48 protein-coding genes and 1 pseudogene (1 of these 49 only partly in view) are annotated in these 57059 nt (G+C 72.3%); 21 read left to right on the forward strand and 28 right to left on the reverse strand.

Going from position 1 to position 57059, the window contains the following annotated elements; translation table 11 throughout:
* Positions 1 to 245: 245 nt before the first annotated feature.
* Positions 246 to 1127 (reverse strand): formyltetrahydrofolate deformylase, encoded by an 882-nt coding sequence (purU, locus tag ACWCRJ_RS10960; protein ID WP_450938982.1) that lies wholly within the window; start codon positions 1125 to 1127, stop codon positions 246 to 248.
* Between the two features lie 104 nt (positions 1128 to 1231).
* Entirely contained in the window at positions 1232 to 1732 is a 501-nt protein-coding gene (locus tag ACWCRJ_RS10965; protein WP_028797063.1) for an SCO4402 family protein, read from the reverse strand.
* Positions 1733 to 1860: 128 nt separating this feature from the next.
* On the opposite strand from ACWCRJ_RS10965, the gene ACWCRJ_RS10970 reads away from it, so the two are divergent.
* Positions 1861 to 3165, forward strand: coding sequence for an ABC transporter substrate-binding protein (locus ACWCRJ_RS10970; RefSeq protein WP_450938983.1), 1305 nt, complete (start codon positions 1861 to 1863; stop codon positions 3163 to 3165).
* Between the two features lie 135 nt (positions 3166 to 3300).
* Here ACWCRJ_RS10970 and ACWCRJ_RS10975 read toward each other — a convergent pair whose 3' ends face one another.
* Complete coding sequence (locus ACWCRJ_RS10975; protein ID WP_450938984.1) at positions 3301 to 4944, reverse strand: hypothetical protein; 1644 nt, start codon at positions 4942 to 4944, stop codon at positions 3301 to 3303.
* Between the two features lie 157 nt (positions 4945 to 5101).
* A complete protein-coding gene (locus ACWCRJ_RS10980) occupies positions 5102 to 6484 on the reverse strand; it encodes a transcriptional regulator (RefSeq protein ID WP_450938985.1) in 1383 nt (460 codons plus the stop codon).
* A gap of 304 nt (positions 6485 to 6788) precedes the next feature.
* Between ACWCRJ_RS10980 and ACWCRJ_RS10985 the strand changes: the two genes are divergently transcribed.
* Together ACWCRJ_RS10985 and ACWCRJ_RS10990 are read left to right on the forward strand one after the other, a co-directional pair.
* Positions 6789 to 7472 carry a bifunctional DNA primase/polymerase gene (locus ACWCRJ_RS10985; RefSeq protein WP_046914950.1) on the forward strand — a complete coding sequence of 228 codons (684 nt, stop codon included), beginning with the start codon at positions 6789 to 6791 and terminating at the stop codon, positions 7470 to 7472.
* A gap of 164 nt (positions 7473 to 7636) precedes the next feature.
* Positions 7637 to 7924 (forward strand): hypothetical protein, encoded by a 288-nt coding sequence (locus ACWCRJ_RS10990; protein ID WP_450939186.1) that lies wholly within the window; start codon positions 7637 to 7639, stop codon positions 7922 to 7924.
* A gap of 103 nt (positions 7925 to 8027) precedes the next feature.
* Here ACWCRJ_RS10990 and ACWCRJ_RS10995 read toward each other — a convergent pair whose 3' ends face one another.
* The gene (locus ACWCRJ_RS10995; protein WP_450939180.1) at positions 8028 to 8885 is read right to left on the reverse strand and encodes an alpha/beta fold hydrolase; all 858 of its coding nucleotides are present in this window, start codon (positions 8883 to 8885) and stop codon (positions 8028 to 8030) included.
* 1333 nt (positions 8886 to 10218) lie between these two features.
* Positions 10219 to 10911, reverse strand: coding sequence for a metal-dependent transcriptional regulator (locus ACWCRJ_RS11000; RefSeq protein WP_005486189.1), 693 nt, complete (start codon positions 10909 to 10911; stop codon positions 10219 to 10221).
* 292 nt (positions 10912 to 11203) lie between these two features.
* Between ACWCRJ_RS11000 and ACWCRJ_RS11005 the strand changes: the two genes are divergently transcribed.
* From ACWCRJ_RS11005 to ACWCRJ_RS11020, 4 genes are all read left to right on the forward strand, one after another.
* Entirely contained in the window at positions 11204 to 11965 is a 762-nt protein-coding gene (locus ACWCRJ_RS11005) for an SIS domain-containing protein (RefSeq protein WP_450938986.1), read from the forward strand.
* A 189-nt stretch (positions 11966 to 12154) separates the two neighbouring features.
* The gene (locus tag ACWCRJ_RS11010) at positions 12155 to 13654 is read left to right on the forward strand and encodes a PAS domain-containing protein (RefSeq protein WP_450938987.1); all 1500 of its coding nucleotides are present in this window, start codon (positions 12155 to 12157) and stop codon (positions 13652 to 13654) included.
* Positions 13655 to 13722: 68 nt separating this feature from the next.
* Entirely contained in the window at positions 13723 to 14364 is a 642-nt protein-coding gene (locus tag ACWCRJ_RS11015) for a maltokinase N-terminal cap-like domain-containing protein (RefSeq protein ID WP_450938988.1), read from the forward strand.
* A gap of 439 nt (positions 14365 to 14803) precedes the next feature.
* Positions 14804 to 15832, forward strand: a complete 1029-nt coding sequence (locus tag ACWCRJ_RS11020; protein WP_450938989.1) for an isopenicillin N synthase family dioxygenase — start codon at positions 14804 to 14806, stop codon at positions 15830 to 15832.
* Between the two features lie 15 nt (positions 15833 to 15847).
* On the opposite strand, the gene ACWCRJ_RS11025 is transcribed toward ACWCRJ_RS11020, so the two are convergent.
* On the reverse strand, positions 15848 to 16948 hold the full coding sequence (locus tag ACWCRJ_RS11025; RefSeq protein ID WP_450938990.1) for a citrate synthase 2: 1101 nt from the start codon (positions 16946 to 16948) through the stop codon (positions 15848 to 15850).
* A 154-nt stretch (positions 16949 to 17102) separates the two neighbouring features.
* Between ACWCRJ_RS11025 and pdxH the strand changes: the two genes are divergently transcribed.
* Positions 17103 to 17732 (forward strand): pyridoxamine 5'-phosphate oxidase, encoded by a 630-nt coding sequence (gene pdxH, locus ACWCRJ_RS11030; RefSeq protein ID WP_450939181.1) that lies wholly within the window; start codon positions 17103 to 17105, stop codon positions 17730 to 17732.
* Between the two features lie 66 nt (positions 17733 to 17798).
* On the opposite strand, the gene ACWCRJ_RS11035 is transcribed toward pdxH, so the two are convergent.
* From ACWCRJ_RS11035 to ACWCRJ_RS11070, 8 genes are all read right to left on the reverse strand, one after another.
* Positions 17799 to 18464: a TetR/AcrR family transcriptional regulator gene (locus ACWCRJ_RS11035; protein ID WP_450938991.1), complete on the reverse strand. Its 666-nt coding sequence runs from the start codon at positions 18462 to 18464 to the stop codon at positions 17799 to 17801.
* On the reverse strand, positions 18452 to 19198 hold the full coding sequence (locus ACWCRJ_RS11040) for an enoyl-CoA hydratase family protein (RefSeq protein ID WP_450938992.1): 747 nt from the start codon (positions 19196 to 19198) through the stop codon (positions 18452 to 18454). The genes ACWCRJ_RS11035 and ACWCRJ_RS11040 overlap by 13 nt, the downstream gene beginning before the upstream one ends.
* Positions 19195 to 20763 (reverse strand): 4-coumarate--CoA ligase family protein, encoded by a 1569-nt coding sequence (locus ACWCRJ_RS11045; RefSeq protein ID WP_450938993.1) that lies wholly within the window; start codon positions 20761 to 20763, stop codon positions 19195 to 19197. Before ACWCRJ_RS11045 ends, ACWCRJ_RS11040 begins: the two co-directional genes overlap by 4 nt.
* A gap of 28 nt (positions 20764 to 20791) precedes the next feature.
* Entirely contained in the window at positions 20792 to 21970 is a 1179-nt protein-coding gene (locus ACWCRJ_RS11050) for an acyl-CoA dehydrogenase family protein (RefSeq protein ID WP_450938994.1), read from the reverse strand.
* 84 nt (positions 21971 to 22054) lie between these two features.
* Positions 22055 to 23905, reverse strand: a complete 1851-nt coding sequence (locus ACWCRJ_RS11055) for an ATP-binding protein (RefSeq protein WP_450939182.1) — start codon at positions 23903 to 23905, stop codon at positions 22055 to 22057.
* A gap of 17 nt (positions 23906 to 23922) precedes the next feature.
* Entirely contained in the window at positions 23923 to 25521 is a 1599-nt protein-coding gene (locus ACWCRJ_RS11060; protein WP_450938995.1) for an acyl-CoA carboxylase subunit beta, read from the reverse strand.
* Positions 25518 to 27293 (reverse strand): acyclic terpene utilization AtuA family protein, encoded by a 1776-nt coding sequence (locus ACWCRJ_RS11065; protein WP_450938996.1) that lies wholly within the window; start codon positions 27291 to 27293, stop codon positions 25518 to 25520. Before ACWCRJ_RS11065 ends, ACWCRJ_RS11060 begins: the two co-directional genes overlap by 4 nt.
* Positions 27290 to 28087 carry a TIGR03084 family metal-binding protein gene (locus ACWCRJ_RS11070; protein ID WP_450938997.1) on the reverse strand — a complete coding sequence of 266 codons (798 nt, stop codon included), beginning with the start codon at positions 28085 to 28087 and terminating at the stop codon, positions 27290 to 27292. Before ACWCRJ_RS11070 ends, ACWCRJ_RS11065 begins: the two co-directional genes overlap by 4 nt.
* 246 nt (positions 28088 to 28333) lie before the next feature.
* Between ACWCRJ_RS11070 and ACWCRJ_RS11075 the strand changes: the two genes are divergently transcribed.
* Entirely contained in the window at positions 28334 to 29305 is a 972-nt protein-coding gene (locus ACWCRJ_RS11075) for an EamA family transporter (RefSeq protein ID WP_450938998.1), read from the forward strand.
* 30 nt (positions 29306 to 29335) lie between these two features.
* Here ACWCRJ_RS11075 and ACWCRJ_RS11080 read toward each other — a convergent pair whose 3' ends face one another.
* Positions 29336 to 29887, reverse strand: a complete 552-nt coding sequence (locus ACWCRJ_RS11080; RefSeq protein ID WP_450938999.1) for a GntR family transcriptional regulator — start codon at positions 29885 to 29887, stop codon at positions 29336 to 29338.
* 47 nt (positions 29888 to 29934) lie between these two features.
* Here ACWCRJ_RS11080 and ACWCRJ_RS11085 point away from each other — a divergent pair, with 47 nt between their 5' ends.
* Entirely contained in the window at positions 29935 to 30294 is a 360-nt protein-coding gene (locus tag ACWCRJ_RS11085; protein ID WP_450939000.1) for a DUF952 domain-containing protein, read from the forward strand.
* A gap of 71 nt (positions 30295 to 30365) precedes the next feature.
* Here the strand turns inward: ACWCRJ_RS11085 and ACWCRJ_RS11090 are convergent, their stop codons facing one another.
* Positions 30366 to 33398 (reverse strand): FAD-binding and (Fe-S)-binding domain-containing protein, encoded by a 3033-nt coding sequence (locus tag ACWCRJ_RS11090; protein WP_450939001.1) that lies wholly within the window; start codon positions 33396 to 33398, stop codon positions 30366 to 30368.
* A 281-nt stretch (positions 33399 to 33679) separates the two neighbouring features.
* Here ACWCRJ_RS11090 and ACWCRJ_RS11095 point away from each other — a divergent pair, with 281 nt between their 5' ends.
* The 5 genes and pseudogenes from ACWCRJ_RS11095 (at position 33680) to serC (ending at position 39773) form a co-directional block, all read left to right on the forward strand.
* Complete coding sequence (locus ACWCRJ_RS11095) at positions 33680 to 36091, forward strand: ATP-binding protein (protein WP_450939002.1); 2412 nt, start codon at positions 33680 to 33682, stop codon at positions 36089 to 36091.
* A pseudogene (locus ACWCRJ_RS11100) lies at positions 36088 to 36495 on the forward strand (roadblock/LC7 domain-containing protein); the annotation flags it as partial. The gene ACWCRJ_RS11095 and the pseudogene ACWCRJ_RS11100, both read left to right, overlap by 4 nt.
* Positions 36496 to 36659: 164 nt before the next feature.
* Positions 36660 to 37007, forward strand: coding sequence for a DUF742 domain-containing protein (locus ACWCRJ_RS11105; protein ID WP_450939003.1), 348 nt, complete (start codon positions 36660 to 36662; stop codon positions 37005 to 37007).
* Positions 37008 to 37032: 25 nt separating this feature from the next.
* Positions 37033 to 38268, forward strand: a complete 1236-nt coding sequence (locus ACWCRJ_RS11110) for a cytochrome P450 (RefSeq protein ID WP_450939004.1) — start codon at positions 37033 to 37035, stop codon at positions 38266 to 38268.
* Between the two features lie 386 nt (positions 38269 to 38654).
* A complete protein-coding gene (gene serC, locus ACWCRJ_RS11115; protein ID WP_046917225.1) occupies positions 38655 to 39773 on the forward strand; it encodes a phosphoserine transaminase in 1119 nt (372 codons plus the stop codon).
* An 80-nt stretch (positions 39774 to 39853) separates the two neighbouring features.
* On the opposite strand, the gene ACWCRJ_RS11120 is transcribed toward serC, so the two are convergent.
* The 4 genes from ACWCRJ_RS11120 to ACWCRJ_RS11135 form a co-directional block, all read right to left on the reverse strand.
* On the reverse strand, positions 39854 to 41461 hold the full coding sequence (locus ACWCRJ_RS11120; RefSeq protein WP_450939005.1) for an alpha/beta hydrolase: 1608 nt from the start codon (positions 41459 to 41461) through the stop codon (positions 39854 to 39856).
* 248 nt (positions 41462 to 41709) lie between these two features.
* On the reverse strand, positions 41710 to 43281 hold the full coding sequence (locus tag ACWCRJ_RS11125; RefSeq protein WP_450939006.1) for a cellulase family glycosylhydrolase: 1572 nt from the start codon (positions 43279 to 43281) through the stop codon (positions 41710 to 41712).
* A 158-nt stretch (positions 43282 to 43439) separates the two neighbouring features.
* The gene (locus ACWCRJ_RS11130) at positions 43440 to 44261 is read right to left on the reverse strand and encodes an ABC transporter permease (protein WP_450939007.1); all 822 of its coding nucleotides are present in this window, start codon (positions 44259 to 44261) and stop codon (positions 43440 to 43442) included.
* Complete coding sequence (locus tag ACWCRJ_RS11135) at positions 44258 to 45304, reverse strand: ATP-binding cassette domain-containing protein (RefSeq protein WP_450939008.1); 1047 nt, start codon at positions 45302 to 45304, stop codon at positions 44258 to 44260. The genes ACWCRJ_RS11130 and ACWCRJ_RS11135 overlap by 4 nt, the downstream gene beginning before the upstream one ends.
* An 89-nt stretch (positions 45305 to 45393) precedes the next feature.
* Between ACWCRJ_RS11135 and ACWCRJ_RS11140 the strand changes: the two genes are divergently transcribed.
* Positions 45394 to 46254, forward strand: a complete 861-nt coding sequence (locus ACWCRJ_RS11140) for a TetR/AcrR family transcriptional regulator (protein WP_450939009.1) — start codon at positions 45394 to 45396, stop codon at positions 46252 to 46254.
* A gap of 24 nt (positions 46255 to 46278) precedes the next feature.
* Here the strand turns inward: ACWCRJ_RS11140 and ACWCRJ_RS11145 are convergent, their stop codons facing one another.
* Positions 46279 to 47298: a WD40 repeat domain-containing protein gene (locus tag ACWCRJ_RS11145; protein WP_450939010.1), complete on the reverse strand. Its 1020-nt coding sequence runs from the start codon at positions 47296 to 47298 to the stop codon at positions 46279 to 46281.
* 222 nt (positions 47299 to 47520) lie between these two features.
* Between ACWCRJ_RS11145 and ACWCRJ_RS11150 the strand changes: the two genes are divergently transcribed.
* The gene (locus ACWCRJ_RS11150) at positions 47521 to 48204 is read left to right on the forward strand and encodes an SGNH/GDSL hydrolase family protein (protein ID WP_450939011.1); all 684 of its coding nucleotides are present in this window, start codon (positions 47521 to 47523) and stop codon (positions 48202 to 48204) included.
* A 2-nt stretch (positions 48205 to 48206) separates the two neighbouring features.
* Here ACWCRJ_RS11150 and ACWCRJ_RS11155 read toward each other — a convergent pair whose 3' ends face one another.
* Positions 48207 to 48995: an SAM-dependent methyltransferase gene (locus ACWCRJ_RS11155; RefSeq protein WP_450939012.1), complete on the reverse strand. Its 789-nt coding sequence runs from the start codon at positions 48993 to 48995 to the stop codon at positions 48207 to 48209.
* A gap of 134 nt (positions 48996 to 49129) precedes the next feature.
* Between ACWCRJ_RS11155 and ACWCRJ_RS11160 the strand changes: the two genes are divergently transcribed.
* The gene (locus ACWCRJ_RS11160) at positions 49130 to 49720 is read left to right on the forward strand and encodes a Uma2 family endonuclease (protein WP_450939013.1); all 591 of its coding nucleotides are present in this window, start codon (positions 49130 to 49132) and stop codon (positions 49718 to 49720) included.
* A 110-nt stretch (positions 49721 to 49830) separates the two neighbouring features.
* Positions 49831 to 51219: an MFS transporter gene (locus ACWCRJ_RS11165; protein WP_450939014.1), complete on the forward strand. Its 1389-nt coding sequence runs from the start codon at positions 49831 to 49833 to the stop codon at positions 51217 to 51219.
* Between the two features lie 43 nt (positions 51220 to 51262).
* On the opposite strand, the gene ACWCRJ_RS11170 is transcribed toward ACWCRJ_RS11165, so the two are convergent.
* On the reverse strand, positions 51263 to 52195 hold the full coding sequence (locus ACWCRJ_RS11170; protein WP_450939015.1) for a nuclear transport factor 2 family protein: 933 nt from the start codon (positions 52193 to 52195) through the stop codon (positions 51263 to 51265).
* A 147-nt stretch (positions 52196 to 52342) separates the two neighbouring features.
* Between ACWCRJ_RS11170 and ACWCRJ_RS11175 the strand changes: the two genes are divergently transcribed.
* A complete protein-coding gene (locus ACWCRJ_RS11175) occupies positions 52343 to 53335 on the forward strand; it encodes an aldo/keto reductase (protein ID WP_450939016.1) in 993 nt (330 codons plus the stop codon).
* A gap of 250 nt (positions 53336 to 53585) precedes the next feature.
* On the opposite strand, the gene thpR is transcribed toward ACWCRJ_RS11175, so the two are convergent.
* The 3 genes from thpR to ACWCRJ_RS11190 all read right to left on the reverse strand — a co-directional run bounded on the left by thpR (position 53586) and on the right by ACWCRJ_RS11190 (position 56385).
* Positions 53586 to 54158 carry an RNA 2',3'-cyclic phosphodiesterase gene (thpR, locus tag ACWCRJ_RS11180; RefSeq protein ID WP_450939183.1) on the reverse strand — a complete coding sequence of 191 codons (573 nt, stop codon included), beginning with the start codon at positions 54156 to 54158 and terminating at the stop codon, positions 53586 to 53588.
* 37 nt (positions 54159 to 54195) lie between these two features.
* Positions 54196 to 55731 (reverse strand): MFS transporter, encoded by a 1536-nt coding sequence (locus ACWCRJ_RS11185; RefSeq protein WP_450939017.1) that lies wholly within the window; start codon positions 55729 to 55731, stop codon positions 54196 to 54198.
* A 216-nt stretch (positions 55732 to 55947) separates the two neighbouring features.
* Positions 55948 to 56385 (reverse strand): MarR family winged helix-turn-helix transcriptional regulator, encoded by a 438-nt coding sequence (locus ACWCRJ_RS11190; protein ID WP_257565303.1) that lies wholly within the window; start codon positions 56383 to 56385, stop codon positions 55948 to 55950.
* 164 nt (positions 56386 to 56549) lie between these two features.
* Here ACWCRJ_RS11190 and ACWCRJ_RS11195 point away from each other — a divergent pair, with 164 nt between their 5' ends.
* Positions 56550 to 56732: a hypothetical protein gene (locus tag ACWCRJ_RS11195; protein WP_020115690.1), complete on the forward strand. Its 183-nt coding sequence runs from the start codon at positions 56550 to 56552 to the stop codon at positions 56730 to 56732.
* A gap of 16 nt (positions 56733 to 56748) precedes the next feature.
* Here the strand turns inward: ACWCRJ_RS11195 and ACWCRJ_RS11200 are convergent, their stop codons facing one another.
* Positions 56749 to 57059, reverse strand: the final stretch of a protein-coding gene (locus tag ACWCRJ_RS11200) for an NCS2 family permease (protein WP_450939018.1). Its footprint extends 1108 nt past the window's final position; 311 of the gene's 1419 nt are visible here — the last part of the coding sequence; the start codon falls outside the window, past its right edge — the gene reads right to left on this strand; it ends in the stop codon at positions 56749 to 56751.

A 57059-nucleotide genomic window follows, 5' to 3' on the forward strand; every position in this document is an offset into this window, starting at 1 on the left:
CGAGCCGAGACGACGGACTGGAACGGGCGCAGCCCATCCAGGGGCGCGGGGAACTGCGCGAGCAACCACCCACAACCCGCACCCGACGCGAGGCGAGGCGAGGCGAGGCGAGGCGAGGCGACGGACTGGAACGGGCGCAGCCCATCCAGGGGCGCGGGGAGCTGCGCGATCAGCCACGCACGACCCGCACCCGCCGGACCAACAGTCGCCCCCGACACCTGAGGCGCCCCCGTCCGGCGGAGCCCCTACGCGAAGACGACCGTCCGCCGCCCGTTCATCAGAATCCGCCGCTCCGCATGCCACTTGACCGCCCGCGCCAACGCCTGGCACTCCACGTCCCGCCCGACCGCGACCAGCCCCTCGGGCGTCACCCCGTGCCCCACCCGCTCGACCTCCTGCTCGATGATCGGCCCCTCGTCGAGGTCGGCGGTGACATAGTGCGCCGTCGCCCCGATCAGCTTCACACCCCGCGCGTGCGCCTGGTGGTACGGCTTCGCACCCTTGAAGCTCGGCAGGAAGGAGTGGTGGATGTTGATGATGCGACCGCTCAGCTGCTTGCAGAGGTCGTCGGAGAGGACCTGCATGTAGCGGGCCAGGACGACCAGCTCGACCTTCTCCTCGCGCACGATCTCCAGCACCCGCGCCTCGGCCTGCGCCTTGGTGTCCTTGGTCACCGGAATGTGGTGGAAGGGGATGTCGTACGACCCCACCAGCTCCGCGAAGTCGGTGTGGTTGGAGACGACGGCCGCGATCTCCACCGGCAGCGCCCCGATGCTGGCCCGGAAGAGCAGGTCGTTCAGGCAGTGGCCGAACTTGCTGACCATCAGGACGATGCGCATCTTCTCGTCGGCCCGGTTGATCTGCCAGTCCATCTGGAAGGAGTCACCGATCGCCGCGAAGCTGGCCCGCAGCTTCTCCACGTTCACCGGCGCCTCCGCCGAGAAGTGGACGCGCATGAAGAACAGTCCCGTGTCGTGGTCGCCGAACTGCTGGCTGTCCTCGATGTTGCCGCCGGTCATGAAGAGGTAGCTCGACACGGCGTGCACGATGCCCGGCTTGTCCGGGCAGGCGAGGGTGAGGACGTACTGGTCGGCGGGCGCCGCGGCTCGGGTGGACTGCGCGTTCATGCCCGACAGGGTCCCATATGGCGTACCCGGGTCGGCAACCGTCCCGAGGACCGGACCACCCGCCCGCCCCTCACCCGTCCCCCGCCCGCCCGCCCTTCCGGCCCCTACGCCGCCCGCGTCATGATCCGCAGCACCTCAAGGGTGCGCGGCGGCGTGTCCGGGTCCTCCCCGTCGCTCGCCGAGAGGCGTACGTGGGCCTCGCGGGCGGCGCGGACCGCCTCGGGCCAGGCCTCGTGGTCGACGTAGGCGGAGACGGGCGCGTCCGGGCCGACCTGGTGCATGATCCGCAGCACGCGCAGCACGGCGGTGTCGACGAGGGCGGCCTCCTGGGCGTCACGGAAGATCGTGCCCACGTACTTCTCGGCGGACCAGTTGTCCAGCCAGGTGTCCTCGACCAGTCGGTACACGGCGTCGGTGACGTCCCCGTACCCGTCGACACCGGCCAGCCAGACATTCTGCTGGAACGCGGGGTCGGAGAGCATGTGCAGCGCGGAGCGCACATTGCTGCGCCAGCGCCACCACGGCATGTCGTTCAGTGGCATGTCGCCCATGGTGGATGAGCGACGCCCGCGACGGGAAGGGGTCTCCGGACCTTGGACGGTCATCGATCGTGCGTTCCTCTCTGCAACCACGCGAAAATACGATCGTAGCTCTTCGTAATTCACCTCCCGGTCACCTCACGTCGACCATCCGTCACACCCGGGTTGGCGATGTGACGGAATCGTGCGGAGCCATGACTGGTTCCCGGGCACGACGGACCCCTCTGTTCACAGACCTCCCCCTAGGGCTCGCCAAACGCCTGGTCAGGGCCACCACACTGGCGGCGTGTGCGTCACTCGTCGCCGGGTGCGGGGTCGTCCCCGGTACCACGGGGGGTACCGGGGACGACCCCGTCATCGTCATGACCTGGGCCCCGGAGAAGACGTCCGCCACCAACAAGCCCGGTATGCCCGCCATGGCGAAGGCGTACGCCCGCTGGGTCAACGCCACCGGCGGCATCAACGGCCGCGAACTGAAGATCCTGACCTGCAACGACCACAACGAGACCGTGACCGCCGCGAAGTGCGCCCGCCGCGCCGCCGACGAGAACGTTGTCGCGGTCGTCGGGTCCTACAGCCAGCACGGCCGTTCCTACCTCGCCCCGCTGGAGTCCGCGGGCATTCCGTACATCGGCGGCTACGGCGTCACCGACGACGAGTTCGCCAGCGCGCTGTCCTACCCGGTCAACGGCGGCCAGGCCTCCCTCATGGCGGGCCTCGGCGAGCAGCTGGCCAAGGCGTGCGGCCCGGTCGCCCTCGTACGCCCCGACTCGATCGCCGGCGACCAGCTGCCGCTGCTGCTGGACTCGGGGCTGCGTTCCGGGGGCCATCAGGGATCCGAGGACCAGCTGGCGGCCGAGGACGCGACCGAGTACGGCGGGCACGCCCGGGAGGCCCTGCGGCGGGCCGCCGCCGATCCGGCCGCGGAGGGCTGTGTGGTCCCGGCGCTCGGCGACCGCACCTTCACCTTCATGGACTCCTTCCGCCGGGACCGCGGGGACTACCCGTCCGTCCGCACCGGGACCGTCCTCGGCAGCGTCGACCAGACGGTGATCGACGCGACCGGTGGCAGGTCGGGGCCGTACGAGGGGGCGTACGTCACCGGCTGGTACCCGGTGGAGACCGACAAGCGGTGGGACCGGATGAAGCAGGTGATCCGGGAGCACGCGTTCGACGACAACCGGATCGACCCGGCGGACCCGGGTGTGCAGACCACGTGGATCGCGTACAGCGTCCTGCGGGCCGCCCTGCGGAAGATCGGTGACAGCGAGGTGACCGCCCAGGCGGTCCGCCGCGTCCTCGACGACGGCCTGACCGTCACCACGGGCGGCCTCACCCCACCTCTGAGCTGGCGCTTCGAAGACCTCATCGCCTCCGCGGGCTTCCCCCGCCTCATCAACCCGGAAGTCACCTTCCAGGTGGTCCGCAAGGGCCAACTGGTCGCCGCCCGCCGGGACTTCGTGAACGTGGAGAAGACACTGGTGGAGGCGGACAGCTGAGCGAACCGGGCGGCGCCGGGACGGGGCGCCGGCCGACGGGGGCTCCGGCCGGCACGCTGCGGCTCCGACTCCGGCTCCAGCTGCGACTGCGTCCGGCTCCGACTGCGGCCGCAGAGCCGCAGCCGCGCCGCTTCGCTAGAGCTGGACCGCCTGGCGCGTGGTCAGGCCGTACGTCGTGGCGATGGTGTTCCAGAGTTTGGCGGCCTTGGCCTTCTCCGCGCTGGCGGTGCCGCTGGCCGCGTTACCGGCCTGGGTCTGGCCGGTGGAGCGCGCCTGGCCCTTCTTGCAGCCCTTCCTGCCGGCGCTCTGGTCGGCCCACGCGGCGTAGTGGTTGTCGGCGGAGGCGGAGGCCTGCCAGGCCTTGGTGAGCGAGGCGGTCAGGGCCTCGTGGTCGGGCAGCTTGTCGACGGACAGTCCACCGAGCCGGGTCACCAGCTCGTTGCGCTGCTTCGCCGCGTCCCGCAGATCGGTGGCGGCCTGCCCCAGGTTCGTGCAGGTCTTGATGTTCGCGACCGCCTTGATCACGCTGTTCCGGCTGTTGCCGCTGTCCGCCAGCAGCTTGTCCAGCGCGACCGCCTGCTCCTTCGCCGGATCGGCCGCCGCGGACTCCGACTCCTCGGGCGCCCCGGTCGCCGCCACGGGCTTGTTGTCGCTCGGCGAGTCCTTGTCCCCCGATCCGGCCATCAGCGCACCCGCACCGATGCCGAGCACGGCGATCCCCACCCCGACGAGCGCGATGAGCGGCACCCGGGACTTCGTACGGCCGCCCCCGCCGCCCCCGCTGTCCCGTCTCGCGCCGGCCCGCCCGGCGTGACCGTGACCGCCATGACCGCCATGACCAGGGGCCCCTCCCGGGCCCTGCGGCGGCTGCGGGGCGGCCGTGTGGTCGATCTTCGGCATCTGCTGCGTGGCCCCGGCGGCACCCTCCGCCGCCGCGTCGCTGCGGAAGAGGCTGTCGAACACGTCCGGCTGCTGCTGGGGCGGGCGCGGCCGCCGCTGCCCCGGCGCACCGTACGGCTGCGGCTGGGCCGGCGCCTGCGCGGCCACCGGCGGTATGAACTGCGTCGGCTGGGCGTCCGGGTTCCCGGCGGGCGCCGTGTGCGGGGGCTGCCCGGCGTGGCCGACGGGCGGCAGCGGCCCGGCACCCTGGTCCGGCACCCGCCCGAGGTACGCCGTCGCGTCGGCCGACGCCTCCGGCGGCAGCGCGCCCGGCCCGACCGGCGGCAGGAACTGCGTGGCCGCCTCCGCGGCGGGCGGCTGCGCGGCCACCGGTGGTATGTACTGCGTCGCCCCCTCGTCCATGGGCATGGCCCCGGTCGCCGGCACGTAGGGGATGTACTGGGTGGCCCCCTCGTCCACGGGTGCCTGCGGCGGGGCCGACTCACCCGCGACCGGCGGCAGCGGCGTACCCGAGCCCGTCCCGCCGTATCCCCCGAGGCCGTACTCCGGCCCCGGGGAGCCCTCGGGCGGCAGCGGCGTCCCGCCCTGGGTGCCGTACGCGGCCTGGGCCCCGTACGGGTCGTAGGGGTCGTGCGCGCCCTGGCCGCCCCACTCCGGAGCGGGCGGCGCGGACGGCGCGCTGTTCCAGTGGCCGGCGGGGGCCGCGGCCTCCTCGGAGCCCCACTGCCGCTGCTGGTCCCACGGCTGGGCCGGGGCAGGCGGCAGCGGCGCCGGCGGCAGATCGCCCGGATGGAGCGGCGCCCCACCGTCCGAGGGCAGCACGATGCCTTCGCGCGCGGTCCGCGCCGAGGGCTCCTCGCCCTGTCCACTCTGCGTCACCGAGACTCCTACGAATGGGGGACTTGCGGAATCGTCGACTCACGCTACCGGTTCCGGATGACGGCCCACGCACCACCCGCGCCCCGACGAGGGGGCGAAGCCACCCTCAGGGGCGCGGGAACCGCGTGAGCAACCCCAGTACCCCACCCGGGACGCTCTACGCCGCCTGCAAGTCCATCCGCGCCCCGAACTCCCTGACCACCGCCTCCTCCCGGAACGGCTCCAGCCGCTGCTGGAAGTCGTCCAGATACTCGGCCCCGCGGTTCGACCGCAGCGATCCCAGCAGCTCCACGGCCTTCATGCCCGTGTGACAGGCCTGCTCGACCTCGCGCTGCTGCACCTGCGCCGTGGCGAGCAGGACGTATCCGATGGCCCGCCGGCGGGCCCGTGACTCCGGATGCCGGGCCAGGGACTCCTCGGCCCGCCGGGCCGCCGCCTCCGCCTGCCCCAGATCCCGGTGGCAGTGCGCCAACTCGTCGGCGAGATAGGCCTCGTCGAAGTGCCTGATCCACACCGGGTCGTCCCCGGCCGAGGGATCCGCGCCCTCCAACGCCTCCACCGCACGCCCCGCCGCGGCCTGCGCGGCGCGCGCGTCGCCCATCAGCGCGTGCCCGCGCGCCTCCGCCGCGTGGAACATCGACTCCGCGCGCGGCGTGACCCGCCCGCGCGCCCCCTCCTGCGCCGCGCGCGCCAACTGCGCGATCTCCCGCGGGTTCCCGAGCTGCGCGGCGAGGTGGCTCATGGACGCGGCGAGGACGTAACCGCCGTACGCGCGGTCGCCCGCGGCCTGGGCGAGGCGGAGCGCCTGGATGTAGTACCGCTGGGCGAGGCCCGGCTGCCCGGTGTCGACGGCCATGTACCCGGCGAGTTCGGTCAGTCGGGCGACCGAGGCGAACAACTCCCGTCCCACCGCCTCCCGGTAGGAGCCGGCCAGCAGCCCCGAGACGACGCTGTTCAGGTAGTGCACGACGACCGGCCGCACATGACCGCTGCCGTACTGGTGGTCGAGGTCGACGAGCGCCTGGGTCATCGCGCGCACGGCGTCCACGTCGGCCGACCCCACGCGGGGTCCCGCCGTGCGGGCGACCTGGGAGTCCGGCGACGAGATCAGCCAGTCCCTGCTGGGCTCGACGAGGGCGGAGGCGGCGACGGACGAGCCGGAGAGGAAGTCCCGCCGCCCCACGTCGCTGCGCCACAGCTCGCAGACCTGCTCGATCGCCCCCAGCACCGTCGGCGAGAACTGCAGGCCGACGCCGGACGCGAGGTTCTTGCCGTTGGCCATGCCGATCTCGTCGATCGTGACCGTGCGGCCCAGTTTGCGGCCGAGGGCCTCGGCGATGATCGCGGGCGCCCGGCCCCTCGGCTGCTGTCCCCGCAACCAGCGGGCCACGGACGTCTTGTCGTAGCGGAGATCTAGGCCGTGCTCCGCGCCGCACATGTTGACCCGCCGGGCCAGCCCGGCGTTGGAACAGCCCGCTTCCTGGATGAGCGCCTGCAGTCGTTCGTTCGGCTGCCTGGCGACGAGCGGCCTTGCGGCCATGGCGTACCCCCTGTGGCTGTGGTGCCCTGCCCACGCACCGAGTTGACGTGTCCTCAGCGGCCGACTCCTCTCGCATACGTGTACCCACATATCGAAAGGTTCCGGCCTCGAAGATCAATGCCCCGCCGACATACCGAAGATGCGAGACATACCAGGATTGCCGGGGTAAACACGGATGCTGTACCCCACACGTGGCTACCCGGCTCACTCCGTGATCCCGCCCGCGCGCCCCCGGCCGTGCGCCCATGCGCCCCGGCCCGATCGGCGATGCTCTCCCCCGCGCATGTGACTTCCGTAACCCCTGATGACCGCTAGAGTTGTGTTCATCGTGGAAGAGACCATCGCGGGCCCTGAAGCTGCCCACATCCCGAAGCAGCGTGGCGAATCGCTGCTGGACACCGCCGTTCGCTACACCGAAGATCGCCACTGGGACGTGTTCCCCGGTACATGGCTGGAAGCCGTCGACGGGGTGCAGCAGTGCTCCTGCGGCAGCGCGGTGTGCGCCGCCCCCGGCGCGCACCCGGCGCGCGAGGACTGGGCGACCCAGGCGACAGGCAGTGCGACCGCCGCACGCCGTCTGTGGTCGGAGCAGCCCACCGCGTCGATCCTTCTGCCGACCGGCCACACGTTCGACACGATCGACGTTCCCGAGACCGCCGGCCTGCTGGCGCTGGCCCGCATGGAACGCATGGAGCTGACCCTCGGCCCGGTGACCTGGACGCCGGACCGCCGGATGCACTTCTTCGTGCTGCCGGGCGCCTCCGTCAAGGTCCCCGATCTCGTACGGAAGTTGGGCTGGTCGCCGCTGGCGCTCGACCTCAGGGCCCTGGGCGAGGGCGAGTACGTGGCGGCTCCGCCGACGCGGTACGGGTCGCGGGGGGCCGTGCAGTGGGCCCGGCGCCCCACGCCGGCCAACCGCTGGCTGCCGGACGCCGAGGAACTGATCTCACCGCTCGCCTACGCGTGCGGGCGGGACGGGCGTCGCTGACCCCCTCCGCTCTCGCGGGACCGTTTCCCTAGGGTTCGTCACTACAGGTGTACGGCCCGGGACTTGGCGACGCATTCGTTCCACACCCACCTGCACCGGTCCCACTCCGCCACCAGCGCGGCACGAGCAGCGGACGACACGCGCAGCCGGTACGCGTAACGGGCTTGCCCGGCCTCCCCGGCCGGGACACCGTGCCGTCCCGAACCCCGCGAAGGACCATACGTACGACAGCCGCACAAACGCCCCCCGATCCCGCAGCCACCACCCCCGGCAGCGGTGACCCGCCGTCCCCGCCGGCCAACCGGCCCGACCCGGACGGCGGCCTCGCCGACACCGGCGCCGGCCTGCCGGTGGGCCTGCTCTCGGGCCTCGCGGCGGCGGTCGTCGCGGCGGGCGGGGCGCTGGTGTGGTGGATGCGCCGACGGAGGACGGCGCCGGGTGCGCGGCCGTAGGGCATGAGCAAGGCCGTTCGGCATGAGGCATGACGGACGAGGGAGGGCCCCGCAGCGATGCGGGGCCCTCCCTCCGTGTCGGGAATCAGTCCGAGGTCGGGAATCAGTCCGAGAAGGTGTCCAGGAACGGCTCTATCGCCGCGCGCCACGCGTCCGGCTGGTCGTAGTGGACGAGGTGGCCTGCGTCGGCGACCTCGGCGTACTGGCCGTGGGGCAGCACGCGGACCATCTCCTGGGACTCGGCGCGGCCCAGTTCGCCGTCGAGGCCGCGGACGACGAGGGCGGGGCAGCGGACCTGGGTCAGCTCCTCCCAGTGCGCGTCGTACACCCACGTCTCGCGGGTCTTCAGCATCTGCTCGGGGTCGAAGACGGGCCGCCAGCCGTCCGGACCCTCGTGCATGACCTCGGCGTAGAACTCGCCGCGGGACGGGCTGGGGCGCTCCACCCAGGGATCGTCCTCGCCGAACCACTTGCGGACGTCGGCGAGGGTGGCGAAGGGCAGCGGCCAGGCCTTGAACCAGTTCTCCCACTCGCGCTGCGAGGCGGCGCCCAGCGCCGAGGCCCGCATGTCGCAGATGATCAGGCCGCGCACCAGGTCCGGGCGGCGGGCGGCCAGCTGCCAGGCGGTCAGGGCGCCCATGGCGTGGCCGATGAGGACGACCGGGCCGAGGCCCAGCTGTTCGACGGCTGCCTCGGCGTCCTCGACGTAGGCCTCCCGGGTGTACGCGGCCTGCTCGGACTTCGCGCTCTGGCCGTGACCGCGCTGGTCGAGTGCGACGGCGCGGTGCCGTTCGGAGAGCCAGCGGGCGGTGGGGGCCCAGTGGGAGGCGCGGCCCATGAGGCCGTGCAGTAACAGCACCCCTGGCCGGGGCTCGTGTTCACCGGACTTGGGCGGTTCGTCGAACTCCCAGGCGGCGAGACTCACGCCGTCCGCTCCCGTCACGTCGATGCGCCGCACCATTGGCACCCCCCAGACTCCCGCCCGGACCACTCGCTCCCGCCTCGTGTACCCACTTCGAGCCGGTTGGTCCACTCGTCCCAACTGCTGTCGTACCGCTGTTCCGCTGCTGCTCCTACTGCTTCCCCGTCGCATCCGCCGTCGCTCCAGCCGCCGTCACCCCGTGCGTGCCGCTCGGACGACCCGCCCGTGTGTTACAGCGTGCATACCGGCTGACACGTTACGTGTGGGGTGCGCGCGGCGGTCAGGGCGCGTGTCGCGCATCGCCACACCATCTACGCTATCGAATGAACATTCGAAGATGCCGCCCCTGGCGACAACACCCCTCGTTCGAGTGACCTCCCTCGGGGATTGCCCGGCGCCGCCGAGGGGAGATCTTCAACGGGAGGCGGACCGCTCGGGGAAAACGGTCCGAGGGGACTGACCCTGGGAGCTCGGGGCTCCGGGTCAGCACAGGGGAGGACAGGCCCCGGCGCCACACGGCGCCGGGGCCCTCCTCACGTCCACGGCACATCACGCCCCGCCCCCTCCCCTACCACCGGAGATCCGCCGTCTCGGGCGGCCAAGAGCCCCTCAGGTCATATGCCTCACGCGCAAGCCTCGCATGCGAACGGTTCGCGCGCTGCGATTCGGCGCACTGAATCTTCGACGGGGCAAGATCCCGGACACGAACCTCGGCCTCCCACAACTTCCCCTTCCGCACCGGGAGTTGGTGGCCGATACGGACATCCGCCGACACGCACGGAACAACGGCCGACACGAGCCGACAGGTACCGCCATCGACGGCCGGAATCGGCCAGTACCGACACCCGCGGTGGCCGACGGCGCGGTGTGCGGCGCTCGCCGACGGGGTGCGGGTGGGTGCCATCCGTCGGGGAGCGAGGCGGGCGGCGCGACATGGCTCGCGGGCGCGGCAGGGCGGGTGGCGCCACCAGAACGACGGCCGGAACCGGCCGATGGCGTCGTCGGCCCATGCGGAGCGCGGCACGGCCGGTGGCGGGCAGGCGCCCTGCGCTGCTCGCGGGCGCGGCAGGGCTCGCGGTGTCACCGACGCGGACCCGCCGACGGCCGGACCGGGCGGCGGAGCGGTGTCGGCCGGTGCGGTGCTCGGCGGCATCGGTGCCGCCGATGCCGGCGGCGGGGTGGGCGGACCGGTGCGGCTCACAGGAGGGCGAGCGGGGTTCCCCGGCGCCCGAGTCCGTCGGCGGCGGCGCGGTAGGCGGGTGGTGGCGCCGACGCCGGTACTGCGGCCGGGGCCGGGCCGGTACCGGCCGCAGTACCGGCGTCGGGGTCGGGGTGGTGCGGGGGTCGGGGTCGGGGGTGTCGGGTGGGACGTTCAGCGTTTGGCGACGAACACGTGGGAGGCGACGTCCGCCTCCAGCTCCGCCGCCTCGCCGCCGCTGCCCACGAGGACACCGCCGGCCGCCTCCGTCACGCTCACCACGGAACCGGGCTGCACGCCCGCGCGGCGCAGCGTGTACATCAGCTGGGCGTCCGTCTGGATGGGCTCGCCGATCCGGCGTACGACCACGGTCTTGCCCTCCGTGCCCGGGTCGAGGTCGGCGAGCGACACCATGCCCTCGTCCAGGAAGGGGTCCGCGCCGTCCTTCTCGCCCAGCTCCTCCAGGCCCGGAATCGGGTTGCCGTACGGCGACTCGGTGGGGTGGCGCAGCAGTTCCAGGACGCGGCGCTCGACCGCCTCGCTCATCACGTGCTCCCAGCGACACGCCTCCGCGTGCACCTGCTCCCACTCCAGGCCGATCACGTCGACGAGCAGACACTCCGCGAGGCGGTGCTTGCGCATCACGCGCGTGGCCAGCCGGCGACCCTCCTCGGTCAGCTCCAGGTGGCGGTCCGCGGCGACGGCCACCAGGCCGTCGCGCTCCATGCGCGCGACCGTCTGGCTCACCGTCGGGCCGCTCTGGTCGAGCCGCTCGGCGATCCGGGCGCGCATGGGGACCACACCTTCCTCCTCCAGCTCGAGGATGGTGCGGAGATACATCTCCGTCGTATCGATCAGTCCGGACATACGTGCCCCTCGATGAGATCCAGCCGGAGGCTTCGACGGCCGTACCGGCGTGCTGCGGCTTGCTGCGCTGGCCCTGGACCCAATTCTTACGCATCCGACCGACAACCGGGTGGTGCCGGGGGAACGACGGCGGTATGACTCGCGCCGGGTGGCCGATTTGTGACCTTGCGCCCCTTTCCCGGTGGGCGGCGGGGGCCACCGCCCACCCGCGGCCGTATTGACACCCCACTGGTCCAGACCTTTAACGTGATCCGCGACACTCGGGACTCGCAGAAGGTGAAGGGGTCGGCGCATGGGACTGGACGGCGGCACGGCGGGTGGGCGGTTCCTCGACGCGGCGATCGGGCTGCTGGAGCGGGTTCGGGACGAGGAGGGGGAGCAGGTCGTCGCGGCCGGCGAGATGATCGCGGACACCGTGGTCGAGGGCGGCCGCCTCTTCGCGTTCGGGGCCGGGCACTCCTCCCTCGCCGCCCAGGACCTCGTCTACCGGGCCGGCGGCCTCGCCCTGATGAACCTGCTGGCCGTCCCCGGCACGCTCGGCGTCGACGTACTGCCCGCCACGCTCGGGTCGGCGCTGGAACGGGTCGACGGACTGGCCACCGCCGTCCTCGACCACAGCCCGCTGCGCGCCGGTGACCTGCTCGTCGTCATCTCGCTCTCCGGCCGCAACGCCCTGCCCGTGGAGATGGCCGCACATGCCAGGGACCGCGGGGTGAAGGTCATCGGCCTCACCTCCGTCGCCTACGCCACGGCGACGACTTCACGCCACTCCTCCGGCACCTTCCTCAAGGACCACTGCGACCTCGTCCTCGACTCGAAGATCGCGGTCGGCGACGCCGAACTCACCCTCGACACCATCCCCGCCCCCTTCGCCCCGGCCTCCACCGTCGTCACCTCCGCAATCCTCCAGTCGGTCATGGCCACCGCCGCCGCCTCCCTCGCGGACCGGGGCGTCGAACCGCCCCTGCTCCGCTCCGGGAACGTCGACGGCGGCCTCGACTGGAACGACCGCATCATGCGGGAGTACGGCGATCGCATCTTCTACCTGCGCTGACTGAGCACCCGGGTTCGTGGGAACGTTGAGAAGGGTGAGGAGGAAATCCGGCGTACAACGATTTCGTCCACATCTTGCGTGAAGCAGATGTGGGCTGGGTCACGTTCGAGTTGAATGATGGCCAGTGAGCGAACCGACGCGCCGTACATGCCGTACACGCGGACGCAACGCAGCCTGCAGGGGGTTCAGGTGAGTGCTTCCCGGCGTCGTGGGACCACCGACGCGCTCGGACCCGACGAGCCCGAGCGGACCGGTCCGACGGACGAGAACACGAAGGACGCCAACGACACCAAGGACACCGACGACATCGAGGGCACGGTGAACACCGAGGACACCGAAGACACCGGGGGATTCACGGACTCCGGTGGCTCGGATCTCCTCGCCGCCCTGCTGGACGGCATGGACGCCGCCCTCTGCGCCTTCGACGCCGACGGCGTCGTCACCCACTGGAACCGCGAGGCCGAACGCATCCTCGGCTGGAGCGCTCAGGAGGCGGTGGGCCGCCGCGGGTTCGCCGGATGGGCCGTACGGACCGCCGACGCCGAGGAGGTCGAGGGGCGGCTGATGGCCGCCATGCACGCCTCCGGCCGGCAGGTCCACGAGTTCGCCCTGGTCACCAAGGACGGCGGACGCGTCCTCGTACGCACCCAGTCCGCCGCCGTACGCGGCCCCGACGGCAAGCCCGCCGGGCTGTACTGCGCCTTCAGCGAGGTCCACGCCCAGATCGACCTGGAGCGGTCCATCGCCCTCAGCGAGGCCCTCTTCGAGGACGCCTCCTGGGGCGTCGTCCTCGTCGACGCCGACCTGCGCCCGGCCGTCGTCAACGCCCACGCGGCCCGCTCCCTCGGCATCGGCCGCACGGCCGTCCTCGGGCGCCCCCTCGGCGAACTGCTCGCCCAGGGCGTCGAGGAACTGGAGAGCGCCCTCACCCACGTCCTCGCCGAGGGCGCCCCGCCCGCGCCCGCCGAGATCTGGGTGGGCGTGCGCACCCCCGACGGCGAGAAGCGCAGGTGCTGGCGCAGCGGCTTCCTGCGTCTCGCCTCGCCGCTGGCCGAGGAACCCGTTCCGCTGGGCGTCGGCTGGCTCTTCCAGGACATCACCGAGTCCAAGCAGACCGAGCAGGAGGCCGGGCAGCTCCGCTTCCGCGTCAACCAGCTCCACCGGGCCGCCCGCGCCGCCGCCGAGTGCGAGGACCCCGGCGAGGCCGCCACCGTCCACCTCGACTTCGCCCTCGCCGGCTTCGCCGACCACGCCCTCATCGACCGCGTCTCCGGCGGCTCCCTCACCGACGGCGAAGGCCCCGCCCGCCTCGTCCGCGCCGCCGCCACGCCCACCGGCCGGCCGGGCCCCAGCCACCTCGCGGGCCACGCCGGCATCCCGGTCCGCTACGGCCCGGGCCACCCCGCCCTCCAGTGCGTCGACCGGGCCGGTTCGGTCCGCGCCAGCGCCGGTACGGCCGGCCCGGAAGCGGCCCGCGAGTGGGCCACCGGGCGCCAGTGGCCCCCGGAGACCGTGCACGCCCTCTGCGCCGTCCTGCGCAGCCGCGGCCGCACCCTCGGCGTGGTCACCTTCCTGCGCACCGCCGGCCGCACCCCCTTCGAACGCGGCGACGCGGTCTACGCCGAGGACGTCGCCGTCCACATCGCCGCGGCCCTGGACCTGGAGGCCCTGGAGCGGTCCTCGGAGTAGCGCGGTGGCGGCGCGGCAGGGCGGGAAAGGGCTCGCGTCCGCTCGGCGGACCGGCGGAGAATCACGCCATGTCTGTCATCCACCGCACCTGGCTCAAGCCCACCAAACTCGAACTCCTGGCCTCCTGGCTGCCCACCCGCCCCTGGTACGCAGGCAGCCCGGACGCCCCGGTGCTCGCCAAGGCGGGCGGCTTCCGTCTCGACGACCCGGAGGGCGAGGTCGGCATCGAGTTCATGGTCGCCACCGACACCTCCGGCCCCGCCCCGGTGCACTACCTGGTCCCCCTCACCTACCGGAGCGCCCCGCTCCAGGGCGCCGACCACGCCCTCGTCGGCACCCTGGAACACGGCGTCCTCGGCAAGCGCTGGGCCTACGACGGCTGCCACGACCCGGTGCTGCTCACCCAGCTCCTGGCCCTGTTCGAGGGCCGCGCCGAACCCCAGGCCCAGAGCGTCTCGGACACCCCGGACCACGAGATCACCCACTCCTACGAGGGTGACGCCCCCCTCTCCACGACCGACGCGACCCCCACGGACACCCCCGAGGCCACCGAACTGCCCCTCGCCCCCGCCCCCACCCGCCTCCATCTGAACCGCGTCCTGCAGCCCGGCTCCCTCGACCTGCCGGCCGCCGCGAAGGGCCAGGTCACCGGCCACTGGACCCTGCCGGACGAGACCCGGGTGCGCGGGGTCTTCGCCGTGCTGCGGTGATCGCTCGGCAATCCACCCGGAAAATCACTTGAGCGCCGTCGCCACGGTTCCTAATGTGGTGCGCACGCCGAAAGGAGGTGATCGGGTACATGTATGAAACCCGGACGCGCGAGGTGGCTGCGGGCTAGCGCCCGTCACCATTCTCAGTGCGGTGTCGGACCCGCGTGTGCTCTGTACACGCAGCCGGCCCAATCTCAAGCAGTCACCCGACCCGCAGACTCGCCGGTACGTCCGGCCGGCTTCTCCGCCCTTGGGCGAAGGGACCCAGAGTCTGCGGGTCGTCTGCGTTTCGTAGGGCGCAGTATGCTTTCACCATGCTTCCGATACTCGTTCGACGCCGGCACGTGGACTACGTGCGCGTCACGAGCATGGGCTGTCGGCCTTCCGTCTGACCACGCAGCCGCCCGCCCCAGCCCTTCCTCCTCCTCGGACGCATCCCATGACGAACACAGCGACGGCCTCGTCGTACCCCCAGTTGCCCATCATCGATCTCTCCGCCGCCGATCGTGGACCCGAGGCGCGGGCGCTGTTGCACGCGCAGTTGCACAGTGCCGCGCACGACGTGGGGTTCTTCCAGCTCGTCGGGCACGGGGTGGGTGAGGACGAGATCGCGCGGCTCACCGGCGCCATGCGGGAGTTCTTTGCCCTGCCCGAGGCCGAGCGGCTCGCCCTCGACAACGTCAACTCGCCGCACTTCCGGGGGTACACGCGGACCGGGGACGAGCGGACGGGCGGGAGCCGGGACTGGCGCGACCAGCTGGACATCGGGGCCGAGCGGGCCGCGCGCGTACCGGGGGACGGTGAGCCCGCCTACTGGTGGCTGCAGGGGCCCAACCAGTGGCCCGGTTCCCTGCCGGGGCTGCGGGACGCCGCCCTCGCGTGGATCGACCGGCTCAGCGCCGTGGCGCAGCGGCTGCTGCGTGAGCTGCTGGTCTCCATCGGGGCTCCCGCCGATTTCTACGACCCGGTCTTCGGGGAGCGGGCGCATCCGCATCTGAAGCTCGTGCGCTACCCCGGCAGCGCGGGGGACGGCGCCGATCAGGGGGTGGGGGCCCACAAGGACTACGGGTTCCTGACGCTGCTGCTGCAGGACCAGGTCGGCGGGCTGCAGGTGGAGCGCGCGGACGGGCTGTTCCATGACGTGCCGCCGATTCCGGGGGCGTTCGTCGTGAATCTCGGGGAGCTGCTGGAGGTGGCGACCAACGGGTATCTGCTCGCCACCCGCCACCGGGTCGTCAGTCCGGCGGGGGCGACCGAGCGGTTCTCGGTGCCGTTCTTCTTCAACCCCCGGCTCGACGCGCGGGTCGAGCCGCTCGTCTTCCCGTACGCGTCCGTCGCGCCCGGGGTGACCGACGACCCGGGGAACCCGCTGTTCGCCGAGTACGGGTTCAACGAGCTGAAGGGGAAGCTGCGGGCGCATCCGCTGGTCGCGGAGCGGCATCACGCGGGGCTGCTCAGCCCCGCGTGACCTGAGCCGGATCCGCTAGCCGGCGATGTCCTCGTACCCGGCGATCTCCTGCGGGCCGCGGGCGGGCGGGCCCACGTAGCGGGCGGAGGGGCGGACGAGGCGGCCGGTGCGCTTCTGTTCGAGGATGTGGGCGGACCAGCCCGCCGTGCGGGCGCAGGTGAACATCGACGTGAACATATGGGCCGGGACCTCGGCGAAGTCGAGGACGATCGCGGCCCAGAACTCGACGTTCGTGGCGAGGACACGGTCGGGGCGGCGGGCGTGGAGTTCGGCCAGGGCCGCCTTCTCCAGGGCCTCGGCGACCTCGAAGCGGGGGGCGCCGAGGTCGCGGGCGGTGCGGCGCAGGACGCGGGCGCGGGGGTCCTCGGCGCGGTAGACGCGGTGGCCGAAGCCCATGAGGCGTTCGCCCTTGTCGAGGGCCTGTTTGACGTAGGCGTCGGCGTCGCCCGTGCGTTCGATCTCCTCGATCATGCCGAGGACGCGGGAGGGGGCGCCGCCGTGGAGGGGGCCGGACATGGCGCCCACGGCACCGGAGAGGGCCGCCGCCACGTCCGCGCCGGTCGAGGCGATGACGCGCGCGGTGAAGGTGGAGGCGTTCATGCCGTGCTCGGCCGCCGAGGTCCAGTAGGCGTCGACCGCCGCGACGTGCTTGGGGTCGGGTTCGCCGCGCCAGCGGATCATGAAGCGCTCGACGACGGACTGGGCCTTGTCGATCTCGCGCTGCGGGACCATGGGGTGACCCTGGCCGCGGGCGGACTGGGCGACGTAGGACAGGGCCATGACGGCGGCGCGGGCGAGGTCGGCGCGGGCCTGCTGCTCGTCGATGTCCAGGAGGGGCTTGAGGCCCCAGACCGGGGCGAGCATGGCCAGCGCGGACTGGACGTCGACGCGGATGTCGCCCGAGTGGACGGGGATGGGGAACGGCTCGGCGGGCGGCAGGCCGGGGCGGAAGGCGCCGTCGACGAGCAGGCCCCAGACGTTGCCGAAGGAGACGTGGCCGACCAGGTCCTCGATGTCGACGCCGCGGTATCGGAGCGCGCCGCCCTCCTTGTCCGGTTCGGCGATCTCCGTCTCGAACGCGACGACTCCTTCGAGCCCGGGTACGAAGTCGGACATCAGGCGGCTCCTCTTGATGCGGGCGACAGGGGGTTCCAAAACCATACGCCTGAGTGCCAGGTTTGGGGAGAGTCTGCGGCACTCAGTGCCACTTCTCCACCGGCGGCCGTTGATACGGCAGGATGACCATGTGAACGATCACGACCCCGCCGTCATGCGCAAGCAGTACCGCGCCGACGGCCTCGACGAGAGCGAGCTGGCCGGCGACCCGATGGAGCAGTTCGCGCGGTGGTTCGGGCAGGCCGCGCGGGAGGGCGCGGTGTTCGAGCCGAACGCCATGGTCGTGTCGACGGCGGACGCCGAGGGGCGGCCGAGTTCCCGTACGGTGCTGATGAAGGCGTACGACGCGCGGGGCTTCGTCTTCTACACGAACTACGGCTCCCGCAAGGCCCGTGACCTGGCCCAGAACCCTCATGTCTCGCTGCTGTTCCCCTGGCACGGGATCGCCCGGCAGGTGATCGTGACGGGTACGGCGCGGCGGACCGGGCGGGACGAGACGGCGGCGTACTTCCGGACGCGTCCGCATGGTTCGCAGCTGGGGGCGTGGGCCAGCGCGCAGTCCTCGGTGATCTCCTCACGGGTCGAACTGGACGCCGCGTACGAGGAGTTGCACGCCCGCTATCCGGAGGGTGAGCAGGTGCCGGTGCCGCCGGACTGGGGCGGTTTCCGGGTGACGCCGCTGGCGGTGGAGTTCTGGCAGGGGCGGGGGAACCGGCTGCACGACCGGCTGCGGTACGCGGCGGAGCCGGACGGGTCGTGGCGGGTGGAGCGGCTCAGCCCGTAAGGGGTTTCGGTCCCGTGATGGTCGGTCCGGTACGTCGTCGTGTCCGGTACGTCTCGGGTCCGTACGTCAGCCCAGGGCCTCGTCCAGCAGGGCCGCCCACTGGTTCACGACCCTGTCGCGGCGGCCGGTGTCGTCGGTGAGGAGGTTGGCGAGGCCGAGGCCCCGGGCCATGTCGAGGAGGCCCTGGACGGTTTCGCGGACACCGGGGACGGTCTCGTCGGCGCGCAGGAGGTCGACGGCGATGCGGTGGGTCTCGCGGCCGACGCGGGCTTCGAGTTCGGTGACGCGCGTGCGGAGCTGTTCCTCGTTGGAGGCGGCGACCCAGAGGTGGAGGGCGGCGCGGAAGAGGGGTCCGGTGAAGAGGTCGACGACGGCGGCGACGACGGCGCGGCGGTCGGTGGGGCCCTCGGGGAAGAGGGCGCGCAGGGCGAGGGAGCGTTCCTCGGCGACGTACTCGACGGCGGCGGTGAAGAGGTCCTCGCGGGTGCGGAAGTGGTGCTGGGCGGCGCCTCGGGAGACGCCGGCGCGCTCGGCGACGACGGAGACGGTGGAGCCGGCCCAGCCGTGTTCGGCGAGGCAGGACACGGCGGCTTCCAGGAGCCGCTTGCGGGTGACCCGGCTGCGGTCCTGCTTGGGTCCGCGGTCCGCCACCGTGCCGGGTTCGGCGTCGGTCCCGGTGTCGGTCCCGGTCCCGGTCTCGTCGGATGTGCCCACCGCGCTCACAGCACCCATCCCGGTTCCCTTCTTTCGAGGAAGGCCGTCATGCCCTCGCGGGCGTCGGCGGAGGCGAACAGCCGGGACGAGAGCCGGGTCAGTTCGCCCGCGTCCCGGTCGAAGTTCTCCAGCACCTTAGCCGTGAGCAGCTGTTTCGCCTCCGCCAGGGCCCTCGGTGAGGCCCGGCGCAGTCCGTCGAGGACGGGTTCGAGTACGGCGTCGACCTCGGCGCCGGCATCGGTGATCAGCCCGATACGGGCGGCTTCGGCGGGGCCGAACCGCTCGCCGGTGAGGTAGTAGCGGGCGAGGGCGCGCGGGTCGGTGCGGGGGCGCAGGGTGAGGGAGATGACGGCGGGCGCGACACCGATGCGGACCTCGGTGAGGGCGAAGGTGGCCTCGGGTCCGGCGGCGGCGATGTCGCAGGCCGCGAGCAGGCCGAGGCCGCCCGCCCGGACGTGCCCGGTGACACGGGCGACGACGGGCTTCGGCAGCTCCAGGAGCTGCCGGAAGAGGTCGACCAGGGCCTGCGGGTCGGGCGGGTCGCGCAGGTCGGCGCCGGCGCAGAAGGTGTTGCCGGTGTGGGTGAGGACGACGGCCCGTACGGTGTCGTCCTTGCCGCACCGGTCGAGGGCGTCGCGGAGTGCGGCGACGAGGGCGGCCGAGAGGGCGTTGCGGTTGGCCGGGGAGTCGAGGGTGAGGGTGGTGACGCCCCGGTGGTGTGCGGTGCGTACGAGGGGTTCGGTGTCCGTCACAGGCGCTCCCTGAGTTCGCGGCGGAGGATCTTGCCGGAGGCCGCGCGGGGCACGGCGTCGATGAAGGTGACGTGGCGGACGCGTTTGTAGGGCGCGACGCGTTCGGCGACGTACATCATGATCTCGCCCTCGGAGAGTTCGCGGTTCGTGGGGCGGCGGACGACGAAGGCGTGCGGGACCTCGTTGCCGTCGTCGTTGTACTGGCCGATGACGGCGGCGTCGGCGATGCCGGGGTGGGTGACGAGGAGGGCTTCGAGTTCGGCGGGGGCGACCTGGAACCCCTTGTACTTGATCAGCTCCTTGACGCGGTCGACGACGTACAGCCAGCCGTCGGCGTCGGTGTGGCCGATGTCGCCGGTGGAGAGCCAGCCGTCGGCGTCGATCATGTCGGCGGTGGCCTGGGGGCGGCCCAGGTAGCCCTTCATGACCTGGGGGCCCCGGATGACGATCTCGCCCGGTTCGCCGGGGCCGAGGTCCTTGCCGGGGTCGTCGAGGGAGACGATCCGCATCTCGGTGCCGGCGATGAGCCTGCCGACGGTGCCGGGGGGCGCGGAGGCGGCCCGGTCGAGGGGCACGATGTGGGAGCAGGGGGAGAGTTCGGTCATGCCGTAGCCCTGGACGACGGGCGGCAGGCCGAGGCGGGCTGAGCAGGCGGCGGCGAGCTTCGCGTCGAGGGGTGCGGCGGCGGAGAGGATGTGCCGGACCGAGGAGAGGTCGTGGCGCTCGGCGGCCGGGTGCTTGACGAGGGCGAGGACGATCGGCGGGGCCACGTAGAGGTGGGTGATGCGGTGCCGGACGATCGCCGCGAGGTAGGTCTCCAGGTCGAAGCGGGGCAGGACGACGACCGTGGCGCCGAGCCGCAGTGGGGCGTTCATCAGGGCGGTGAGGCCGTAGATGTGGAAGAACGGGAGCACGGCCAGGATGCGGTCGCCGGGGCCCGCCGGCATGACCGGTTCGAGCTGGGCGAGGTTGGTGGCGATGGACCGGTGGGTGAGCATGACGCCCTTGGGGACGCCGGTCGTGCCGGAGGAGTACGGCAGGGCCGCCACGTCCGTGACCGGGTCGATGTCGACGGCCGGCTCGGGTGCGGCACCGGCGAGCATGTCGATCAGTGAGCGGTGGCCGGGGGCGCTGTCGCAGACGAAGATCTCCCGTATGCCTCCGACGCGTTCGGCGGCGGCGCGGGCGGTCTCCAGCAGCGGGGAGACGGTGACGATCCAGCTCGCCCCCGAGTCCCGCAGCTGGGTGGCCAGCTCACCGGGGGTGGCCAGCGGGTGCGCGGTGGTGACCGTGGCGCCCGCGCGGGTGGCCGCGTAGAACGCCGTCGGGTAGGCGATCGTGTTGGGGCTGTGCAGGGCGAGGACGTCGCCCTTGCGTACGCCCGCCTCGGCGAAGGAGGCGGCCAGCCGGCGGTGGAAGCGGTCCACCTGTTCGTAGGTGAGGGTCGTGCCGTCGACGCCGTCGATCAGCGCGGGCAGGTCGCCGAACTCGGCGGCACGGGCCAGTACGGCGTCGTGGATGGGGAGTTCGACGGGTGGGACGTCTGCGTACTCGCTGCGGAACATGGTTCCTCCAGGGCGACCGGATACGGGCCTAGTACGACTTGGGCAGGCCCAGGGTCTGGTGGGAGACGTAGTTGAGAATCATCTCCCGGCTCACCGGCGCGATACGAGACACGCGCGCGGCCGTTATCAGCGAGGCGAGGCCGAACTCTGCCGTCAGGCCGTTGCCGCCGAGGGTGTGCACGGCCTGGTCGACGGCCTTCACACAGGCCTCCCCCGCCGCGTACTTGGCCATGTTGGCGGCCTCGCCGGCCGCCGCGTCGTCGCCGGCGTCGTAGAGGTGGGCGGCCTTCTGCATCATCAGGCGGGCCAGTTCCAGTTCGATGTGGGACTGGGCCAGGGGGTGGGCGATGGCCTGGTGGGCGCCGATGGGCTGCCCCCACACGGTGCGTGTCCGGGCGTAGTCGACGGCCTGCGCGAGGGCGTACCTGGCCATGCCGATCGCGAAGGCGGCCGTCATGATCCGCTCCGGGTTGAGGCCGGCGAACAGCTGGAGGAGACCGGCGTTCTCGTCGCCGACCAGGGCGTCGGCGGGGAGCCGGATGTCGTCGAAGGTCAACTCGAACTGCTTCTCGGCGGCCCGGAGTTCCATGTCGATCGGGCGGTACGCGAAGCCGGGGGTGTCGGTGGGGACGATGAAGAGGCAGGGCTTGAGGGTGCCGGGGCGGCCCTCCTTGGTGGACACGGTCTCGGTGCGGCCCACGATGAGGACGGCGTCGGCCCTGTCGACGCCGGAGATGAAGACCTTGCGGCCGGTGAGCAGCCAGTCCCCGGTCTCGTCCCGGCGGGCCGTGGTGGTGATGCTGTGACTGTTGGAACCGGCGTCGGGTTCGGTGATGCCGAAGGCCATGAGGCGGGTGCCGTTCGCCAGCGCGGGCAGCCAGGCCTGTCGCTGCGCCTCGGTGCCGAAGCGGGCGATCACCGTGCCGCAGATGGCCGGCGACACGATCATCATCAGCAGGGGGCAGCCCGCGGCGCCGAGTTCCTCCAGGACGATGGAGAGTTCGGCTATGCCGCCGCCTCCGCCGTCGTACTCCTCGGGGAGGTTGACGCCCAGGTATCCGAGTTCGGCGGCCTCGGACCAGAGTTCGTCGGGGTGGCGGCCCTCTTTGTTGATCGTGGTGATGTAGTCGCGGCCGTAGCGTTTTCCGAGGGCGGAGACGGCGGCTCGTAGGGCTTTGTGTTCTTCGGATTCGAGGACCGGGGACATGTGAGGGCTCCTAAGGGGGAGGGTCCATTCGTCGGGAGGAGGGTGCGGGTTCGTGGGGGCTTGTCGCGCAGTTCCCCGCGCCCCTTAGCGGGGGTGCTCCTCGACCATGGCCAGGAGGGCGCCCATCTCAACCTGTTGGCCTGGCGTCGCGTGCAGGGCCGTCAGCGTTCCCGTCGCCGGGGCCGTGATCCGGTGTTCCATCTTCATCGCCTCCAGCCAGAGGAGGGGCTGGCCCGCCTGTACGGCCGACCCGGGTTCCAGGTCCCGCGCCAGGCGGACGACCGTGCCCGGCATGGGGGCCAGGAGGGAGCCGGGGGCGTGCTCGGTGGTGGGGTCGGGGAAGCGGGGCAGGGCGGTGAGGGTCGTGGTGTCGACGTGGATCCGGTCGCCGTACCGCGCGACCTCGAACGTCCGCCGTACACCGGCCACTTCGAGGACGACGAGGCGGGCGTCCGCGTGGACGACCCGGACGCCGTCCGCCTCCGGGCCGGTCCTGGTGTGCCGGTAGCGGACCTCGTGCTCCTCCCCCGCCATCGCGTACCGCTTGACCTGGGGCTGGGACGGCAGATTGCGCCAGCCTCCGAAGCGGGGGTCGCCCCCGGAGGCGGCGTCGGCCAGGGCGGCGGCCAGCGGGGCGTACGGGTCGGGGGCGGGGTCCGTGAGGCCGGCGAGGTGGCGGTCGTAGAAGCCGGTGTCCATACGGGCCGACGTGAACTCCGTGTGGCGCAGGGAATTCACCAGCAGGTCCCTGTTCGTGGCCGGGCCGTGGATCGTGGCCCGCTCCAGGGCGCCCGCCAGCCTGCGGAGCGCCTCCGTACGGGTGGGGGCGTGGACGACGGCCTTGGCGAGCATGGGGTCGTAGTGGACGCCGATGGTGTCGCCGTCCTCGTAGCCGGTGTCCAGGCGGACCCCGGGCACGGACAGGCGGTGCAGGGTGCCCGTCTGCGGGGCCCAGTCGTGGGCCGGGTCCTCGGCGTACAGGCGGGCCTCGATCGCGTGGCCGCGTGCGGGCGGGGGGTCGGCCGGGAGGGCGTGGCCCTCGGCGACGCGGAGCTGTTCGGCGACCAGGTCGAGGCCGAAGACGGCCTCCGTGACCGGGTGTTCGACCTGGAGGCGGGTGTTCATCTCCAGGAAGTGGGCGTGGCCGTCGGCGACGAGGAACTCGACCGTGCCCGCGCCGACGTAGGAGACGGCTCGGGCGGCGCGTACGGCCAGGGTGTGGAGTTCCTCGGTGAGTTCGCCGGGCAGGGCGGGGGCCGGGGCCTCCTCGACGACCTTCTGGTGGCGGCGCTGGAGGGAGCAGTCGCGGGTGCCCAGGGGCCAGACCGTGCCGTGGGTGTCGGCGAGGATCTGGACCTCGACGTGGCGGCCGTTCTCGACGTAGGGCTCGACGAAGACCTCGCCGTCGCCGAAGGCGCTCGCGGCCTCGGCGCGGGCGCTCTCCAGGGCCGCGTCCAGGTCGTCGAGGTGACGGACCACGCGCATGCCTCGTCCGCCGCCGCCCGCCGCGGCCTTCACCAGGACCGGCAGGTCGTCCTCGGTGACCTTGTGGAGAGGGGCCAGACCCATGAGTTCCTTGGCGCGGGTCTTGGACGCCATGGCTTCGATCGCCTCGGGGGCCGGACCGATCCAGGTGAGGCCCGCGTCGAGGACCTGGCGGGCGAAGCCGGGGTTCTCGGAGAGGAAGCCGTAGCCGGGGTGGACGGCGTCGGCGCCGGCCGCGAGGGCGGCCTTCACGATGAGGTCGCCCCGCAGGTAGGTGTCGGCGGGGGCCGCGCCCGGCAGTCGTACGGCCGCGTCGGCCGTACGGGTGTGCAGGGCGCTCTCGTCGGCGTCGGAGTGCACGGCGACCGTCCGGATGCCCAGCTCACGGCAGGTGCGGAAGATCCGGCAGGCGATCTCGCCCCGGTTGGCCACCAGGAGGGAAGTGATCAGGGAAGTATGCACGAGCCTCACATCCGGAAGACGCCGAAGCCACCGCGTGCGCCCTCGTAGGGCGCCGTGTGGATCGCGGACAGGCACAGGCCGAGGACGGTACGGGTGTCACGGGGGTCGATGACCCCGTCGTCGTACAGCCGCCCGGACAGGAACATCGGCAGGGACTCGGACTCGATCTGCCGCTCCACCATCGCGCGCAGCGCGGCGTCGGCGTCCTCGTCGTACGGCTGTCCCTTCGCCGCGGCCGACTGGCGGGCCACGATCGACAGGACGCCGGCGAGCTGCTGCGGGCCCATCACCGCCGACTTGGCGCCGGGCCAGGCGAAGAGGAAGCGGGGGTCGAAGGCGCGCCCGCACATGCCGTAGTGGCCGGCGCCGTACGAGGCGCCCGTCAGGACGGACAGGTGGGGCACCCGGCTGTTGCCGACCGCGTTGATCATCATCGCGCCGTGCTTGATGATGCCGCCCTGCTCGTACTCCCTGCCGACCATGTAGCCGGTGGTGTTGTGGAGGAAGAGGAGCGGGATGTCGCGCTGGTTGGCGAGCTGGATGAACTGGGCCGCCTTCTGGGACTCCTCGCTGAAGAGGACCCCGCGGGCGTTGGCGAGGATGCCGACCGGGTAGCCGTGGAGGGTGGCCCAGCCGGTGCTGAGGCTGGTGCCGTAGAGGGGCTTGAACTCGTCGAAGTCGGAGGCGTCGACGATCCGGGCGATCACCTCGCGAGGGTCGAACGGTGTGCGGAGGTCGCCTGGGACGAGGCCGAGCAGCTCCTCCGGGTCGTACTTCGGGGGCGCGGCCGGGGCCGGGTCGGCGTAGGCATTGCGGTGGTTGAGGCGGGCGACGACCCGGCGGGCCTGACGGAGGGCGTCGGGCTCGTCGACGGCGAAGTGGTCGGCGAGGCCCGACACGCGCGCGTGCATCTCGGCGCCGCCCAGCGACTCGTCGTCGCTCTCCTCGCCGGTGGCCATCTTCACCAGCGGCGGCCCGCCGAGGAACACCTTCGCCCGTTCCTTGACCATGATCACGTGGTCGGACATCCCGGGGACGTAGGCCCCGCCGGCGGTGGAGTTGCCGAAGACGACGGCGATGGTGGGGATGCCGGCGGCGGACAGGCGGGTGAGGTCGCGGAAGATCGCGCCCCCGGGGATGAAGATCTCCTTCTGGGAGGGGAGGTCGGCCCCGCCGGACTCCACCAGGCTGATGCAGGGCAGGCGGTTGGCGAGCGCGATGTCGTTGGCCCGCAGCGCCTTCTTCAGGCTCCACGGGTTGCTCGCGCCGCCGCGCACGGTCGGGTCGTTGGCGGTGATCAGGCACTCGACGCCCTCGACGGTCCCGATGCCGGTGACGAGGGAGGCGCCGACTGCGTACTCACTGCCCCAGGCGGCGAGCGGGGACAGCTCCAGGAAGGGCGTGTCCGGGTCGAGGAGCAGTTCGATGCGCTCGCGGGCGAGCAGCTTGCCGCGCCCCCGGTGCCTGGCGACGTACTTCTCGCCGCCGCCCGCGAGGGCCTTGGCGTGCTCGGCGTCGAGTTCGGCGAGCCTCGCGAGCATGGCCTCGCGGTTCGCGGTGTGGTCGGGGGCGCCCGGGTCGAGGGCGGAGCTGAGGACGGTCACGGGTGTACCTCCGCGGGGTCCGGGCGGTCGGCGGCGGGCGCCGGCAGGAGCGTCTGCGGTATGTCCAGGTGGCGGGAGCGCAGCCATTCGCCGAGGGCCTTGGCCTGCGGGTCGAAACGGGCCTGCGAGGCGACGCCCTCGCCGAGGATGCCGACGATCTCGAAGTTGAGTGCGCGCAGGTGGGGGAGCGTGTGCCGGGTGACGGGCAGACCGGCCGTCTCCGGGAGGAGTGCGCGCAGGAGGTCGGTGGTGAGGGTGTGGGCCAGCCACCGCCAGGCGTCGTCCGTACGGGCCCAGACGCCGATGTTGGCGTTGCCGCCCTTGTCGCCGCTGCGGGCGCCGGCGACGAGGCCGAGGGGCGCGCGGCGCACCGGGCCCGGGGGCAGGGGCTCCGGGAGGGCCGGCTCGTCGACCGGCCGCAGGACGAGACTGTCGGGGGCGGGGGCCACGGGGACCCGGCGGCCGTCGTGCAGGATCGCCGTGTGGGCGACGGCGCCCTGGTCGACGTGGGCCGCCTCGAAGACCCCGTAGGGCGCGCCCCTTCCGGGTGGGGCCAGGACGTGGAAGCCGGGGTAGCTGGCGAGGGCCAGCTCCACGGCGGCGCCGCTGAGGGCGCGGCCGACGGTGGTCTCGTCGGTGTCGCGGACGACGAGGTGGAGGAGGGCGCTGGCGGTCTCCTCGGTACGGGCGTCCGCGTGGTCGGTGCGGGCCAGCTCCCAGCCGACGTGCGCGGGGCGGGACTTGGCGGCGGCGAGCGCGGTCTCCAGCTGGTCGCGGACGAGGGCGGCCTTGCGCTCGATGTCCAGGCCGGTCAGCACGAAGGTGACCTCGTTGCGGAAGCCGCCGAGCCGGTTGAGGCCGACCTTGAAGGTCGGCGGCGGTGCCTCACCGCGTACGCCCTCGACGCGGACGCGGTCGGGGCCGTCCTGGCTGAGCATGATCGTGTCGAGGCGGGCGGTGACGTCCGGGCCCGCGTACCGGGCGCCGCCGGTCTCGTAGAGCAGCTGGGCGGTGACCGTGCCGATGTCGACGAGGCCGCCGGTGCCGGGGTGTTTGGTGATGACGGCCGTGCCGTCGGCGTGGAGTTCGGCGAGGGGGAAGCCGGGGCGGGTGGTGCCGACCTCGCCGAAGAAGGCGTAGTTGCCGCCGGTGGCCTGGGTGCCGCACTCCAGAACGTGCCCGGCGACGACCGCGCCCGCGAGCCGGTCGTACTCCCCCGGGCCCCAGCCGAAGTGGGCGGCGGCGGGCCCGGTGACCAGGGCCGCGTCCGTCACCCGGCCGGTGACCACGATGTCGGCGCCCTCGCGCAGACAGGCCGCGATACCGAAGCCGCCGAGGTAGGCGTGGGCGGCGAGGCTGCCGGGGTGCAGGGCGGTGAGGTCGTCGCCCTCGACGTGCGCGACGCGGACGGGGACGCCGAGCCGGCCGGCCAGCTTTCGTACGGCGTCGGCGAGCCCGGCGGGGTTGAGCCCGCCGGCGTTGGCGACGATCCGTACGCCCCGCTCCCGCGCCAGCCCCAGGCACTCCTCCAGCTGGCGCAGGAAGGTGCGGGCGTACCCGGCGGCGGGGTCCTTCAGGCGGTCGCGGCCGAGGATGAGCATGGTCAGTTCGGCGAGGTAGTCGCCGGTGAGGACGTCGAGTTCGCCGCCGGTGAGCATCTCGCGCATCGCGTCGAAGCGGTCGCCGTAGAAGCCGGAGGCGTTGCCGATGCGGAGGGGGGTGGTCGGTGCCGGCGTCGGCGCCGCTGCCGCCGCTGGAGTCACCTGCGTCACCGGGTGGTCTTCTTCGGCTCGCGTCCCGTTCCCGGGGGGCCGGCGAACGCCTGGGCGATGTCCAGCCAGCGGTCGGCGGCGGCGCCCTCGGTGTGGAGGGCGAGGTCGGCGCGGTGGGCGCGCTGGGTGACCAGGAGGCAGAAGTCGAGGGCGGGGCCGCCGACGCGGTCGGTCGCGTCCTCGGGGCCGTACGTCCACAGCTCTCCGGCGGGGCTGGTGAGTTCCACGCGGAACTCCTCGAACAGCGGGGTGAGCCCGTGCACGCCGAACGCGAAGTCGCGGGTGCGGATGCCGAGCCGGACGATGTGGCGGAGCCGGTCGCCTGGGGCGATCCGGGGGACTCCGAGGGCGTCGGCGATGTCCAGGCCGTGGGCCCAGGTCTCCATCAGGCGGGCGGTCGCCATGGAGGCGGTGGACATGGGCGGGCCGTACCAGGGGAACCGCGCGCCCTCGGGCGCCGCGCGCAGGGCCTCCTCCAGGGCCGCGCGCCCGGCCCGCCAGTCCGCGACCAGTCGCTCGGGCGGCTTGGCGGCCCCTTCCTCCGCGCCGATGTCCACGAAGTCGCCGGGCGCGGTCAGCGCGCTCTCGACCTCGCGGGCGAAGGCGGCCCGGTCGGTCACGGCCAGCACGGAGGAGTGGTCCGTCCAGGCGAGGTGGGCGATCTGGTGGGCGACGGTCCAGCCGGGGGCGGGCGTATCGAGCGCCCACTGCTCCGGGCTCAACTCGGCCACGAGCAAGTCGAGTTGCTCGCTCTCGGCATGGAGGTCGTCGATCACGGGCGTGGGGTCGGCCATGGGGGGAGCATGGCAGCGGGGGAAGAAACAAGCAAGCGTGCTTGGATTTCCGGTCGCCGATTCACCCGGCCGGCCCGCCGCGCTTACGGGGAGGAGGGCGCGAGGAGGCCGGAGAACGCGTAAGTTGCAAAACTGATTACAGCCATGACTTAGTCCATTGCCTTGCACTACCGAGTCCCCCATACTGAACGAAACGCCCTCTCCGCCCCTCCGAACCCCGCACTCCGCTCTCCTTGGACGGCCCCCGTGACACTCCCCAGCGCTGACCAGTCCGCGCCCGCCGCAGCCGCACCCGCGTCGTCGGCCGGAACCGGGCTCGCCTCCGGCGACACCCGCGCCTCGCGCGCTCCACGTGGCCTCGGGTCTCTCGGGCCCGTGGGGCTGGTGCTGGCCGGCGGGATCTCGGTGCAGTTCGGCGGGGCACTGGCGGTGACGCTGATGCCGCGCGCCGGGGCGCTCGGGGTGGTGACCCTGCGGCTCGCGGTGGCCGCGCTGGTGATGCTCGTGGTCTGCCGCCCCCGGCTGCGCGGGCACTCGCGCACCGACTGGAGCACGGTGGTCGTCTTCGGCGCCACCATGGCCGCGATGAACGGCCTCTTCTACCAGTCCATCGCCCGCATCCCGCTCGGCCCCGCCGTCACCCTGGAGGTGCTCGGCCCGCTGGTGCTCTCCGTCCTCGCGTCCCGTCGCGCCGTGAACATGGTGTGGGCCGGGCTCGCCCTCTGCGGTGTCTTCCTGCTCGGCGGCGGCGGGGACTTCGGCGCCCTCGACCCGCTCGGCGTGGCCTTCGCCCTGGCCGCCGGGCTGATGTGGGCCCTGTACATCGTCTTCAGCGCGCGTACGGGGAGGCGGTTCCCGCAGGCCGACGGGCTGGCGCTGGCCATGGTCGTCGCGGCGGTGCTGTTCCTGCCGCTCGGGATCGTCGAGTCGGGGACGCGGCTTCTCGACCCGACGACGCTCGCCCTGGGCGCCGCCGTCGCCGTCCTGTCCTCCGTCCTCCCCTACACCCTGGAACTCCTCGCCCTGCGCCGCATGCCCGCGTCCACCTTCGCGGTCCTGATGAGCCTGGAGCCCGCGATCGCCGCGACCGCCGGCTTCCTGATCCTCGACCAGGCCCTCGCCGCCACCGAGGCCCTCGCCATCGCCCTGGTCATCGGGGCGAGCATGGGGGCGGTGCGGACGCAGGTGGGGCGGGGGAAGGCGGGGGTTCCGGGGTGAGCGAACGGGCGGGAAAGGCCCTCTCCGGTGCTACGGCCCCGCCTCGATCGCGATCTCGTAGCGCAGTCGCTGGCTCCTGGCCGGCATCACCATGCGGTCGACCTGGATGGGGCGGTTGTCGCGGTCGAGGGTGACCCTCGTCAGCCGGAGCACCGGTTCGTCCGGCGCGGTACGGAGCGTCGCCCGCTCCTCGTCGTCCGGGTTGTCGGCCGTCACGTCCTCGCGGACGAGGGCGCCGACGTGGCCGAGTCGGGCGAGCAGGGTCACCGCTCCGCCGGGGATCCTGGCGGTTCCGGCGAGACCGGTGCCGCGCGCGATGCCGGCCGGGTAGTACGTGTCGGTGAGTTCGTTCGGCCGGTCGTCGAGGAGGATCAGGCGGCGGCGTACGACAACCGGCTCCCCCTCCCCCAGCCCGAGCAACCGCGCCACCTCGGCGGGGGCCACCACCTCACCGGCGTAGAGAATCCGCTGGGTGCCCCGCCGTCCCCGGGCCGCCGCGTCCGCGCCCCAGGCATCGCCCTGCCCTTTCTCCCTCGGGGTCAGATACGGCATCGACGTACTGACCCACCTGTTCTCGTGCACCGAGCCTCCCGCCCGCCGGACCTGTCTCCCTGTTGTATAACCGGCCTGTGATATACCACGTCGTCTCCCTCGATGCCTGGAACGCCCGCCCCGACCAGCCGTACGCGCCCGCGTCGCTTCCGGAGGACGGGTTCGTGCACTGTTCTCCCGATGAGGCGACGACGCTGGCCGTCGTCGACGCCTTCTACCGGGACGCACCCAAGCCGCTGCACGTGCTCGTCCTCGACGAGGAACGGCTGGACGCCAGGGTGGAGTTCGAGGCGGCCGCGCCCGCACCGCCGCCGGGGGTCGGGGCGGACGTTCTGTTCCCCCATGTCTTCGGGCCCCTGAACCGCGAGGCCGTGGTGCGGGTCCTGGAGATCCGATGGGACGCGGAGGGGCGCGCGGTGGGGCTAGGGCCCGAGTAGCGGGCGGGCGTCGCTCATCACCGGGTGGCCGACCAGTGGTGCGGGTCGGCTCGGAGGGCGTCGGCGCCGTTTCACCCGCGCGGCTCGTCCAGCCCCTCCGCCAGCACCTCCGCCAGATGCAGCCCCCGTCTCCCCGCCAGCTGCTCCAGCTGGGTCCGGCAGGAGTAGCCGTCCGCCAGGATCAGCGTGTCGGGGGTCGCGTCCCGTACCGCCGGGAGGAGCTGGTCCTCCGCGCAGGCGACGGAGACGTCGTAGTGGCCCTTCTCGAAGCCGAAGTTGCCGGCGAGGCCGCAGCAGCCTCCGCTGAGGTCGCCGGTGAGGCCGGCGGCGGCGCGGAGGCGGCGGTCGGGTGCGTCGCCCAGTACCGCGTGCTGGTGGCAGTGCGTCTGGCCGACGACCGGGCGGCCGATGGCGGGCGGGGTCCAGTGCGGAGCGTGGCGTTCGAGCGCCTCCGCGAAGGTGAGGACCGAGGCGGCGAGCCGGTGGGCCCGGGGGTCGTCGGGGAGCAGTTCGGGCAGGTCGGTGCGGAGCGTCGCCGCGCAGCTCGGTTCGAGGACGACGACGGGGGGCGAACCGGGGCCCATGAGCACGTCGAGCATGTCGAGCGTGCGGCGCAGCACCGCGCGGGCCCGGTCGAGCTGGCCCGTCGAGACGTACGTCAGACCACAGCAGACCCGGCCCTCACGCATCGCGAACAGGGCCTGGCTGAGCCTCGGCTGGGTGAGAGCGACCTCCTCGCCCGCCTCCGCCCTCCTCGCCCAGGCCGGTTTCCGCTTCATCCACAGCGTCGGCGGCATGATCACCCGCAGACCGGCCGCCTCCAGCACCTTGAGCGCCGCCTGCCCCACGGACGGCGAGAGGTACTCCGTGAAGGTGTCGGTCCACAGCAGGACGGCCGTGGCTCGGGCCGATGCCGCGCGCTCCTCGTCCGTCTCCTCCGGCCACCCCCGCTCCCCGCACTCCTTCTCGTACCACCGCGTGAACGGCACCCGCGCGAGCCGGGGCAGCTCCCGCTCCCCCGCGATGCCGCCCAGCCGTTTCGCGAGCGCGGCCAAGGGGCGTGCGGCGGCGAGGGTGTTGACCAGGGCGGCCGTACGCGTGCGGGCGATCAGACGGAGCCAGAGCGGCAGCCGGCCCATCGTGTGGTGGGCGGCCGGGCGGCGGCGGCCGGCGTAGTGGTGGTGGAGGAACTCGGCCTTGTACGTGGCCATGTCGACGCCGACCGGGCAGTCGGAGCGGCAGCCCTTGCAGGACAGGCAGAGGTCGAGGGCGTCCCGTACCTCGGGCGAGCGCCAGCCGTCGGTGACCACCTCGCCGGCCAGCATCTCGTGCAGGAGGCGGGCCCGGCCCCGGGTGGAGTGCTCCTCCTCCCCCGTCGCGCGGAAGGAGGGGCACATGACGGCTCCGGACGCCGGACTCACCTCGGTCGTCCGGCACTTGGCCACACCCACGCAGCGCCGGACCGCCGCCGAGAAGTCGCCGCCGTCGTCCGGGTAGGCGAACTCCACCGGCACGGGGGTGCGCGGCAGCACCGCGAAGCGCAGGTTCGCGTCGAGGGGAGCGGGGCGGACGAGCATGCCGGGGTTCAGGAGGTCGTCGGGGTCCCAGACGCCCTTCACCTGCTCGAACAGCCGGACCATCTCGGTGCCGTACATCGTCGGCAGGAGTTCGGCGCGGGCCTGGCCGTCCCCGTGTTCGCCGGAGAGGGAGCCGCCGTGGGAGGTGACCAGTTCGGCCAATTCCTCGGAGAAGCGGCGGAAGCGGGCGATGCCCGCCGGGGTCAGCAGATCGAAGTCGATACGGACGTGGATGCAGCCGTCGCCGAAGTGGCCGTAGGGCGTGCCCCGCAGGTCGTGGGCGCGCAGCAGGCCGCGGAAGTCCCGCAGGTACGCGCCGAGCCGGGCCGGCGGCACCGCGCAGTCCTCCCAGCCGGGCCAGGCCTCCGTGCCGTCGGGCATACGGGTCGCCGTACCGCTCGCGTCCTCGCGGATGCGCCACAGCGCGCGCTGGGCGGCAAAGTCCGTCACCACGAGCGCGTCGACGGCCCCGGCCGCGCGGACGATTCCGTCGGCGCACGCCCGCGCCTCGGCGGGCGTGGCACCGCCCGTCTCCACGAACAGCCAGGCCCCGCCCGGCGGAAGGCCGGTCGCCCCCGGCGGGACGAGGTCCGCGGCCATGCCCTCCACCGTGAGCGGGCGGTGCGGCAGCAGGCCGGGGGCCGCCTCCGCCGCCGCGCTCTCGTCGGCGTACGCCAGCACGGCGAGGGCACGCGCGCGGGGGGCCTCGACGAGGCGTACGACCGCTTCCGTGAGCACCCCGAGCGTGCCCTCGGAGCCGCAGAACGAGCGGGCCACATCCGTGCCGTTCTCCGGGAGGAGGGCGTCGAGGGCGTAGCCGGAGATACGGCGGGGGAGGTCGGGGAAGCCGGTGCGCAGGCGGGCCAGCTCGCGTTCCACCAGCGGGCGGAGACCGTCCGGCGCACCCGACCAGCCCTGCCCGAGCCGCAGCGCTTCGCCTCTGGCGCCGGTCACCGCCAGTGCGCGCACGTTGTCGGCCGTCGTGCCCCAGGCGACCGAGTGGGAGCCGCAGGAGTTGTTGCCGATCATGCCGCCGAGGGTGCAGCGGCTGTGGGTGGAGGGGTCGGGGCCGAAGCGCAGGCCGTGCGGGGCGGCGGCCTCCTGGAGCCGGTCCAGGACCAGGCCGGGCTGGACGACCGCCGTGCGTGCCTCGGGGTCGAGGGAGACCAGCCGGTTCATGTGGCGGGTGAGGTCCAGCACCACGCCCGTGCCCGTGGCCTGCCCGGCGATCGACGTGCCGCCGCCGCGCGCGACGACCGGGACGCCGTGCTCGCGGCACACGGACAGGACGGCCGCCACGTCGTCCGCGTCCCGGGGGGCGACCACGCCGAGCGGAACCCGCCGGTAGTTGGAGGCGTCCATCGTCACCAGGGCGCGTGCCGTCACGTCGAAGGCGGCCTCGCCGCGCACGCCGGCCGCCCGCAGCGCGGCAGGCAGCGCGGCCCGCAGCGCCGCCGCGTCCGCGTCACCTGCGGCGTGCCGCGCGCTCGCGCCACCACCGCCCGTCCTGCCCCCGAGTTCCGTCATGCGTCCCAGGATGCACCCGACCACTGACAGTGACCGTGGAGCGACGGCGCGGCGACGGGGCGCCGAGGGGAGACCGGGTGGAAAGGCGGCGCGCCGCTCACCGGGGACGTTGGCTTGATTCCGGAGAGCTAACCGGAAACCGGCCAACCCCCGTCACGAACTCCCATATAGTGACGCCCAATTGAGCACCAGACGTCGCTTCTCGTTCAGGGACCGACCGAGTTACCCATCCAGGAACCGACTGAGTTACCGAGTTCAGAACCGACCGAGGACACCAGCCGATGACCGCGCCCAGCTCACCTCGCTCACCAGGCGAACGCCCCGCCCTGCGCTCAGTCCTTCCCCTGCCCCTGGTGACCGCCCTGCTCACCGCGACCGCCACCGGAGCCGCGGTCGCGGTGGCGCCGCAGTCCGTGCGCACGCCCCTCGCCGCCGGCGCGGGGGCGGCCGCGCTGCTGCTCACGGCCGTCGTCGCGGTCGCCGTGCACGCACGCGTGTCGGTGCGACTGCTGCGCCTGCGGCTCGACGCCGTCTCCCAGGAGACCGGTCTGCTGCTGCGGGAGCGGGCCCGGACGGCCGAGGAGTTCGCGCAGGAGCGGGGGCGGCTGACGGAGGAGTTCGTCCGGGAGCGGGCGCGGATCGCGGGCGAGTTCGCCCGGGAACGGGTGCGGCTGACGACGGAGTCCGAGCGCGAACGCGAACGGCTGTCCGACGAGCGGGACCGCACGGCGGAGGAGATCACCCAGGAGCGGGTGTCGCTCTCCGAACGCGCCAAGCAGGCCGAGACCGAACGCTCCGCCGTCCTCGCCGTCACCGCCAACGTGGCCGGCCGGATGCAGGCCCTCGCCACCGCCACCCTCGCCGACCTCCGCGCCATGGAGGAACGTCACGCCGACGAGGACGTCCTCGCCGACCTGCTCCACCTCGACCACCGCACCGCCCAGGCGGGCCGTCTCGCCGACTCCGTCGCCGTCCTCGCGGGCGCGCGCTCGGGCCGCCGCTGGGCCCGCCCGATCCCCATGGAGTCGATCCTGCGCGGCGCGATGGGCCGCATCGGCGCCTACCGCCGGGTCCGGCTGCACTCCTCCAGCGAGACCGCCGTCGCTGGTCACGCCGCCGAGGGCGTCATGCACGCGCTCGCCGAACTCCTGGACAACGCGGCGAACTTCTCGCCGCCGACCGCCGAGGTCCATGTGTACGTCGAGGAGGTCCCGGCCGGCGCGATCATCTCGGTCGAGGACTCCGGGCTCGTCATGGGCGACGTCCAGCTCCGTCGCGCCGAACGCGCCGTGTCGGGCGAGACCACCGACCTGGCGAGCCTCTCCGGCACGCGTCTCGGTCTCGCTGTCGTCGGACGCCTCGCCCGCAAGCACGGCCTGCGGATCTCCTTCCGCCCGTCGGCGCGCGGCGGCACCGGCGTCCTCATGCTCATCCCGCAGGACGTCCTGGCGAGCGCGATGCCCACGACGGCGTCTCCCACGGGGTCCGCCCCCGCCCCGTCGTCCTACGGGGGCGTGCCTGCCCCGCACGATCTGGACGCCGAGCCGACGCCGACCCACTCGTTCCCGACGGACGCCCCGGCCGCCCCCGTCGCCGACCCGGTGGCCGACGCCCTGATCGACTCCTTGTCCGGCTACAGGAACGCCGCCCCCGCACCGGATCCGGCCCCGGACACCCCGGCCGGCGCACCGGCGTTCGGTTCCTCGTACGACGGTTCGTCCGGCTACTCGTCCGACTATTCGTCCGGTTCCTCGCCGGACTCCTCTTACGACTCCTCATACGACTCCTCATACGACTCCTCGTACGGATCCCCGATCGGTACTCCGGGTTCCGCCTTCGGCTCGTCGTTCCGCTCGTCGTTCAGCTCGGAATTCGGCACCGGGGAGTACGAGTTCTCCTCCGCCGACGAGACCGCCACTCCTTCCGAGGCCCTGCCCCGGCGCCGTCGCGGCCAGTCCCTCGCCGACGCGGAGGCCCGTACCCAGGCCGCCGCCGACGCCGCCGCGGCCCGGCCGGAGCGGGCCTCCCGGCCCGCCGAGGACGCAAGCAGCGGTGCCGTGCGGTTCAGCAGCTTCCGCCGCGCGGTGCGGGGCACGGGCGGCGGGCTGGACCAGGCGTTCGTCCAGGGGACGGCCGCGGGCGACGAGGGCGCCACGGGCGTGCCGGCCGCGCCCGGGACCGGTGCCGCCCTGGAACCCGTACGGGACGCCGCCGCGCCCGCCGAAGCCGTACGGCAGCCGGAGTTGGAGCCGGTGCGGGAGTCCGAGTGGGGTGCGGTGGCGGGCTCGGCGTGGGAGCCCGGACCCGAACCCGTACGGGAGACGGCCTGGGAGCCCGGGCCACCCGTACGGGAGAGCGGATGGGCGCCCGAGCCCGCGCGCGGCCTCGCGTGGGAGCCGGAGGCGGTGAAGGAGGCGGCCTGGCAGGCGGAGGCGGCCGCCGAGCTTCCCTGGGCGCCGGACCCCGCACGGGAGGCCAAGTGGGAGCTGGACCCCGTAAGGGAACTGGCCTGGGAACCCGCACGGGACACCCGCCCCGCCCCGGACGACGACACCGGCCCCGCGTCCCACCCCTCCCCGTCCTACCCGGACCCCTACCCGGACCCCGACCCGGACCCCGACCCGGCCGGAGAGCGGCTCCCCGCCCCGGACCCGCGCACGCACCCCCACCTGGAAGGCGACCACACCCCATGACCGGCACCGGTATCGGCACCACCGCCGACGACAGGCTCACCTGGCTCATGGAGGGACTGCTGGAACGCACCCCGGGCGCCCGGCACGCGCTCGTCCTCTCCCGGGACGGCCTGCGCCTGTGCCGTACACCCGAACTGTCCGTCGACCGGGCGGACCAGCTCTCCGCGATCGCCGCCGGCATCCAGTCGCTCTCCCAGGGGGCGTCCGTGGAGTTCGGCGACGGCAGCGGAGGCGTACGGACGGCGATGGCGGAGTTCCACGGCGGCGTCCTGTTCATCGTGGAGGCGGGCGAGGGCGCGCATCTGGCCGTGGTGACGGACGAGGAGGCGGACGCCGGTCTCGTCGGCCACAACATGAGCGAGCTGGTCGAACAACTCGGCGAGCACCTGAGCGCGAAGCCGCGCCACCCGACGAGCGCGACCAACCCGACGGCCACGAGGAACGTGACCGGCACGCGGAACGCGACCGGCTCGACCGGCACGATGGGCGCGACGCGCACGTCCGGCGCCGCCGCCGTGACCACCGCTACGACGACGACCGCGGCTACGGCTCTGGCGCCCCGTACGTCATGAGCCGGCCCGGCAGGGACGACCTGCCCGACCGGCTCTACACGCTCACCGGGGGGCGCAGTCGTTCGGCGTCCGGAAAACCGTTCGACCTGGTGACCCTGGTGGTGGCGGAGAGCCAGCCGGTGCCCGGCATGCAGTCGGAGCACGTGGCGATCCTGCGGCTGACGGAGCGGCCGACGGCGGTCGTGGAGATCGCCGCCGAGCTGCGGCTGCCGGTGAGCATCACGAAGGTGCTGCTCTCCGACCTCCTCGCGGCCGGCCGGGTCAGCGCCCGGCATCCGAACCAGGCCACGCTGATCGATCCGGACATCCTGGAGCAGGTGCTAGTTGGACTTCGCAACCTCTGACCACGGCGACGGCCACCCGTTCCCCATGCCCCCGCTCTCGACCGCCGCGTCCGTCCCCGTGCCCCTCTTCGGCGCGCGTTTCCAGGGTGCTCCCGCCGCCCGGTACGGGGATATACGGCGGGAGCACGGCGAGGTGGTGCCCGTGCTGCTCGACGGGGGCGTACCGGCCTGGCTGGTGCTCGGCTACAGCGAGCTGCACCAGGTGACCAGCGATCCGGAGCTGTTCAGCCGGGACTCCGGGCTGTGGAACCAGTGGCCGAACATCCCGGCCGACTGGCCGCTGCTCCCCGTCATCAGCCCGGAGCAGCCGTCGGTCCTCGGCACGGTCGGCGAGCGGCACCGGCAGCGGGCCGCGCTGATCGAGGAGGCGCTGGAGGCGGTCGAGCCGCTCGAACTGCGCGGCCATGTCGAACGGTTCGCGGACGAGTTGATCGACGTGGTGTGCGGGGTGGGCGCGGCCGATCTGGTGGGGCAGTTCGCGGCGCTGCTGCCCGTGCGGGTGCTGGCGTACCTCTTCGGCTTCCGGGAGGAACACGGTCCCGGCCTGGTGGTCGCGCTGAACGACATCCTCGACGGCCAGGACCGGGCGATGGCGGCGGAGGGGTATCTGCGCACCGCGATGGACCGGCTGGTGTCGGAGCGCCTGCGGCAGCCCGGCGACGACGTGGTCTCGCGGCTCCTCGCGAACGCGCGCGCCTACGAGGTGACGGTCGAGGAGGTCACCCACGACGTGATGGTGATGCTGGCGGTGGGACACCAGCCGACCGCCGACTGGATCGGCAACTCGCTGCATCTGATGCTGACGGACGAGCGGTTCGCGGCGTCGTTGTTCGGGGGGCGCAGCAGTGTGGCCGAGGCGATGAACGAGGTGCTGTGGGAGGACGCGCCGATCCAGAACGCGGCCGGGCGGTGGGCCACCCGTGACACGCGGCTCGGTGGGCGGGTGCTCCGTGCGGGTGACCTCGTCCTGCTGGGGCTCCAGGGGGCCAACTCCGATCCGCGGGTGCGTACGCAGGGGGCGCTCACCGGTGGCAACAACGCGCACTTCTCCTTCGGGCACGGCGAGCACCGGTGTCCTTTTCCGGCGCAGGAGACGGCCGAGGTCATCGCCCGTACGGGTATCGAAGTCGTCCTGGACCGGCTTCCGGACATGGACCTCGCGGTCCCGTCCGGGGCCCTGGCCCGGCGGGCGTCTCCTTGGCTACGGGGGCTGGTGGAGCTGCCGGTGCGGTTCGCGCCGGGGCCGGTCCGTGGGGTCTGAGGTGCCGGGTTGTCGCCCCCGCCGCCCCTACCCGTCCCTCCCCCAGGGGCTGCGCCCCTTCGACCCCCATCCGCCGGCCCGGTGGGGGCTGATCGCGCAGTTCCCCGCGCCCCTGAAAAGCAGGGGCTGCGCCCCCTGCTTTCCAGGCCCGCAACGCCGTGGCTTGTCAGGCCCGCAGGGGCCTGGTCCTTCAGGCCCGCAGGGGCCCGGTCTTTCAGGGGCGCGGGGAACTGCGCGAGCAACCCCCACCCGACCCGCACCCGCCGACGCGCAAGCACCCGCACCCCCGAGCCACTAGGCACCCGGGCACCCGGGCGCCCCCACCCCGTCTCACCCGACGGACGACGTTTCGCCCAGGTTTCGCGGAGCGGCTAGGCTCCATGCCCGTGGCTGATATCCAGATCCCCGCTGACATCAAGCCCGCCGACGGACGTTTCGGCGCGGGCCCCTCCAAGGTTCGGACGGAGGCGCTGGACGCGCTGGCCGCGACCGGCACCTCTCTGCTCGGCACCTCCCACCGCCAGGCCCCGGTGAAGAACCTGGTCGGCCAGGTCCGCGAGGGCATCAGCGAGCTGTTCTCCCTGCCCGAGGGCTACGAGGTCGTCCTCGGCAACGGCGGCTCCACGGCCTTCTGGGACATCGCGACCCACGGCCTGATCGAGAACAAGAGCCAGCACCTGACCTTCGGCGAGTTCAGCTCGAAGTTCGCCAAGGCCGCGAAGCTCGCCCCCTGGCTCGCCGAGCCGACGGTCGTCTCCTCCGACCCCGGCACGCATCCGGAGCCGGCCGCCGAGGCGGGCGTCGACGTCTACGCCTTCACGCACAACGAGACGTCCACCGGTGTCGCCGCCCCGCTGAACCGCGTGGCCGGCGCCGACGAGGGCGCCCTCGTCCTGGTCGACGCCACGTCCGGCGCGGGCGGCCTGCCCGTCGACATCGCCGAGACCGACGTCTACTACTTCGCCCCGCAGAAGTCCTTCGCCTCCGACGGTGGCCTCTGGATCGGCGTCTTCTCCCCGGCCGCCATCGAGCGCGCCGAGCGGATCCACGCCTCCGGCCGCCACATCCCGGAGTTCTTCAGCCTCCCCACGGCGATCGACAACTCCCGCAAGAACCAGACGTACAACACCCCGGCGCTCGCGACCCTCTTCCTGCTCGACCAGCAGCTGAAGTGGATCAACGGCCAGGGCGGTCTGAGCTGGTCCACGGCCCGGACGAAGGACTCCTCGACCCGCCTCTACACCTGGGCGGAGGAGAGCAAGTACGCGAGCCCGTTCGTCACGGACGCGGCCAAGCGCTCCCAGGTCATCGGCACGATCGACTTCTCGGACGAGATCGACGCCGCCGCCGTCGCCAAGGTCCTGCGCGCCAACGGCATCGTCGACACCGAGCCCTACCGCAAGCTCGGCCGCAACCAGCTGCGCGTCGCCATGTTCCCGGCCATCGCCCCGGACGACGTCGAGGCCCTCACCAAGTGCGTCGACCACGTGATCGAGAAGCTCTGATCACTCCCGTACGACACGTACGACGCTGAAGGGCGCCCGGCAACCAGTGCCGGGCGCCCTTCTCGTTCGTCACCGCGCGGTCAGCCTCGGAAGCCGAGTATGCCGTGCAGGGTCTCACCGCTGGTCGCGCCGACCGTGCTCAGGGTGGACTGCGCCGACTTCTGCTCGGCGGGCGCCGGCGTCGGGTCGGGCAGCTTCTTGCACGTGGCGTCGGCCGTGCCCTTGCCGTGCGGCACCTTGCCGTTGGTCAGGTACGTCGCCAGGTACTTGTCGAGGCAGCTGTTGCCGCTCAGCGAGATGCCGTGGTTGCCGCCGCCCTGCTCGACGACCAGGCTGGAGTTCTTGAGCAGCTTGTGGACGGTGACCCCACCCTGGTACGGGGTGGCCGCGTCGTCCGTCGCCTGGAACAGCAGCGTCGGCGGCAGCTTGGAGTTGGCGATGTTCACCGGCTTCAGCGACTTGGTCGGCCAGAACGCGCACGGCGCGTTGTACCAGGCGTTGTTCCAGGCCATGAACGGGGCCTTCTTGTAGACCGCCCAGTTGTCCTTGGTCCACTTCTTCCAGTCGCGCGGCCAGGACGCGTCACGGCACTGCACCGAGGTGTAGACGCTGTAGCCGTTGTCGCCGGAGGAGTCGACGGCGGCGAAGTTGTCGTACGCGTCCACCAGCGGGGCGGTGTCCTTGTCGTTCACGTACGCCGCGAACGCCTCGGCCAGGAAGGGCCAGTAGCCGTTGTAGTAGCCGCCCGGGAGGAAGATGTCCTCCAGCTCGGAGGCGCCCACCTTGCCCTCCGCGGGCTTCTTGGCGAGAGCGTCCCGCATGGCGTACCACTTGGCTTCGATCTTCTTCGGATCGGTGCCGAGCTTGTACGTGGAGTTGTACTTCGCGACCCACTTCATGAACGCCTTGTGGCGCTTGTCGAAGGCGTAGTCCTGGTCGAGGTTGTCCTCGTACCAGACACCCGTCGGGTCCACGATCGAGTCCAGCACCAGGCGCCGCACCCGCTGCGGGTACAGCTTGGCGTAGACGGCGCCGAGGTAGGTGCCGTACGAGTAACCGAAGTAGTTGATCTTCTTCGCGCCGAGGGACTTACGGATCGAGTCCAGGTCCTTCACGGCGCTGATCGTGTTGATGTACGGCAGGACGTCCTTGTACTTCGTGCCGCAGGCCTTGGCGAAGGACTGGGCGCGCTTGACGTTGGCCGTCTCGATCGCGGACGTGCTGGGCACGGAGTCCGGGCGCACCGGGTCGAAGTAACCGGGCTTGCAGTCCAGGGCGGGCTTGCTCGCGCCCACGCCCCGCGGGTCGAAGCCGATGACGTCGTACTGCGCGGCGACCTTCTTCGGCAGCGAGGACGCGACGAACGAGGCCAGACCCGTACCGCTGCCACCGGGGCCGCCCGGGTTGACCAGCAGCGGGCCCTGGTACGTCTTCGAGGTGTGCGGCACGCGGGACAGTGCCAGCGTGATCTTCTTCCCGTTCGGCTTCGCGTAGTCGAGCGGCACCTTCACCGAGGCGCACTGGAGCGTCGGCGAGTTGTCGGTGGCGCACTTCTTCCAGGCGACCTTCGCGGCGGCGGCCTGGACGGTGTTCGCGGAGGGCGACCCGCTGGCGTTGGCGGGGACGGCGCTGAGCGTCCCGGCCAGAACGACGCCGGCGCCGCACAGCACGGCTGCGCTTCTTCTCATGAAGTTCTCTCTGAACGATGGGGGGTTCAGGTCCGCGAGGTTCGCGGTCCAGGCCGCATGGTTCCCGAAGATCGCGCCCAGCAATAACTTATTCGACCAAGACTTGACCGAATTGAGTCATTGCTTACTCTCAAATGACTGACAGAAAGGGGCAGTTGCGCCAATCCGGACAAGCGATTCCGGACGGCCGCCCGCCGCCGACGAGGGCACCCGGCGAGCCCCGGGCGCCCCCTCTCGCACCCCACGCGTCAGGTGGCCGTACAGCTCACGCTCGGCACACCCCCGCCCCCGGGCGCGCCCCCGAAACCGAAGCTCGCCGAAGCGCCCGCGGCGACCGCCCCGTTGTGCGCGGCGTTGGTCGCGGTGACCGTCGCCCCGCTCTGGGTGTAGGACGCGTTCCACATGTTCGTGACCCGCTGGGAGCCGGGCCAGGTCCAGGTGACCTTCCAGGAGGCGAGGGCGGTGGTACCGCTGTTGGTGACCTTCACCTCGGCGTTGAAGCCGCCGCCCCAGTCGCTGCTGACCGTGTACGCGGCGGTGCAGGCGGGCGTGCCACCGCCGGGGTCGCCCGGATCACCCGGATCACCCGGATCGCCGGGGTCTCCCGGGCCGGAGCCGCCGGGCGGGAAGCCGGGGGCCTTGATGCTCGCGAGGTAGCCGTCCTTGACGGTGTCCACCGTCTGCCAGTCGTCCTTCAGGATGCCGCCGGTGTCACCGGAGTTGGGGTTCCAGGACCAGAAGGTCCAGTGGAAGGAGTCCGAGCCGTAGGTCGAGGTCGAGCGCAGATAGGTCACCAGGGCCGCCAGCCACCGCTGGTCGACGGTGGACTGGAGCGTCGTACCGAACTCGCCGACCCACACCGGCGCGATGTTCTGCTTGAAGATGTATCCCCAGTACCTGTCCCAGATGCCGGGCATGTTGGCGGGGAAGGACGGGTCGCTGAACCAGCTCTGCTGGGCGACGCTCGTGGCGTAGTCGTGGGCCGAGTACACCACCCGGTTCGCCACGTCCAGCTGCACCGGGTACTGGGCCACGCCCATCAGGTTGCCGCCCCACCAGCCCGAGACGCCGTTGAACGTCTGGACGCCCTCGACGAGGATCAGCAGGTCGGGGTTGACCGACAGGACCGCGTTGCCTGCGCGCTGGGCGGCCAGGCGCCAGTCCCTGGCCGTGTCCCCGCAGCCCCAGCAGGCCGGATCGTGGGGCTCGTTGTGGAGGTCGATGCCGACGACCGTCGCGTTGCCCTTGTAGCGGGTGGCCAGTGCCTTCAGGTTGGTGATCCACGTCGACTCGGGGACGGCCGAGGTGTACCAGAGCGCCGACTGGCCCGCCGCGTCCGGGCGGTGGCGGTCGAGGATGACCTTCAGCCCGCTCTGCCCGGCGTACGCGACGATCTTGTCCAGGACCTGGAGAGACGTCAGGCCCCGCAGGTCGGCGTTCTTGCCGTCGGAGTGGTTGAGGCTGTCGGGCATGGTGCCGGGTTTGAGGATGTCGTCGCTGTAGGGCATCCGGATGGTGTTGTAGCCCAGCGACTTCATCTGGTCGATCATGCTCTTGTAGTCGCGGGACCAGAGGCCGTGGGGGACGTGGTTGGCGGTCTCGAAGCCGAACCAGTTGATGCCGGCGATCCGGACCGACTGGCCGCCGGCGTCCAGGATCTGCCGGCCGCTGGTACGCCAGTAACCGGCCCCGGCCTCGGCGGCGCCGGCCTCCGGCGCGGTGGCCGCCGCCGCCGGGTGCAGGCCGCCGGCCAGGGGCAGCGTGAACAGGGCGGCGGCCGCGCACAGGGCGCCCAGGGTTCTCCGTAAGCTGCGGAACATGTCGCTGCTTCCTCCTCGGGAGGTGCGGGTCCGGAACCGATGGGAGCGCTCCCATCACCCGCACATCCCATGGAAACAGATCGCATGGACACGTCAAGGCGTCCGGCGCCACCTGATGCGCCGGACGCCCTCACGCGTCCCCCGGACCGCCCGTCCCCTCAGCTGCTGAGCTTCTTGAACCGGCGTACCGCCAGCGGCAGGAAGACCAGCGTCAGCACCAGCGGCCACACCCCGGCCATCAGCAGCGCGTTCCGCTCGACCCAGGAGTCACCGCCGCCGACCGGCGTCCCGAACAGCTCGCGGGCCGCCGCGGCCGTGGAGGAGATCGGGTTCCAGGCGGCGATCCAGCCCAGCCAGTCGGGCATGAGCTGCGGGGCGACGTAGATGCTGGAGATCATGGTCAGCGGGAAGGCGACCGCGAACAGCCCGCCCGCCGCCTCCGGGTTGGGGACCAGCAGGCCCAGCCAGACACCGATCCAGATCAGCGCGAAGCGCAGCCACAGGAGCAGACCGAACGCGGCCAGGAAGCCGAGGCCCCCGTCCGGGCGCCAGCCCATCGCGACCGCCGTCAGCATCATGATGGCCAACTCCGCGCAGGCGCCGAGCAGATCGGTCAGCCCTCGCCCGGCGACCACCGCGGACGGCGCCATCGGCATGGAGCGGAAGCGGTCGATGACCCCCTTGGTGGAGTCGTGGACGACCAGCGTGGCCGTGTTGATGAACCCGAAGGCCATCGTCATCACGAACATGCCCGGCATCAGGAAGTCCCGGTAGTCCCCGCCGCCGGGCACCCGCATGGCACTGCCGAAGACATAGCCGTACAGCAGCACGGAGAGAATGGGAAAGCCCAGCTGCCAGGCGATGTTGACCGGCTGGCGCCGGTAGTGGGTGAGGCCTCGGCGGACGATGTTCCAGACGTCGGAGAACAGCCAGTACGTACGGCCGCGCGCACTCGGCGCGCCCAGGTCGACGGTGGTCATGCGGCGGTCCCCTTCCCGGTGTCACGGATGTCACGGACGTCCGCCGCGCTCCCGGTCCCGGTGGTCCCCGGCTTCTGCGCGCGGTGACCCGTCAGGCGCAGGAACACGTCGTCCAGGCTCGGCCTGCGCAGGCCGATGTCCACGACCCGCACGCCCTCGTCCTGGAGGGTGCGGGCCACCTCGGTGAGCGCCGCGACGCGGTCGGTCACCGGTGCGTGGACCCGTGACTCGGCGTCGTCCGACTCCGGTTCGCCGTCCGAGACCCGGGCGACGACCTTCACCGCGCGCGGGATGTCGGCGCGCTCGGCGAGGACGACCTCGACGCGGTCGCCGCCGACCGTGCTCTTCAGTCCGTCGGGGGTGTCGTCGGCGATGGCCCGCCCCTGGTCGATCACGGTGATGTGCGAGGCCAGCCTGTCGGCCTCCTCCAGATACTGCGTGGTGAGCAGCACGGTCGTACCGCCCGCCACCAGCGCGCGTACGGCTTCCCAGACCTCGTTCCGGCTGCGCGGATCGAGGCCGGTCGTCGGCTCGTCCAGGAAGAGGACGGCCGGGGCGAGGATCATCGAGGCGGCGAGGTCGAGTCGGCGCCGCATACCGCCGCTGTACTTGCCGACGCCCTTGTCCGCGGCGTCGACGAGGTCGAACCGGTCGAGCAGTTCGGCGGCCCGCGACTTCGCCCGCTTCCCGCCCAGGTGGAACAGCCGGCCGAACATCTCCAGGTTCTGCCGGCCGGTCAGCACCTCGTCCACGGCGGCGTACTGGCCGGTGAGGCCGATCCTGGCCCGTACCTCGCGCGGGCTCCGTGCCACGTCGAGACCGGCCACCACCGCCCTGCCGCCGTCCAGGCGCACCAGGGTGGACAGGATGCGTACGGCGGTGGTCTTGCCCGCGCCGTTCGGGCCGAGCAGGCCGTGCACGGTGCCCTCGCGCACGGCGAGGTCGAACCCGTCGAGCGCCCGCTTCTCCCCGTACCGCTTCTCCAGCCCCTCCGCCCGCACCGCGTATCCGCCGACGCCTCCGGCGCCGCTCGACTCGCTCATGGGTCCCCCTTCCGTCAGCAACTGAGTACACCGTACCCGAATTCGCGTACGTCGTACCCAGTTTTTTCGCGAGGGCATAAACTCCGCTCATGACCAGGAACGAGGGCGGTTCGGACGACGACGCGAGCGGCGGCCGGGCAGGCGGGACCACCGGCGGAACCCGCGGTGCCGGCGGTTCCGGTGGGGGTGGGGGTACGGAGTCCAGCGGCAGCGGGGACATCGTCCGGACGCTGCATCTGCTGTGGGACACCGGCCGCCGCCCCAGCCGGGGCCCGAAGCCGGGGCTCACCCTGGACCGGATCGTGGAGGCGGCCGTCCGGGTCGCCGACGCGGAGGGGCTGCCCGCCCTGTCCATGCGCCGGGTCGCCACCGAACTCGGCACCGGGACCATGTCCCTGTACCGCTACGTCCCCGGCAAGGCCGAACTGCTGGACCTCATGCTCGACCGCGTCCAGCGCCCCTCGGAGAACCCCGCCGACCTCGGCGACGGCGACTGGCGCTCCGCCCTGGAGGCCCTGGGCCGGGCCACCCTCGCCCTCTACCGGCGCCACCCCTGGCTGCTGCAGGTCAACCAGTCCCGCCCGGTCCTCGGCCCCAGCGCCCTCGACGGCATGGAGAAGGTGCTCTCACGCATCAAGCCCATGGGACTGACCGACCCCGAGCTGATCTCCGCGATCATCGCCGTGGACGGCTATGTCGTCGGCGCCGCACGCACCCAGCTCTACGCGCAGGAGGCGGAACACCGCACCGGCCTCACGGACGCGGAGTTCTGGCAGGCCCAGGCGCCCGTCCTGGAGGAACTCATGACCTCCGGCCGCTACCCGCTCCTCGCCGGCCTCTCGGACGACGCCTTCGCCACGGGCTTCGACCACTTCGAGTTCGGCCTGCAGCGCCTTCTGGACGGGCTGGAGGTGTTCGTCGCGCGGCGGGGCGGGGGCGGAGAGGGGTGACGGGGAGCGTGGGTGCCTCGTGGCTCAGGACGGCCGGCGCAGCAGCCGCCTGAAGCCCCATACGACGACGACCGCACCGCCGACGGCGAGGGCGCCGACCTTGAAGGTGGAGCCGGCGCCGTCGCCGTCCGCCGCCGCGGTGCCGGAATCCTTCCCGCCGGAGGACGACGAGCCGGAACCACCGCTCCCGGAGCCGCCGCCGGGCACGTCCCGCGCGACGACCGAGCTGCCCGACCCCTCGCTGCCGTACATGATCTTCGAGCCGTCGGCGTCGAAGGTGACCGACTCCCCCTGCCGCTGCAGGGGCACGTTCAGCCGCTCGACCTTCTTGATCCTGCCGCCGTTCCAGTCGTAGAGGATGCCGCCGAAGTAGGCGCGCAGGGCGAGTTGCTTGCCGTCCGGTGAGAACGCGCCGTCGGTGACTTCCAGGTCCGGGACGGAGGCGACCTTCTTGAACACGTTCGTGCCGGAGGGCGAGAGGTCGGCCGGACCCTCGTACAGCGATCCGCCCTCCTCGTTCTTGTCGGCGATGTAGACCCGCCCTGTCTTCGGATGCACCATCAGTGCCTCCGCGTCCCGCGCCCCGCCCTCGTACTTCACCACGTACTGCGTGGCCTTGATCGTCTGGTCCTTCAGCTCCTTCGGCTCCGGGAGTTCGTAGATCCAGACGTACGCCCAGGTGCCGCCGAGGTTGTCCCCGATGTCGCCGACGTAGAGCTTGTCGCCGGGGCCCATGGAGATCGCCTCGACGTCGCGCGGGGTGCCGACGCCGGTCAGGGTGACCGTGGCGACCGTCTCGCCCGTCTCGCTGTCGACGGCGTAGAGGAAGGCCCCGTCGTCGCTGTCGTTGTGGGTCCAGTAGACCCCGGGGTGCTGGCGCGACGCGGCGAGACCGCTCGACTCGGTGATCCGCGTGTCCTTCATCGTGAACCCGTCGTCGTCGGCTGCCGCGGGCGCGGCCGGGAGGGCGGCGAGCAGGACGGCGGCGAGACCGGCGAAGCCGGCGCGGAACCGGCGAAGCGAGGTGAGGGGGCGACGGCGCATGGGCCCAAGCCTGCCATCTCGCTCCGCCGGGTGGGGTGGGGGAGCGCCGTCGGGGTGGGGGTGGCCGGTCGGGTGCGGGTGCGTGGGGCTTCTCGCGCGGTTCCCCGCACCCCTCGGGAAGCAGGGGCTGCGCCCGCTGCTTCCCGCCCACGTGGCAGGGTTCACAGGGCTGTTCGGGGCGAGAGGTGCTACCAACCGGTAGCGATCGTTCATGATGTGCGAATGCTCAGGTTCATGCCCGTAGGCGACTCCATGACGATCGGGAGCGCCGGCGAACACACATGGCGCTACCGGCTCTGGCAGCACCTGCGCACGACGTACGAGGGGCCCTTCAAGATCGTCGGCCCGCGCGAGGCGCTCCACGACAAGGCGACGGACGCCCCGACGTCGTACGAGTACGCCGGCGCCGACCCGCGCTTCCCCCGCGGCCATCTCGCCGGCTGGGGCGAGGGCTGGCTCCACATGGCGCCGCTGATCGCCGACGCGGTCCGCGGCCACCGGGCGGACGTCCTCCTCGTCTCCCTCGGCCTCATCGACCTCGGCTTCTACACCAACGCCGAGCAGACCGCCGAGAACACCCGCCGCTTCGTCGAGGCCGCCCGCGAGGCGAACCCGCACGTCCGCATGGTCCTCCTCCCCGTCACCCCCAACGTCCGCGCCGAGTCCGACGCCCCCTTCGCCGCCCAGGTCGCCCGCTTCAACGAACTCCTCGCCAAGACGGCCGCCGACCTCGACGAACCCCGCTCCCCGCTCCTCGTGGCCTCCCCGCCCCGGTCGTACGACATCCACCGGGACACCTACGACGGCACGCACCCCAACGCCTCCGGTGAACACAAGATCGCGGCGACCTTCGCGAACGCGATGCACGAGGCGTGGGACCTGGGGGGACCGTACGAGGAGGCGTAGGGCTAGGGCCCAACGCCCTCGGCTGTCCGCACGGCCGTCACCAGCGCGAACGTCAGAAACTCCCCCTGGTCCGCCTCCAGCATCTCCACGACCGCCCGATCGGCGCCCCCTGCCCGCGGATCGCGTTCCGCACACGCCCGCGCCCAGAGCAGCCAGTCCCGCCAGCCGTCCTCCTGGAGCCGGGCCGAGGTGACGTCGACCAGTTCGGTGACCGCCCACTGGAACCGCCACCACTCGGCGGTGTGCCAGGCGATGGCCTCCCAGCCGACGACGGCCTTGATGTGCGCCGGGACGGACCCGAGGTCGCGCACCTCGCGGGTCAGCGCGGGTGTGGCGACGCCGAGCTGCCCGCCGGGCCGCAGGAACCGCACCAGGTACGGCAGATAGCTGTCCGCCGTCCCGAAGTACTCGAACGCGTCCACGCTGACGACGGCGTCGAAGCTGCCCTCCTCGAACGGCAGGGCATGCGCCTCGGCCCGCACCGCCGTCACCCGGTCCCCCACCCCGGCCTTCTCGAAGACCTCCGCCGCCTCCTCCGCCGCGATCCACCAGTCCGCGGCGACCACCTCCACCCCGAACTCCCGCGCCAGGAACACCGAGGTCGCCCCCTTCCCCGACCCCAGGTCCAACACCCGCATCCCGGGCCGCAGTTCGAGGTCCCGCACCAGGTCCTCCAGCAGCCACAGCGGGTTCGGCCCCATGTCGAGGCCGAGCAGCCAGGAGGGGTCGTAGGCGGAGGAGCGCGGGTAACGGTCGGGGCGGTGGAGGGCGTCGAGCGCGGTGGTGGTCACGGGAGACGACCCAAACGGTTCGGGCGCCGGGCGCGCAAGGGAGTTTCGTCGTACCTCCGTGCCCTGGTCACCGTGCGTATCGTTGTACTGCGCGGCCGTCTTCGTTCGAGGGGCGGCCGGGGAGGAGCGCCACGATGACCGTCCTTGAAGACAGGATCGCGATGGCCGAGAGCGACAACACGCGCCAACTGGACGAGATGTTCGAACGGCTCGAGAAGATGCCCGTCCCCGAGGGATACAAGGTAGAGATCGTCGAGGGGACCATCTACATGTCGCCGCAGCGGGACATCCACTGGCAGACGATTCGCAAGGTCATCTGGGCGTTGGAGGATCACTTCGGACGGGAGACGACAGTGTTCTCGGACGTCCGCATCGACTTCCCCGGCCGCCAGAACGGGCTCGCTCCGGACGTGGCCAAGTTGAGCGACGACGCCGAGAAGGGCCCTGAGGGCCGCTGGCGCTACGAGGACGTCGAGTTCATTGCCGAAGTCATCTCTACGGACACCGCCAGGAACGACTACGGCCCCAAGAAAACCGCGTACGCACTCGCCGAGGTCCCCGTCTACCTGATCGCCGACCCCTATGTGGGCAAGTGCCGGCTGTTCACCCAGCCCAAGGACGGCGACTACATCAGCGACCTGTCCATCACCTACGGCGGCGACGTCGACATGACCACCACCCTGCTCGGTCTGGTCCTCCCGACCGCCGAGTTCCCCCGAGGCTGACGACCTCACCCACCGCCTCCCGGATCCGGCGCTCCGCACTTGATCGGCGGCCCCCCGCTCGCTTGGATGTCCCGGTCGGACGCGGCGGTGACGGATGCGGGGCGGGACGGATGACGCGGGGCGGTGGGCTGGGCCGGGAGTTCCGGTGGCTGTGGGCGGCGTACGCGGTCAGCGCGTTCGGAACGCGGCTGTCGTTCGACGCGTTCCCCCTGATCGCGGTGCTGGTCCTGCACGTCGGCCCGACGCAGGTCTCCGCGCTGGCGGCCACCGGCCTGGCGGTGGGCGCGGTGGTGGCCCTGCCGCTCGGCCCCTGGGTGGAGTTCCGGCGCAAGCGTCCGGTGATGATGACGATGGACCTGGTCCGCTGTGCGGCCCTGCTGACGGTCCCGGCCGCCTACGCCCTCGACCTGCTCACCTTCCCCCAGCTCCTCCTGGTCTCCATGGTCGTCGCCGTGGCCGACATCACCTTCACCGCGGCGAGCGGCGCCTTCCTGAAGTCCCTGGTCCCCCCGGAACACCTCGTGGCCGCCAACGGCCGCTTCGAGGCCACAATCTGGACCACGACCATGCTCGGCCCACCGCTCGGCGGCGCCGCGATGGGCCTCTTCGGCCCGGTCGTCACCCTGCTGATCGACGCCACCAGCTACCTGCTCTCGGCAGCGGGCATCCGGGCGATCGGCGACCGCGAGCCACACCCGGCGGGGGACGCACCATCGGCGAGGGCGACAGAGTCCATGACGTCGACGGAGACCCCGAAGGACGTGGCGCCCACAGCACCCGCCCCACCCGCGACGCCCACGACGCCCACGACGCCCAAGACCCCCACACCCCGTCTCCGCCCCACCGACCTCCTCGACGGCTGGCGGTTCCTGCTCGCCGACCCGGCCCTGCGCCCCCTCTTCCTCAACACCATCGTGGTCAACGCGCTGATCATGGCGCCCGCACCGCTGCTGCTGATCCTCATGGTCGGTGAACTCGGCTTCGCCCCCTGGCAGTACGGCCTCGCCTTCGCCGTCCCCTGCGCCGGCGGACTGATCGGCTCCCGCCTCTCCCGCCGCCTGGTCGCCCGGCACGGCGACGACCGGGTCCTGCGGGTCGCCGGAACCCTGCGGGCCTGCTGGCCGCTGGGGCTGGCGTTCATCGGTCACGGTCCGGCGGGCCTCGTCCTCGTCATGGTCGTCGAGCTGGGCCTGATCACCTGCATCAGCGTCTTCAACCCGGTGATGGCCACCCAGCGCCTCACCCGGACCCCGTCGGACCGTGTCGCCCGCGTCCTCACCGCCTGGTCCGTCACCGGCAAACTCGCCACCGCCGCCACGACGGCCCTCTGGGGCCTCCTCGCCGCCCTGACCACCCCCCGAACGGCGATCGCCACGGCCGGCCTCCTCCTCCTGGCGACCCCCCTGCTCCTCCTCACCCACCGCCGCCGGCCCGGCGGGGCACCCCGCACCCCCGCCCCGCACGACCACCGGAACCAGGAGCCCCTCCCGAAGGAATGACACCGGACGCCGCACAGGGCCCACCAGGAAAGCGGTGCGACGGTCAGAACATCGTGTTGTCGTTCGCCGACGTCTCCGGCACGTCCTGGAGTACGTCCCAGTGTTCGACGATCTTTCCGTTCCGCACCCGGAACAGGTCGACGACGGCCTGGCCGCGCTCGCCCGGGACGTTCACGTAGTGGCTGTGGACGGCGACGAGGTCGCCCTCGGCGATGACCCGCTTGCGCGTGACGGTGAGGGAGGGGAACTGCTGGAAGTAGCCGCCCAGACCGGCCCTGGCCCCGGCCACGCCGTCGGGGATGTTCGGGTTGTGCTGGTGGTACTCGGGGCCCCAGTACCGGTCGAGCGCCGAGAGGTCCTTCCGCACCAGCAGCCGGTCGAAGGCCTTGGTCACCAGCTTCTCGTTGTACGCGGTCAGCCAGGCCGGCCCCGGCGCCTCGGTGCGCGGCCGGCTGACGGTGGAGAACATGTCGTTGCCGTTGGCCGAGGACTCCGGCACCTCCTGCCCCACGTCCCAGTGCTCCGCGATCCGCCCGCCCTGGAAGCGGAAGATGTCGAACACGGCGGAGCCCCGGGTGCCGGGCGTGAGCACGACGTTGGAGTGCACGAGGACGAGGTCGCCCTGGGCGATGACCCGCCTGACGTCGTAGGCGGCGTCCGGGAACTGCTGCCGCACCGCCGCCGCGAGCCCCTTCAGCGTCTCCGCCCCGTCCGGCGCGAACGGGTTGTGCTGGATGTAGTCCGGCCGCACGTACCGGTCCACGACCGCCGTGTTCCCGTCCTCGAACACCCCCTTCAGCACCCGTACGGCCACGGACTTCTGGTACCCGAGCCGAGCGGCGTCCCCGTGCGGGGCCCGCTCGGCGACGGCGGAGGACGGGGCCGCGACGGCCGGTACGACGGCGGCGGTGGACGTGAGCGCGACGGCCGCGAGGACGGCGACGAGCGCGCGGCGGGCAGGCGTGGTGGGGGTCACGATGCTCCCATCGGAGAGGTCGGCAGAACAGTCTCCCGCTTGAAAGTTCAAGCAGTAGGACTTACGAAAGGAAAGCACTAACCTTCAGTTAGCGTCAAGATCTCTCCCCTTGCCTAGAGCGCACTCCACCGCCTTGGCTAAGCAGTCATGAAGTACACACAGCTCGGACGCACAGGTCTCAAGGTCAGCCGGCTGGTCCTCGGCACGATGAACTTCGGTCCGCAGACGGACGAAGCGGACAGTCACGCGATCATGGACGCCGCGCTGGACGCGGGCATCAACTTCTTCGACACGGCGAACGTCTACGGGTGGGGCGAGAACAAGGGCCGCACCGAGAGCATCATCGGCAACTGGTTCGCCAAGGGCGGCGAGCGCCGCGACAAGGTCGTCCTCGCGACCAAGGTCTACGGGAACATGGCGGCGTCGGCCGACTCCTGGCCCAACCACGACAAGCTCTCCGCCCTGAACATCCGGCGGGCCGTGGACGCCAGCCTCAAACGGCTGCGCACGGACCACATCGACGTCTACCAGTTCCACCACGTCGACCGGGCCACCCCCTTCGAGGAGATCTGGCAGGCCGTCGACGTCCTGGTCCAGCAGGGCAAGATCCTCTACGCCGGCTCCAGCAACTTCCCCGGCTACAAGATCGCCCAGGCGAACGAGACCGCCGCCCGCCGGGGCGGCACCATCGGCCTCGTCAGCGAGCAGTGCCTCTACAACCTCGCCGAGCGCCGCGCCGAGATGGAGGTCATCCCGGCCGCGCAGGAGTACGGCCTCGGGGTCATCCCCTGGTCGCCGCTGCACGGCGGACTGCTCGGCGGGGTCATCAAGAAGGAGGCCACGCAGGGCCGCCGCGCCTCCGGCCGCAGCGCCGACGCCCTCGCCGACCCGGCCGTACGCGGCCAGGTCCAGGCGTACGAGGACCTCCTCGACAAGCACGGCCTCGCACCGGGAGAGGCCGCCCTCGCCTGGCTCCTCACCCGTCCCGGCGTGACCGGCCCGATCGTCGGCCCCCGTACGGCCGAGCAGCTCCGGTCGGCGATCCGCGCGAACGAGCTGGAGCTGAGCGAGGAGCTGCTGACCTCGCTGGACGAGATCTTCCCGGGCCCGGGCCCGTCCCCGGAGGCCTTCGCCTGGTGAGGGCCCCGTAAGGGGCGCGGGGAACTGCGCGACAAGCCCCCGCCGACGGGCGGGTCGGCACGGTCCGCAGTTCCCCGAAGGTCACCGGAACCCGACCGTCACCGGACCCGACGGTCACCGGTGGCCGACGGTCACCTGCCAAGCGCCGCCGCGAGAGCAACCACCGCGAACATCAGCACGAGCACACCGGCCATGATCCGGTTACGGGTCTTCGGGTCCACCCCACGAGCGTAACCGGCGGCCCGAACGGTCATCCGGCCGCCCCGAGCGGCCAGCGCCCCACCGCCTCGTACCGCGGCTGCGCCCCCGGCACCCCGGACGTCGGCAGATTGCTGCGCACCAGCGCGAGGTCGGCCACCGTCCACGTACGCCCGGTGAAGGCGTCGAGCGCGTCGACGTACGGCCGTACGTCGATGTCGTCGCGGCTGCGGGCCACCGTCAGATGGGGCGTGTACCGGCGGTGCTCCCCCATCGGCACCCCGGCCTTACGCGCCGCCGCCTCCGCCCGGTCGGCCAGCAGCCGGAGCGCGCCGAGGTCGCCCTCGGCGCCCGCCCACAACGCCCGCCCGTGCCCGAACTGTCCGCCGCCGCGCACGGCCAGCGGGAACGGCTCGCCGCGCCGCGCGGCCCGCTCCAGGCGCCGCGACAGCTCCGGTACGACATCCTCCTCGACCTCGCCGTAGAAGGCGAGGGTGAAGTGCCAGCCGGCCGACGCGGTCCAGCGCAACCGGTCCGCACCGGCCAGGCCCTTCAACTCACCGATCGCCACGCCGAGTTCGTCGACGACGTCGGCGGGCGGCAACACCGCGGCAAACAGCCGCACGGTACTCATGGCACTCATGACGGCCACCTTCGCACCACTAGGCGGCGGTCGTCACGGGAACGGTCCGCTCCCCGTGCTGCCCCTCGGCCCGTTCCCTGGGCACGAACCGCAGCCGCGGGTGACCCCGGTTCCATCCCATCGACACCCGCAGACCGCCGGCCCTGACGAGGATCAGGCCCACGGTGACCGCGGCGACGGTGGAGACGACACCACCGGCGAGGAAGCCCGCGCGGGCGCCGTACGCGTCGGTGGCCCAGCCGGCGATCGGCGCGCCCAGCGGGGTGCCGCCGAGGAAGACCATCATGTAGAGGGCCATGACACGGCCGCGCATCGCGGGGTCGGTGCCCATCTGGATGGCGGTGTTGGTGGTGACGTTCACCGTCAGGCCGAACATCCCTATCGGCACCATGAGCAGGGCGAACAGCCAGTACGTCGGTGCCAGCGCGGCCACGATCTGCAGCAGGCCGAAGGCGAGCGCGCCCCCGATCAGCACCCGCAGCCGGGCGGTGCCGCGACGGGCGGCGAGCAGGGCACCGGCGACCGAGCCGACCGCCATGAGCGTGTTGAAGAAGCTGTAGGAGCCGGCGCCCGAGTGGAACACGTCGTCCGCGTAGGCCGACAGCCAGACGGGGAAGTTGAAGCCGAACGTGCCGATGAAGCCGACGAGGACGATGGGCCAGAGCAGTTCGGGGCGGCCGGCCACGTAACGCAGGCCCTCACGGAGCTGGCCCTTGGCGCGGGGCGCGCGGCGCACGGGGTGCAGGTCGCGGGTCCGCATCAGCAGCAGGCCGGCGATGGGGGCGACGAAGGACAGGCCGTTGAAGAGGAACGCCCAGCCCGTGCCGACGGTGGTGATCATCACGCCGGCGACGGCGGGGCCGACCAGACGGGCCGACTGGAAGTTCGCCGAGTTGAGGCTGACCGCGTTCTGCAGCTGGTCCGGGCCGACCATCTCCGACACGAACGACTGCCGGGCCGGGTTGTCGACCACGGTGGCCATGCCCACGGCGAAGGCGGCCACGTACACGTGCCACACCTGGACCTGGCCGGAGAGCGTGAGCGCGGCGAGCGCCAGTCCCGTGACGGCCATGGACGTCTGGGTCAGGAACAGCAGCCGGCGCTTGGGGAAGCGGTCGACCAGCACCCCGCCGTACAGCCCGAACAGCAGCATCGGCAGGAACTGCAGCGCCATCGTCACACCGACGGCCGTGGACGATCCGGCCAGGCTCAGCACGAGCCAGTCCTGAGCGATCCGCTGCATCCACGTGCCGACGTTCGACACGACCTGCCCGAGGAAGAACAGCCGGTAGTTCCGCACCCGCAGCGACCGGAACATGGACACGCGTTCACGGGGGGCGGGGGTCTGGGCAGGGGTGGGGGCACTCGCGGGGGTGGGGCTCGCGGTGGGCGCGGGTGCCTCGGGGCCGATGGCGTCCGGGGGCGCCTCGGCGGTGGCGGGTCGGTCCAGCGGGCCGGTGGTATCCGGCGGTGCTTCCGGCACCTCGTGCGCGTGCTGGGTGGCGCGGGGGGTCGGTGGCGCGGGGACGGAAGCTGCTCCGGGGCCCGTACTCAAAAGGGTTCGCCTCCTTGCGTGGAACGTGTGCGTGTCGTGCGGTTGCGTAAGCCTCACGGCTCCTGTTCTGTCTGCTTCTGTCTGTCTCTGTCTGCTGGTTCCCGGGCCGGCCCATGCCTGTCCCCCAGGGGGCGCGCGGGCTGTCGGCCGGGGCGTATCGGAGGCCGGTCCGGCGTGCCCCCGTGGCCCGAACGCGCCCGGCGGGCGGGCGCGGGGTCAGAGGTGGGCGAGCTTCTCCAGCACGGGCGCGGCCGCGCGCAGCTTCTCCCACTCGTCCTCGTCGAGGCCCTCGACGAGGGAGGCGAGGAACGCGTTGCGTTTGCGGCGGCTCTCCTCCAGCATCGCCTCGGCCCGCTCCGTCTGGGTGACCACCTTCTGCCGCCGGTCCTCGGGGTGCGGCTCCAGCTTCACGAGGCCCTTGCTCTCCAGCAGGGCGACGATCCGGGTCATCGACGGGGGCTGCACATGCTCCTTGCGGGCCAGCTCACCGGGGGTGGCGGTGCCGCAGCGGGCGAGGGTGCCCAGCACCGACATCTCGGTCGGGCTCAGCGACTCGTCGACCCGCTGGTGCTTGAGCCGACGGGACAGGCGCATCACGGCGGAACGGAGGGCGTTCACAGCGGCCTCGTCGTCGCCATGGTTCAGGTCAGGCATGTTCTTTAGCGTAACTCATTACCCTCGCTAAAGACCATCGGAACTCCACAGCTGTGCCCGTGAGCCCCGCCACTCATGCCGATCCCGGCCCTTACGTCACTCATATGAGTGACTAGTAAGCAGAACGTGACACGGAGGGCCGGAGGCACCCGACCCTTGTACACATGGGGACCACTGTGCTCAGCCTGCGGATAGACGGGGAGCTGCTCGACCGGCTCCGGACCCACGCGGCGAAAAGGGGAATGAGCGTCCAGGACTACGTGATCGGGACGCTCATTCGCGACGACTTCGACGAGCGGTTCCAGACCGCGGTCGACGAGACGGAGAAGTTCTACGGGGTGCGGTGAGGCGACCGGGTGCCGCTCACGTCAGCCCCAGGGCCGGCATCAGGTAGTAGAAGCCGAAGACCGCCGCCACCACGTACATCGCCGCCGGAACCTCGCGTCCACGACCCGCGGCCAGACGCAGGACGACGAAGGTGAGGAAGCCCATGCCGATGCCGTTGGTGATCGAGTAGGTGAACGGCATCATCACCATCGTCACGAACGCCGGGATCGCGATCGTGTAGTCGGCCCAGTCGATCTCGCGGACCGAGTTCGCGAGGATCAGGAACCCGACCGCCAGCAGCGCCGGGGTCGCCGCCTGGGAGGGCACCATCGTGGCGACCGGCGTCA

The organism is Streptomyces sp. NPDC002324 (assembly GCF_053593335.1).

Excerpts from the sequence above, each read along its gene's own strand:
- purU (WP_450938982.1), bottom strand. The coding sequence starts at position 1,127 with ATGAACGCGCAGTCCACCCGAGCCGCGGCGCCCGCCGACCAGTACGTC.
- ACWCRJ_RS10965 (WP_028797063.1), bottom strand. The coding sequence starts at position 1,732 with ATGACCGTCCAAGGTCCGGAGACCCCTTCCCGTCGCGGGCGTCGCTCA.
- ACWCRJ_RS10970 (WP_450938983.1), top strand. The coding sequence starts at position 1,861 with ATGACTGGTTCCCGGGCACGACGGACCCCTCTGTTCACAGACCTCCCC.
- ACWCRJ_RS10980 (WP_450938985.1), bottom strand. The coding sequence starts at position 6,484 with ATGGCCGCAAGGCCGCTCGTCGCCAGGCAGCCGAACGAACGACTGCAG.
- ACWCRJ_RS10985 (WP_046914950.1), top strand. The coding sequence starts at position 6,789 with ATGACCGCTAGAGTTGTGTTCATCGTGGAAGAGACCATCGCGGGCCCT.
- ACWCRJ_RS10995 (WP_450939180.1), bottom strand. The coding sequence starts at position 8,885 with ATGGTGCGGCGCATCGACGTGACGGGAGCGGACGGCGTGAGTCTCGCC.
- ACWCRJ_RS11000 (WP_005486189.1), bottom strand. The coding sequence starts at position 10,911 with ATGTCCGGACTGATCGATACGACGGAGATGTATCTCCGCACCATCCTC.
- ACWCRJ_RS11005 (WP_450938986.1), top strand. The coding sequence starts at position 11,204 with ATGGGACTGGACGGCGGCACGGCGGGTGGGCGGTTCCTCGACGCGGCG.
- ACWCRJ_RS11015 (WP_450938988.1), top strand. The coding sequence starts at position 13,723 with ATGTCTGTCATCCACCGCACCTGGCTCAAGCCCACCAAACTCGAACTC.
- ACWCRJ_RS11020 (WP_450938989.1), top strand. The coding sequence starts at position 14,804 with ATGACGAACACAGCGACGGCCTCGTCGTACCCCCAGTTGCCCATCATC.
- ACWCRJ_RS11025 (WP_450938990.1), bottom strand. The coding sequence starts at position 16,948 with ATGTCCGACTTCGTACCCGGGCTCGAAGGAGTCGTCGCGTTCGAGACG.
- pdxH (WP_450939181.1), top strand. The coding sequence starts at position 17,103 with ATGCGCAAGCAGTACCGCGCCGACGGCCTCGACGAGAGCGAGCTGGCC.
- ACWCRJ_RS11035 (WP_450938991.1), bottom strand. The coding sequence starts at position 18,464 with ATGGGTGCTGTGAGCGCGGTGGGCACATCCGACGAGACCGGGACCGGG.
- ACWCRJ_RS11045 (WP_450938993.1), bottom strand. The coding sequence starts at position 20,763 with ATGTTCCGCAGCGAGTACGCAGACGTCCCACCCGTCGAACTCCCCATC.
- ACWCRJ_RS11050 (WP_450938994.1), bottom strand. The coding sequence starts at position 21,970 with ATGTCCCCGGTCCTCGAATCCGAAGAACACAAAGCCCTACGAGCCGCC.
- ACWCRJ_RS11070 (WP_450938997.1), bottom strand. The coding sequence starts at position 28,087 with ATGGCCGACCCCACGCCCGTGATCGACGACCTCCATGCCGAGAGCGAG.
- ACWCRJ_RS11090 (WP_450939001.1), bottom strand. The coding sequence starts at position 33,398 with ATGACGGAACTCGGGGGCAGGACGGGCGGTGGTGGCGCGAGCGCGCGG.
- ACWCRJ_RS11095 (WP_450939002.1), top strand. The coding sequence starts at position 33,680 with ATGACCGCGCCCAGCTCACCTCGCTCACCAGGCGAACGCCCCGCCCTG.
- ACWCRJ_RS11105 (WP_450939003.1), top strand. The coding sequence starts at position 36,660 with ATGAGCCGGCCCGGCAGGGACGACCTGCCCGACCGGCTCTACACGCTC.
- ACWCRJ_RS11110 (WP_450939004.1), top strand. The coding sequence starts at position 37,033 with ATGCCCCCGCTCTCGACCGCCGCGTCCGTCCCCGTGCCCCTCTTCGGC.
- ACWCRJ_RS11120 (WP_450939005.1), bottom strand. The coding sequence starts at position 41,461 with ATGAGAAGAAGCGCAGCCGTGCTGTGCGGCGCCGGCGTCGTTCTGGCC.
- ACWCRJ_RS11125 (WP_450939006.1), bottom strand. The coding sequence starts at position 43,281 with ATGTTCCGCAGCTTACGGAGAACCCTGGGCGCCCTGTGCGCGGCCGCC.
- ACWCRJ_RS11130 (WP_450939007.1), bottom strand. The coding sequence starts at position 44,261 with ATGACCACCGTCGACCTGGGCGCGCCGAGTGCGCGCGGCCGTACGTAC.
- ACWCRJ_RS11135 (WP_450939008.1), bottom strand. The coding sequence starts at position 45,304 with ATGAGCGAGTCGAGCGGCGCCGGAGGCGTCGGCGGATACGCGGTGCGG.
- ACWCRJ_RS11140 (WP_450939009.1), top strand. The coding sequence starts at position 45,394 with ATGACCAGGAACGAGGGCGGTTCGGACGACGACGCGAGCGGCGGCCGG.
- ACWCRJ_RS11145 (WP_450939010.1), bottom strand. The coding sequence starts at position 47,298 with ATGCGCCGTCGCCCCCTCACCTCGCTTCGCCGGTTCCGCGCCGGCTTC.
- ACWCRJ_RS11150 (WP_450939011.1), top strand. The coding sequence starts at position 47,521 with ATGCTCAGGTTCATGCCCGTAGGCGACTCCATGACGATCGGGAGCGCC.
- ACWCRJ_RS11160 (WP_450939013.1), top strand. The coding sequence starts at position 49,130 with ATGACCGTCCTTGAAGACAGGATCGCGATGGCCGAGAGCGACAACACG.
- ACWCRJ_RS11165 (WP_450939014.1), top strand. The coding sequence starts at position 49,831 with ATGACGCGGGGCGGTGGGCTGGGCCGGGAGTTCCGGTGGCTGTGGGCG.
- ACWCRJ_RS11175 (WP_450939016.1), top strand. The coding sequence starts at position 52,343 with ATGAAGTACACACAGCTCGGACGCACAGGTCTCAAGGTCAGCCGGCTG.
- ACWCRJ_RS11190 (WP_257565303.1), bottom strand. The coding sequence starts at position 56,385 with ATGCCTGACCTGAACCATGGCGACGACGAGGCCGCTGTGAACGCCCTC.
- ACWCRJ_RS11195 (WP_020115690.1), top strand. The coding sequence starts at position 56,550 with ATGGGGACCACTGTGCTCAGCCTGCGGATAGACGGGGAGCTGCTCGAC.